The sequence below is a fragment of the Agromyces sp. NPDC127015 genome (assembly GCF_042725165.1).
Taxonomy (GTDB): Bacteria; Actinomycetota; Actinomycetes; order Actinomycetales; family Microbacteriaceae; genus Agromyces; species Agromyces chromiiresistens.
This window is the reverse complement of the sequence record NZ_JBHXDI010000002.1, coordinates 510301-567971: the sequence shown is the minus strand read 5'-3', so window position 1 is coordinate 567971 and position 57671 is coordinate 510301. Positions and strand designations below refer to the sequence as shown.

The following is a 57671-nucleotide window of genomic DNA, read 5'->3' as shown; positions in this document are numbered from 1 at the left end:
GGTCACGAGCCGGCGGGCGAGCAGCGGTACCCGCACGTGCAGCAGTCCGTGCATGATCTCGGCGCCCGCGTACGCGCCGACCGACGTCGACGCGAGGCCCGAGGCGAGCAGGCCGACGGCGAAGAGCGTCGCGATGACGGGGCCGAGCGCCGCGCCGAGTGCGGCGTACGCGCCCTCGAGGCTGTCGGTGCCCTCGACGCCCGCGAGGTTCACGGCGGCGAGCAGCAGGATGCAGAGGTTCACGGTGCCGGCGATGGCCATCGCGATCGAGACGTCCCACCGGGTGGCGCGCACGAGGACATCGGTCGGGACGTCGGTCGCGGTGCCGGGCAGGAGCGCGGGGGAGTCGGAGGTCGTCCGCCGACCGCCCGCCTGCTCGCCGCGCGTCGCGAAGCGATCGCGCGAGAGCGCCGAGTGCGCGTAGATCGCGTGCGGCATGATCGTCGCGCCCAGGATCGAGGCGGCGAGCAGCACCGAGTTCGCGTCGGCGAAGCGCGGCACGAGCCCCGCGAGGAGGCCGGCGGGGTCGGGCGGGGCGATGAAGACGCCCACCGTGAACCCGATCGTGATGATCGCGAGCAGCCCCATGATCACGAACTCGAAGGTGCGCGGCCCTCGCTTGGACTGCAGCACCAGCAGCACGATCGAGACGGCCCCCGTGATGAGTCCGCCCCAGACGAGCGGCACCCCGAACAGCAGGTTGAGGGCGACGGCGCCGCCGATCACCTCGGCCAGGTCGGTCGCCATGGCGACGAGCTCGGCCTGCAGCCAGTACGCGCGCCGCCCCCACCGGTTGCGGATGCGTCCGCCGAGCACCTCGGGCAGGCTGCGGCCGGTGACGATGCCGAGCTTCGCCGACAGGTACTGGATGAGCCAGGCCATCACGTTGCCGAGCACGACGACCCAGACGAGCAGGTAGCCGTACTGGGCGCCGGCGGTCATGTTGCTCGCGACGTTGCCGGGGTCGAGGTAGGCGACGCCCGCGACGAGGGCGGGCCCGATGAGCCAGGCGACGCGCGGCAGGGATGCCTCGGCCCGGCGCCGCCCGCCCCGATGGGGGCGCTCGGGGCGGACGGTGGTCGTGGGCTCGGTCTCGTCGTCGAGCGTTTTCGGCATGCCTAAAACATAGCAATATTTCGGCGTACCGAAAACCCCGCGGTCACGAGCCGTGCGCGCCGGGTGCGCGCGCCGCGCGCACCCGGCGCGGGTAGCGTTGGCGTGTGGACGACGACCGGCACGAGGCATCCGAACCCGAGGCGACGATGCCGCAGCACGGCGTCGGCCCGTGGCCCGGCGGTGAGGCCGAGTGGCCCGACGACCCGCGCTACGACCGCGAACTGCTCGCGGCGGGCGACACCCGCAACGTCATCGACCGTTACCGCTACTGGCGCATGGACGCGATCGTCGCCGACCTCGACGAGCACCGGCACCCGTTCCACGTCGCGATCGAGAACTGGCAGCACGACATGAACATCGGCTCGATCGTGCGCAGCGCCAACGCCTTCGCCGCCGACACCGTGCACATCATCGGCCGCCGACGCTGGAACAAGCGCGGCGCCATGGTCACCGACCGCTACCAGCACGTCGACTACCACCCGGATGTCGCGGCATTCGCCGACTGGGCGCGCGGCGAATCGCTGCCCGTCATCGCGGTCGACAACGTCGAGGGCGCCGTGCCGATCGAGGCGTTCGCGTGGCCCGAGCGGTGCGTGCTGCTCTTCGGTCAGGAGGGCCCGGGGCTCTCGCCGGAGGCGACCGCCGCCGCCGACGCGATCGTCGAGATCACCCAGTTCGGGTCGACCCGCTCGCTCAACGCGAGCGCCGCCGCCGCGATCGCGATGCACTCGTGGGTGCTGACGCACGCGTTCGGGCCGGCCGCGCCCTCGGAGTAGCGTGGCGGGCATGACCGATCGTTCCCGCGGCATACCCGTGACCACCGTCGACGAGCTCGAGGAGATCGTCGGCGCGCCGCTGCCGGCGGTCGTGGGCAAGGAGCGCACGCACCTGCACGCGATCGACCGCGCGTGGCTCGCGGCCGCCCCGCTCGCGTTCGTCGCGACGAGCGACGACGAGGGGCGGCTCGACGTCTCGCCGAAGGGCGACCCGGCGGGGTTCGCGCTCGTGCTCGACGACCGCACGATCGCGATCCCCGAGCGTCCCGGCAACCGCCGCGCAGACGGGTTCCACAACGTGCTGCGGAACCCGCGCGTCGGGCTGCTCTTCGCGATCCCCGGTCGCGGCGACACGCTGCGCATCAACGGGCGGGCGACGATCGTGCGCGACGCGCCGTTCCTCGACGACATGATCGTGCGCGGCAACCGACCGGTGCTCGCGACCGTGGTCGACATCGAGCAGGTCTTCTTCCACTGCTCCAAGGCGTTCCTGCGTTCGAAGGCCTGGCAGCCCGACGCGTGGCGGCCCGAGGCTGCGCCGCGGCGGGCGGTCATCGCGCAGGCGCTCGAACGACCCGACGAATCGCTCGAGACGCTCGACGAGTACTACGGCCCGAGTTACGCCGATCGCATCTACGGGTGACCTACGGTTGACCCGTGACGGTCATCGACAACGCGGTCTATGTCGACGGTCGGCGCGCCGTCTCGCCGGCGGTGCTCGCCGACACGTTCGACGAGCTCGAGCGGCACCCGGGCGGCTTCGCGTGGATCGGCCTCTACCGGCCCGATGCCGCCGAGCTCGGCGTCGTCGCCGAGGAGTTCGGCCTGCACGAGCTCGCGGTCGAAGACGCGCTCGCCGGCCACCAGCGCGCGAAGCTCGAGCGCTACGGCGACACCCGGTTCGTCGTGCTGCGGCCCGCGCGCTACCTCGACGCCGATGAGCGGGTCGAGTTCGGCGAGGTGCACGTCTTCGTCGGCGGGGACTTCGTCGTCGCGATCCGCCACGCCGAGAAGCCCGACCTGGGGCGCGTGCGCGCACGCCTCGAGGCCGCGCCCGAACTGCTCGCCCGCGGCCCGCTCGGCGTGCTCTACGCGATCGTCGACCAGATCGTCGACGAGTACGCCCCCGTCGTCGCGGGCCTCGAGAACGACATCGACGAGATCGAGGAGCAGCTCTTCAGCGGCGATGCGGCGGTTGCGAAGCGCATCTACGACCTGTCGGGCGAGGTCATGGAGTTCCAGCGCGCGGTGAAGCCGCTGCGGGAGATGATCGAGGCGATCCGCGAGGAGCTGAGCGACGACGCGGCGGCCGATCCCGAGGGCGACGAGCTCGAGCTTCGGCGTGCGTTCCGCGACGTGCTCGACCACGTCATCCGCATCACCGAGCGCGTCGACGAGTACCGCGAGACGCTGCGCAACGCGTTGAGCGTGCACGCCACGCTCGTCGCGCAGCGGCAGAACGAGGCGAGCATCGCGCAGAGCGAGCAGACGAAGAAGATCTCGAGCTGGGCGGCCATCTTCTTCGCACCCTCGCTCGTCGCCGGCATCTACGGCATGAACTTCGACCACATTCCCGAGCTGCACTGGGTCTTCGGCTACCCGTTCGCCCTGCTGCTCATGTTCGTGTCGGGCTACGTGCTGTACCTGATCTTCAAGTCCCGGCACTGGTTGTGAGACGTGGATGCCTCGGGGCCGACGCCGGCCCCGAGGCATCCGTGCTCGACCGGACTCAGCCGATGAGGCTCGGCTGCAGGTCGCGCAGCGTGCGGAAGTGCGTCATGCGGGTGACGCCGATCGCCGAGACGACGAGCGCGCCGACGAGCCAGATTGCGAGCACCCCGAAGTCGCCCGCCGCTCGCGACAGGTCGCCGCCGTACATGAACTGGCGCATCGCGTCGACGACGTAGCCCATGGGCAGTACGTGGTGCAGGGCCGCGAGGGGTGCGGGCAGCGTCTGCCACGGGAACGTGCCGCCCGCCGTCACGAGCTGCAGCACCATGAGCACGAGGCCGAGGAACTGGCCGACCGAGCCGAGCCAGACGTTGAGCGCGAGGATGATCGCCGCGTACGTCACCGATGCGAAGACCATCGTGCCGACGACGCCGAGCGGATGGTGCATCTGGAACCCGAGGGTGAACGCGAGCACGAGGTAGAGCGCCGCCATCTGCACCGCGCCGAGCAGGCCCGGCGTGAGCCAGCCGGCGAGCGTGATGCGGATCGGCGAGTGGAGCGCGGTGACGGCCCGGCGCGAGATCGGCTTCACGATGAGGAAGAGCGCGTAGATGCCGATCCAGCCGGCGAGCGCCGCGAAGAACGGGGCGAGCCCGGCGCCGTAGTTGCCCGCCTGGGCCATCGAGCTCGTCTCGAGCGTGATCGGGTCGGCGATCGTCGCGGCCTGCGCGTCGCGGGTCGACTGGCTCGAGTCGGGGATCTGGTCGACCCCGGCGTCGAGCCCGTCGCGCAGCTGCCCCGCGCCGTCGGCGAGCTCGCCGAGGCCCGACTGCAGCGTGCCGACGCCGTCGCGCAGCTGCGCCGATCCGGTGGCGGCCCGAGCCGCGCCGTCGGCGAGCTGCGATGCGCCGCTCGCCGCCCTGGCTGCGCCGTCGGCGGCGGTGCTCGCACCCGCCGCGAGGTCGGCGGAGCCCGCGGCGACCTGTGCGCTGCCGTCGGCGAGCCGGTCGATGTCGCCGACGACGGACTGCACCTTCTCGTTGCCCGTCGTGATGCGATCGCCGACCGCGTCGAGCTTCGCGAGCACGGTGTCGATCGTCGCCTGGTCGAGGCCCTGGGCCTCGAGCGCGGCCTCGATGTCGGCGCGGGCCTGCGGCACGGCCGCCGCGGCATCGGCGACCGCGGTGCCGACCCGATCGGCCGAGGCCGCGAGCTGCGCGTTGCCGTCGGCCACCTGGGCGGCGCCGTCGGCGAGCGTCGCCGAACCGTCGGCGAGCCGGGCGGTGCCGTCGGCCAGTTGCTGCGTTCCCGTCTCGAGCTGGGCCGAACCGGTCGCGAGCTGCGCGTTGCCGTCGGCGAGCTGCGTCGCGCCGGTCGCGAGCTGCGCCGCCCCGTCGACCGCGCGCCCCGCGCCGTCGGTGAGCTGCGACGCGCCGTCGGCGGCGTCGACGAGCTTGCCGCGGATGGTCGAGATGGAGTCGAGCAGCGTCGAGGCCGCCTCGTCGCCGACCTTCTCGGCGATGGTCGTGCGGATCTTCTCGACCGCCTGCTTGCCGATCGTGCCGGCGAGGTAGCTGTTCGCGTCGTTCGTCGACAGCACGATCTCGGCCTGCCGGGGCGCGTCGGTCTGCACCGAGGCGAGCGCGTCGGAGAAGTCGGCGGGGAAGGTGATCGCGAAGTCGTAGCGCGACTCGTCGAGCCCGGTCGCGGCCTCCTCGGCCGAGACCCGCTGCCAGTCGAACGCACCGTCGGCGATGAGCTCGTCGGCGATCTCCTCGCCGACGTTGCGCGCCTCGGTGGCCTCGCCGGTGGCGCTCGTCGATGCGGCCACGCCCTCGTCCTCGACGACGAGGGCGACGGGCACCTCGGCGAACTTCGCGTACGGGTCCTGGTTCGCCCAGAGGTAGAGGCCCCCGTAGAGCACGGGCACGGCGATGAGGGCGAGGAGCGCGAGCACCGACATCTTGGTGGAGGTGAGCCGGCGGAACTCGGCGGCGATCATCTGGGGGATCTTCACGCGATGCCTCCCTCGGCGAGCGGCAGGGTGTCGGAGTCGTCGAACTCGTCGGGCGAGTCGGGCCCGTGCATGCGGGCGATCATCGCGGCGGCCCCGATCGCGGCGGCCGAGGCGTGGCCGGCGATGACGAGCACGGCGAAGCCGCGGTCGGCGAGCTGCTTCGCGAGGCCCCACCACTCGATCGGGTCGCCGCCGTGGCGGTCGGGCGACACGATGACGAGACCCTCGACGCCGTCGCGCAGCAGCGCGAGCTCGGTCAGGAGGCGCAGTCGCGCGTGCGGGTCGACGTTCGCGATCGGCGTGCGGGCGACGTCGTCGAGGCCGAGCTGGGTGAGCCAGCGGGCGACCGACACGGGGTTCGACGGGACCCCCGCGAACATGAGCTCTTCGGCGGCGACGCCCGCGACGGTGACGTTCGGCGCAGGGTCGCTCACCTCGGGTGCGTCGACGAGGGCGATGCGACGGCGGATCGCCGAGGCATCCGCCCGGCCGTCGATCGTGACGGCGCCGGCGTCGGGCCGCATGCGACCGGAGGCGATGAGGCCGAGCACGGTGGGTCGCTGCTCGGTCTCGGCGCGGGCGAGCGTCGCCCGGCCCGATTCGAAGCCGACCGACGTGGGGCCGAGCGCCTGGCCGGCGCGGCCCTTCGAGACGTCTCTGAGTTCGATTCTCATGCCGGCTCCTCCATGGCGAGCTCGGGGGTGGTGTCGATGAGGGTGCCCGCCTCGCGCCACGAGAGTCCGGCGATGCCGAGCACGGCGAGCATCACGGCGCGCCGTCCCTCGGCGTCGGGCAGGCGGGTGCGACCGGCCTCGAGCAGCACGGCGAGCGCCGCCTCCTCGATCAGGCGGGCGAGCAGCGCGGGGCGCAGGTCGTCGCGCACGCTGCCGTCGGCGACGCCGCGGGCGACGAGGGCGGCGAGGCGTTCGCGCACGGGGGCGAGGGCTGCAGCGACCCGCTCGACGTACGGGGCGGTGAGCGCCATGCCGGCGAGCAGTCGCACGTGTTCGACCACGCCCCAGAGGCGCGACCCGAGCAGGGCGATCGCGACGGGGGCCCGGTCGTGCTCGACCGTCGCGGCGACGGCGTTGAGTCGGGCGGTGCCGCGTTCGACGAGGGCGAGCACGAGTTCGTCGCGGCCGGCGAAGTGGCCGTAGACGGAGCGGCGGGTGAGGCCGGCGGCTGCGGCGATCGCCGCGAGGGATGCCTCGGGGTCGGCCGCGAGCGCGGCGGATGCGGCGGTGAGGAGGGCTTCGCGGTTCTCGGCCGCGTCCCTGCGGGGCGCGCGGCGCTCCGCGTCGGTGACGGACGGCATGCTTCGAGCATACTGAACTTGCACACGAGTGTGCAAGTTAGTTCAGGGGCTTCACAGACGAGGCCCGACTCGCGGAACGCACTCGGCGGTGCGCGTCTCGCGAATCGGGCCTCGTCGGAGCGACCGACTCGAACGGCCGGGCGTCAGTCGGTGCCGAGGTCGAACGCGGCCGCCTCGTTCGCGGCGTCGGTCGCGGCATCCGCGGCGTCGTCGGCCGGGGCGGCGATCTCGGCGGCGCTGCCCTCGGCCAGGTCGCCGACGAGGGCGGCCGTCGTGCCGCCGACGATGCCGAGGTGCGCGTACTGCTCGAGGCGCGAGCGCGAGTCGGCGATGTCGAGGTTGCGCATCGTGAGCTGGCCGATGCGGTCCTCGGGGCCGAAGGCCGCGTCGCCCACACGCTCCATCGAGAGCTTCTCGGGCTGGTAGCTGAAGGCGGGGCCCTCGGTGTTCATGATCGTGTAGTCGTCGCCGCGGCGGAGGCGAATCGTGACCTCGCCCGTGACGGCCGACGCGACCCAGCGCACGATCGACTCGCGCAGCATGAGCGACTGCGGGTCGAGCCAGCGCCCCTCGTACATGAGGCGGCCGAGGCGCCGGCCCTCGTTGTGGTAGTTCGCGATCGTGTCCTCGTTGTGGATCGCGTTGAGCAGGCGCTCGTAGGCGAGGTGCAGGAGCGCCATGCCCGGGGCCTCGTAGATGCCGCGCGACTTCGCCTCGATGATGCGGTTCTCGATCTGGTCGCTCATGCCGAGCCCATGGCGTCCGCCGATGCGGTTCGCCTCGAGCACGAGCTCGACGGCGTCGTCGAAGCGCACGCCGTCGAGGGCGACCGGACGACCCTCCTCGAAGCGCACCGTGACGTCTTCGGGCGCGATCTCGACGGAGTCGTCCCAGAACTTGACGCCCATGATCGGCTCGACGGTCGTGATGCCGGCGCTGAGCTCTTCGAGCACCTTCGCCTCGTGCGTCGCACCCCAGATGTTCGCGTCGGTCGAGTACGCCTTCTCGGCGCTCGCGCGGTACGGGAGGTCGCGCTCCTGCAGCCACTCGCTCATCTCCTGGCGGCCGCCGAGCTCGGTGACGAACGCCGAGTCGAGCCACGGCTTGTAGATGCGCAGGCGCGGGTTGGCCATGAGGCCGTAGCGGTAGAACCGCTCGATGTCGTTGCCCTTGTAGGTCGAGCCGTCGCCCCAGATGTCGACGCCGTCCTCCATCATGGCGCGCACGAGCAGCGTGCCGGTGACCGCGCGACCGAGCGGGGTCGTGTTGAAGTACGTCTTGCCGCCCGAGCGGATGTGGAACGCGCCGCAGGCGAGGGCGACGAGGCCCTCTTCGACGAGTGCGGCGCGGCAGTCGACGAGTCGCGAGAGCTCGGCGCCGTACTCGAGCGCGCGGCCGGGAACGGCCTCGACGTCGGGCTCGTCGGGCTGGCCGAGGTCGGCCGTGTACGTGCACGGCACGGCGCCCTTCTCGCGCATCCACGCGACGGCGACGGAGGTGTCGAGACCTCCGGAGAAGGCGATGCCGACGCGCTCGCCGACGGGCAGGGAGGTGAGGACCTTCGACATGCCCTCCAGCCTACTTGCGCCGGTGGGTGCGTGACATCGCGCGGATGACGCGGATGCCGCGGCCGCTCGCGGCTCGGGCGCCATGCGGGGGACGCGCCCCGGAGACCGGGGGACTGTCGCGACCGGTGCCGTACGGATAGGCTCGCGGAGCCGGGCGGGCGTCGGCGACGAAGCCGCTGCACTCGCAAACCCGCGAACCGCCCGGTCCGGTCGACGCGGTCGACCGTGCATCCAGACCCTTCGAAGGAGACAGGGAATGAATCGCAAGGTGATCGGAGCGGCGGTCTGTACCGCCGCCCTCGCCATCGGCCTTCTCGGTGCGGCCGGTACCCCGGCCGTCGCAGACGGCCAGGAGCACAGCTACCTCGTGGTGGGTCCGCAGGGCGGCGACACGAAGGACGCGCAGAAGCGCGTCGCCGCCGCGGGCGGCACCGTGGTCGCGGCCTACGACCAGATCGGGGTCGTGCTCGCGCGTTCGACGGCGTCCGACTTCGCGTCGCGCGTCGGCGGCGGTCTCGGGGTCGCCGCGACCGACGGCCTCGGCACGACCCTCGTCGACGACGACGAGACGATCGCGGTCGACTCGTCGACCGTCGAGGCCGCGGGAGACCCGACGGGCGAACCGCTCTGGGGCCTGCAGTGGGACATGCGGCAGATCGACGTCGCCGAGGCGCAGGCGGTGACGACCGGCGACTCGTCGGTCGTGGTCGGCGTGCTCGACTCGGGCATCTCGTCGACCCACCCCGACCTGGCCACGCAGATCGCGAAGGACCAGAGCGCCTCGTGCATCGGGGGCGTGGTCGACACGAGCGAGGCGGCGTGGAACCCCACGACCTCCGACCACGGCACCCACGTCGCGGGCACGATCGCCGCGGCGATCAACGGCGTCGGCATCGCCGGTGTCGCGCCGGGCGTGAAGGTCGCCTCGGTCAAGGTCGTGAACGACGACGGGTACATCTATCCCGAGGCGGCGATCTGCGGCTACCTGTGGGCCGCCGATCACGGCATGCCCGTCACGAACAACAGCTACTTCATCGACCCGTGGGAGTTCAACTGCGTGAACGACCCGCGCCAGCGGCCGGTCTGGCAGGCGGTGCAGCGCGCGCTGCGCTACTCGTCGGCGCAGGGCACGCTCACCGTCGCGTCCGCCGGCAACAGCAACGTCGACCTGCAGCACAAGTTCGTCGACTCGTCGAGCCCCAATGACGGCAGCTATCCCGTCGAGGACCGCACGATCAACGGCGCGTGCCGCGACCTGCCGGCCGAGGCGCCTGGCGTCGTGACGGTCTCGGCCGTCGGCCCGACCGAGCAGAAGGCCTACTACTCGTCGTACGGCCAGGGCGTCGTCGACGTGACGGCTCCCGGCGGCGACGCCCGCTTCCGCAACGGCGGAGCGCCGTCGATCGCCGCGGACGCGGTGCTCTCGTCGACCTTCAACACGGTCACGAAGACGAACGGGTGGGGCTACAAGCAGGGCACCTCGATGGCCGGGCCGCACGCGGCCGGTGTCGCCGCACTCGCCGTGTCGGCCCACCCGGGCATGACCCCCGGCCAGCTCGCCTCGTTCCTCGAGCGCACGGCGACCCCGATCGCCTGCCCCGACGGTGTCTACAACCCGGTTCCCAACCTCCCGGGTTACGAGGCGACCTGCACGGGCGGCGAGCGCAACGGGTTCTACGGTGCGGGCAACGTCAACGCCTTCAACGTCGTGAAGTGATGCGCTGAGTCCGCAGCATGCGAGGGGCCGGGCCGCAAGGTCCGGCCCCTCGTGGCGTCTCCGAGCGCCTCACGTCACCTGAAAACCGCCCGCGATAAGGTGGAGTGTGACTCCAGCAGAAGCAGCCCCGGGGGCCGACGCGGCGCTCGCCGACGAACCCGAGGTCCGTCGGGCGCTCGCCGAGGCCGATCGCGCCTCGGTCGCGGCAGTGGTCTCGGAGCATCCTGCATCGCCGCTGGCCTGGGCCGAGCTCGCCGACCTCGCCGACTCCGAGGGGCGCTCCCTCGAGGCCTACGCGTTCGCCGCGGCATCCGCCGAACTCGCCCGCGCGCAATTGACGGGTGCCGGCTGGCAGCCGGGGGCTGCGGTGTCGTGGGCCGACGAGCCCAACCGCGCCTACCTTCGCGCGCTCGACACGCAGCGTCGGGCGGCCGAGTCGCTCGGCCTCGCCGAGCAGGCCGAGGCGCTTGCCGAAGAGCTGCGCAGTGCCGACGCCGAAGCACCCGCCCGCATCGCGAGCGAGTTCACGCCGACGCAGCTCATCACGATCGTCCCGGCCGAGGCGCCGGCAGAAGGAGAGCACTGACATGCCCGCAGCCGTACTCATCGGTGCACAGTGGGGCGACGAGGGCAAGGGCAAGGCGACCGACCTGCTCGGCTCGCGCCTCGACTACGTCGTCAAGTTCAACGGCGGCAACAACGCGGGTCACACCGTGGTCGTCGGCGAAGAGAAGTACGCGCTGCACCTGCTGCCGTCCGGCATCCTGACGCCCGGCGTGACGCCGGTCATCGGCAACGGCGTCGTGGTCGACGTCGAGGTGCTGTTCGAAGAGCTCGAGGGCCTCGAGGCCCGCGGGGTGGATGTCTCGAAGCTGCGGGTCTCGGCCAACGCGCACCTCATCACCCAGTACCACCGCACCCTCGACAAGGTCACCGAGCGCTTCCTCGGCAAGCGCCAGATCGGCACGACCGGGCGCGGCATCGGGCCGTCGTACGCCGACAAGATCAACCGCGTCGGCATCCGCATGCAAGACCTGTTCGACGAGAACATCCTGCGGCAGAAGGTCGAGGGCGCGCTCGACCAGAAGAACCACCTGCTCGTGAAGGTCTACAACCGGCGGGCGATCGGCGTCGACGAGATCGTCGACGAACTGCTCTCCTACGTCGACCGGCTCCGTCCCATGGTCACCGACACGTCTCTGCTGCTGCACCGTGCGCTCGAGGCGGGCGAGACCGTGCTCTTCGAGGGCGGCCAGGCGACGATGCTCGACGTCGACCACGGCACCTACCCGTTCGTCACCTCGTCGAACGCGACGAGCGGTGGCGCCGTGACCGGGTCGGGCATCGCCCCGAACCGCATCGACCGCGTCATCGCGGTCGTGAAGGCCTACACGACGCGCGTCGGCGCGGGTCCCTTCCCGACCGAGCTCTTCGACGAGTGGGGCGACTTCCTCACCGAGCAGGGGCACGAGTTCGGCACGACCACGGGCCGCAAGCGCCGCACCGGCTGGTACGACGCGCCGATCGCGCGCTACGCCTCGCGCATCAACGGCGTCACCGACTTCGTGCTCACGAAGCTCGACGTGCTCACCGGCGTCGAGAAGATCCCCGTCTGCGTCGCCTACGACGTCGACGGCGAGCGGTTCGACGAGGTGCCCGTTTCGCAGAGCGACTTCCACCACGCGAAGCCGGTCTACGAGGAGTTCCCCGGCTGGAGCGAGGACATCTCGGGCGCGCGCGAGTTCGCCGACCTTCCCGCGAACGCGCAGGCGTACGTGCGCGAGCTCGAGGCGATGAGCGGGTCGCGCATCTCGGCCATCGGCGTCGGCCCGGGGCGCGACGAGATCGTGCAGCTGCACGACCTGCTCGGCTGATCTCCCCGGGGTTCCCCGGGACTTCTCCCGCCGATAGGGTCGGATTCGGGTGCACGCGCTCTACCGTGCGCCCGAAGCGGTCCCGACGGCCGCGGGCAGGGGGAGTAGATGTCGATCGTCCGTCGTACGCTCGCGGGGGTCGCCGCGATACTCATGGCGGTTGGGCTTGCGGCACCGGCGGCCGCGCCGGCGTTCGCGGCACCCGACGATGCCGAGTTCATCGTCACGAAGTCGATCAACCCGAACAACTCGCCCTACGCGCCGGGTGACCAGTTCAGCTACACGATCGAGCTGACCTGCAACAGCAACCTCGTCGACACGTGCGTCAACGCCGAACTGAACGACACGCTGCCCGCCCCGCTCGTCTTCGACCCGTCGATCGAGCCGCCCGTCGAGGTCTTCGGCGGCGGCAGCTCGACGGTCGCCGTCGACGGCTCCGACTTCACCGTCGACTTCACGACCGACGGATCGGCGGGCACCGGCCAACCCGCCGGGTCGAAGGCGACGGTCACGGTCTTCGTGCAGATCCCCGCCGACATCAGCGCTGACTACAACGACGCCGAAATCGTCAACACCGCGACGGCGACCGCCGACAACGCGCTCACCGTCGAGGACGGCGAGGCCATCACCATCGAGGTGCCCGAGGTGCTCGATTCGACCGTCACGAAATCGGTCGACGATCACCAGCCCGACGGCACCCCCGGCGTGCCCGCGCTGCCCGGCCAGCCGGTCGACTACACGATCGGCGGCGGCAACGCCTCGAACCGGTCGGTCGACGAGATCGTCGTGCAGGACCCGGCCGACGGCGTCGCGAGCCCGTTCGACGGCTACTTCGACTTCACCGGCATCACCTCGATCACCCCGCCCGCCGGCGCCGACCAGGTCGAGATCGAATGGCTCGACGCCGACGGCAACTGGACGTCGGCGTACGGGCCGGGGCCGATCCCGGCCGATCCCTCCGGCATCCCGGTGGGGGTGCCGCAGGAAGACGTGAAGGGACTCCGCTTCACGTTCAGCTCGTCGACGGGCGACCAGCTGCCGCCGTCGGGCGACGAGCCCGCCGAGATCGGCATCGGCGCCGTGACGAACGACGCCGTGCTCGACATCCCGATCGACCAGTCGGTCGACGTGCCGAACACGGCGTCGTCGAACGTCGTGGTGCACGACACCGCGAGCCCGCCGAAGACGGCGCCCGGCGATGTCGTCATCTCGAACACCGGCCCGTTCGTCGAGGTCACGAAGAACTTCGCCAATCCGAACCTGCTCGCCGGGCAGCGGACCACCGCGACGATCGAGGCGACCAACGGCTTCCGGCCGGTGACCGAGATGGTCATCCAGGAGCCCACGCCGGGGCAGCCCGATCTCGCCGACCAGGGGCTCACGTTCGCCGGCTTCACGAGCGGTGTCGTGTGGCCGCCGAACGCGACCGGTGCGACGGTGACGTACGTGTACGCCGACGGGCAGACCGAGACGCTCACGGCCGACACCGCGAACACGCTGCCCGACCCCGAGCTCGAAGGCGCGAGCGAGGTGGTCGGCTTCACCGTCACCTTCACGGGACCAATCATCCAGAACGGCACGGCGACCGTGCCGTTCGACGTCGTCGCGCAGCCCGTCGACGGCGAGGACGTCACGACCACCAACGAGACGACCTCGATCGTCACCGACCAGACGGGCAAGAGCGGCGACGACTCGGCGAGCGATGACGTCACCCGGCAGCCGGGGCGGGTCTCGACGACGATCGACAAGAACATCGCCCGCGACTCGCAGTGGGCCGTGCCGGGCTCGACGACCGACGTCAGCTTCATCGCGCACGTGAACGACCAGGGCGCGAACGCATCGACGGTCGGCTCCGACGTGCTCGTGGTGAGCGACCCGGCCGACCCGCAGGCGGGCGTCGTCGATCCGTTCTGGAACACGTTCGACCTCACCCAGATCGTGGCCGGGGTGCCGGCGAACGCGGACCTCCAGGTGAACTACTGGAACGGCAGCGAATGGCTGCCGCTGCCCGGCGGCCAGCTCGACGGCGAGGGGACGCTCGTGCTCGCGGTGCCGGGCGGAACCGCCCCGGTCACGCAGGACCAGATCCAGGGCATCCAGTTCGTCTACACGCCGAAAGAGGGCGAGCTGCTGCCGCCCGGCTTCGAGGTGGCGCCCTCGATCACGGTGGAGACGCGCGACCAGTTCCGCGACGGTTCCGGCTCGGTCGCGGATGCCGCGGCGGAGGCCGACCCGCTGACGGTGCCGAACCTGGCCGGCTCCGAGGTGCACAACGACAACGACGTCACGCCCGACGACAACACCGCGACCGACGGCGACGCGATCGACCTCAACCCGATCGACGGCGGCGAAGGCCCCGATCTCTTCGAGAAGCACTGGATCGTCGACCCGGCCGATCCGCTCTTCGCGTTCAGCGGCGACCGGCGCACCGCCCGCATCTCGTGGTCGACCGAGGGCCTGCCGTTCGACACCGTCGCGATCACCGACGACCCGACCGCCGGGCCCGGCTACGACGATGCGGCGATCGCGAGCTCGGCCTTCGATGCATGGAACCTGGTCGAGATCGCACCGATCGACGCGAGCCTCGACCCGTCGATGCAGTACGACCGGGTGTCGAAGGTCGAGCTGTTCGAGTTCGACGACGCCGCCGGCACCGGCGAGTGGGTCGACATCACGAGCAAGGCGTGCGCGACGGCGGCCGACTGCGACGGTGCGTTCCCCGGCTACACGCTCGACGACGGTGAGGTCGCCTCGACGAGGGCCGTGCGCCTCACCTACGCCGAGGGCTCGGCCCGCGGCGGCGCCGGGCAGCCCACCTCGGGCTCGGGCGTCGCAACCTCCTACGACCACGATCGCGACCTCGACCTCGTCTTCGAGCTGCGCGACTTCAAGCGCAGCGACGGCGGCCCGGTGACGGGCACCCTCCACGCCGAGGACTTCAACTCCGGTCAGCCCGGAGTGGTCGACAACACGGCCGAGATCGAGGGGGAGGGGTCGCAGCCGATCACCCAGACGGACTCCGACCTCATCACGATCCTCGACTCCACGGTGAACGTGTCGGTCACGAAGCAGTTCGACCAGGACAACCTGCCCATCCCGCCGGTCACGACGCCCGCCGACACCTACCCGCTCGTGAACGCGACGATCACCGCGCGGAACGAGACCGAAGCCGAGGTGCAGACCCTCACCATCACCGACCCGGCCCCCGGGGGCGCGACGAACGCGTACGAGTTCCTGAACCTCTTCGCGATCGACACGATCTCGGTGCCCGAGGCTGCGACCGAATCGACGGTGACCCTCACCCGGGAAGGGGGAGCCACCACCGACTACACGATCGCCGAGGCCCTCGCCCTCGCGCCGGCCGACCTCGCCGACGTGATCGGCTTCTCGGTCGTGCACACCGACGCCGACGACGTCGCGATCGAGTCCAAGGCGACCGCGTCGGTCGTGCTCACCTTCCAGCTGCGCAAGACGGAGCGCAGCAATCCGGCGAACCCGGTGACGACGGCCGACATCGCGACGAACGTCGCGGGCGCCGAGGTGCAGCGGCCGGGCGACGACGCCGACATCGACACCGCTGCCGGCACGGCCACCGACACGCTGCCGTTCGCCGCCGCGAGCTACGGCGTGGTGGCGACGAAGGACATCGTGACGCCGTCGACCTCGGCCGACCCGAACGACCGGGTCGAGAACGAGCCGCGCGAGGGCTACACGATCACGCTCACGGGCCAGCCGACCGGCAACGTGCGCACGACCGTGCTCACGATCACCGACGACGACCCGACGTTCTGGAACCAGTTCGAGTTGGCGTCGTTCCCGCAGGCGACCCTTCCGAGTCCGGTCCGCCAGGTCCGGGTCTCCGCGCTCACCGGCGTCGAATACGCCTTCGACACGGGCACGAACGTGCTGAGCCAGGCCTGCGAGGGTTCGACCGACCTGACAGCCTGCTGGACCGTCGGCGAGTGGCAGACGGCCGACTCGGGCGGCAGCGTCCTGCCCGTGCTGCCCAGCGGGGTCGCCGAGGGCGAGGTGCTCGGCCTGCGCTTCGAGTTCCGCGTCGACGACGCGGCCTCGAACTGGGAGAACCCGATCAACCCGATCGTGCCGATCGCGCTCACGGCGAACCAGCTCGTCGATCTGCGGTACGGGCCCGGCGGCGAGACCGATGTGCCCGTCCCGACGACCCAACCGGGTATCGACGTGCCGGTCGCCCCGGGCGAGACCGCGCCAGGCACCACGACCGACACGGTCGATGTGCACGGCGAAGGATCGTGGACGACCGACGGCGGCACGCAGTGGTCGGCCGACGCCGACGCGACCGACGAGACCGTGCTGAAGCACCTCGCGAACGGCATCAGTGTCGTCAAGACGCCGGGCAACGGAAGCGACGGTTCCGCCTCGCAGCAGTTCCCGCCATCGGGCACGATCCCGTACAAGATGACGGTCACGAACACCGGGCAGTGGCCGATCACGGGGCTCGAGCTCACCGACCAGGTCGCGACCGACGCTGGCGGCTCGCTGCTCGTGCCGAGCCCGACCGTCACCCCGACGTTCGGGTTCACGCTGACCGCCGCCGACGGCACGGTTCTCGACGCATCCGGGTTCGCCGGTGACCTCGACACCACGACCGGACTCGTCACGATCACGGTGCCCGACGGGTTCGTCTTCAACCCGGGCGACCGGCTCCTGATCTCCGCTGCGCTGCAGTTCCGCCCTGGTCTCCCCCCGGGCACGCCCGTCGGGAACACCGTCACCGCGACGAGCGACCGCATCTTCGACACGTGCGACTCGACGAGCCTCGGCACGATCACGAATCCGCAGGCGACCGAGGTCGAGAGCTGCGCGTCGAACACCACCGTGAACCCGACCGCGGCCGCGCCGATCACGCTCCTCAAGTCGGTGAAGGGCACCGCCGCGGGCGTGCCGGGGGCCGCTTCCGGCGATGCGAACTACGACGACCTCGGGGTGCTCAACAACACCGGCCCGGCCGAGGGCTGCGCCGAGCCCAACTCCACGGTGGCCGGCTACTACCGCAACAACTGCGTGCCGATCACCCGCCCCGGCGGTGTCGCGACGTGGTTGCTCACCTTCCGCAACCTCGGCAACATCGCCGCCGAGTCGGTCGCGGGCATCGATGTGCTGCCGGCGCCGGGCGACACGGGCGTCACGGTCGGAACGGCCCGCGGGTCGCAGTGGTCGCCGATCTTCCTCGGCAACGTGCAGATCCCGCCGGCCGGTCCCACGGCAGGCGCGGTGCTGACCACGTACTACCTGACGACGGTGCCGAACCGCGCCTGCAATGCCAAGGACATCGAGTGGAGCGCTCGCGCCGGCGCCATGCCGACGAGCGACCCGTGCTACCCCGATGTCAGCACCCGCGACTGGATCGCGTTCGACAGCGCGACGCCGGCGGCCGAGCTGGCCCAGGCGAAGGCGATGAAGGCGGTCGTGACCTGGCCCGAAGGCGAAGGGCTCGCCCCGGGCGCCACCGGCCAGCTCGCCTTCGACACCCGGACGCCGTACTCCACCCCGGCCGCGGTCGACAGCGGCCTGCCGATCGCCTGGAACGCGGTCGCGGCGGGCTCGCGCGCCGACTTCAACGGGGCGGAGATCTACCAGGGTCCGGTCGAGCCGGTGCGTTCGGGCATCGCGGTGCCGACGGGCGAGATCGCGCTCGAGAAGGCGGTCGACGTGCCGGCGGACTGGCCGGACACCGCTCCGCTGCCCGACTCGTACGACTTCACGGTGCAGTGCACCTCGGGCGGCGAGACGGTGAACCTCGTCGGCGCCGACGGGCAGCCGGTGCCCCCGGCGACCGTGCCGGCCGACGGCACCGTCGTCGACTACGGCACGGGCACGAACCTGCCCCTCTACTCCGAGTGCAGCGTGCAGGAGGTGCCTTCGCAGGGTTCGACCGTGACGTACGACCCCGCCGATGCGGGCGACCCGACGCGGTCGGGCGCCGTCGAGGCGAAGCGGGACCTCAGCGGGCTCGAGAACGTGCACCACGGGGCCCCCGCCGACGGCGACCTCGCGCAGGTGACGGTCACGAACACCTACCAGCTGGGCGGGTTCTCGGTCGAGAAGGCGGTGGTCGACGGCGGTGCCGTCGACCAGGACGGCAACCCGATCGCGTACGACCCCGAGTTCGCATTCACCGCGAGCTGCACCTTCCTCGGCGAGGAGGTCGTGCCCGAGGCCGACCGCACGTTCACGCTGCACGAGGGGGAGGCGAAGGAGTTCGCCGCCCTCCCGGTCGGTGCCGACTGCACCGTCGTCGAGACCGACGCGGGCGGCTCGACCGGCACGACGATCGTCGTGACCGAGTACGGCGAGGAGACGCAGAGCGTCGACGGGTACCTGGTCGACTTCGCGATCCAGCCCGACGGCGACAACATGCACGCGACGCTCGTCGCAGTGACGAACACCTACACGGTGGGCTCGATCGCGATCACGAAGGACGTCACCGGCGCGGGCGCCGAGGCCTGGGCCGCCGACGTGTTCGAGGTGCGGCTCGTCTGCACCTGGGACGAGGCGACCGCGAACCCGGTCTACGACGACACCCGCACGATCGCCGACGGCGAGACCTGGACGGTCGGAAACCTGCCGACGGGCGCCGAGTGCACCGTGACCGAGCCCGACGCCGGCGGCGCGACCGAGGTGACGATCACTCCGTCCCAACCGGTCGTGATCGGTGTCGCCGGCGACGAGGGCGACCCCGTCGAGGTCACGGTCGCGAACGACTATCGCGTGGGCGGCTTCGACGTCGAGAAGACGGTGTCGGGCCCGGGTGCTGGCTTCAGCGAGGGCGTCGACTTCGCGTTCGGCTACGTGTGCACGTACGACGGAGAGACGGTCGGCGAGGGCACGCTCGCGGTCACGGGCGACGGAACGGCCGGGCCCCTCACGAGCGACACCGTCACCGGACTGCCCGTCGGCACCGAGTGCGTCGTCACCGAGACCGACGGCGGCGGCGCCGACGCGCTGCCCGAACCGGTGGCGGTGACGATCCCCGACGAGGCCGACGGGGTGGCGCAGGTCGCGACCGCTGAACTCGACAACCACTTCTCGGCGGGCACGGTCTCGGTGACGAAGGAGCTCGCCGGCGAGGCATCCGACGACCCCGACTTCGTCGACGCGACCTACACGGTGCATGTCACCTGCGCGCTCACCGACGGCGGCGACCCGCTCTTCGACGGCGACGTCGAGGTGACGGGAAGCGGCGAGACCGTCACGGTCACCGACGCGGCGACGGGCGACCCGCTGCTGCTGCCGGTCGGCACGCACTGCTGGGGCGAGGAGACCGACGACGGCGGAGCGACCGACTCGAGCGTCGACTTCGACTCGTTCGACGACGCGGTCATCGTCGTCGCCGAGGAGGGCGACGAGGTGCAGGAGCTCGCGATCACCGCGACGAACACCTTCGACCTCGCCGACCTCGTGATCGAGAAGGAGCTCGACGGCGACGCGGCCTCGTACGCCGAGGGCAAGACGTTCGAGATCCTCGTGACCTGCACGCTCGACCGGGGGCCCGCGAACGACCCGATCGTGACCTACGATCAGGAGCCGGTCGAGCTGCAGGGCGGTGAGCAGGCGACGCTCGGCGACATCCCGATCGGGTCGGACTGCTTCGCCGAAGAGCCCGACGGGCAGGGCGCCTGGGCCATCGAGATCAGCGCGACCGCCGACGACCCCGTCGTCGTCGACGGCGGTGAGACGCCCATCACGATCACGGTGACGAACGTCTTCCCCGACGCCGGATTCACGGTCACGAAGACCGTCGAGACCGCCGCCGTCGACCAGAACGGCGACCCGATCACGACCGACCTGCTGTTCCGCTTCTCCGCCGTCTGCACCTTCGACGGCGAGACCGTGCTCGACGAGGAGTTCCTGCTGCGCACGGGCGAGGAGAAGACCTTCAGCGGCCTGCCCGCCGGCTCCGAGTGCACCGTCGAGGAGACCGCGTCGCGCGGCGCCGACACGACGATCGTGGTGACCCAGAACGGCGTCGATGACGACCTCGGGGCGGTGACGAGCGCCGACTTCACGCTGCAGCCCGACGTCGACGACGAACTCGTGACGGTCGTCGCCGTGACGAACCGCTACCCGGTCGGCTCGGTCGAGGTCGTGAAGACGGTGACCGGCTCCGGGGCCGACGCATGGGGTGGTACCTTCGGCGACTTCGACGTGCGCATGATCTGCACCCACCCGCAAGCGGTGCCCGACGTCGTCTACGACGCCACGCACACCCTCACGAAGGACGCCCCGGGCGACGTCTGGCTCGTCGAGAACCTCGTGACGGGCGCCGAGTGCTCCGTCGCCGAGGTCGACGACGGCGGAGCGACCGAGTCGACGGTGACCCCCGACACCTTCATCGTCGGCGACGACGCGGACGAGCAGGGGCCGATCGAGGTCGACATCGTGAACGACTTCCGAACGGGCGCGCTGAACGTGCTCAAGCACGTCGCGGGCCCAGGCGCCCCGGCGTTCTCAGAGGGCGAGTACAGGTTCCAGGTGGTCTGCACCTACGAGGAGCAGACGGTCGTCGACCAGGAGCTCGTCGTCGAGAGCGACGGCGGCGAGGGCCCGTTCACGAGCGACACGATCGCCGGCATCCCCGTCGGCGCCGAGTGCGTGGTGACCGAGACCGACGCAGGAGCCGCCGACGAACCGGCCGCGCCCGTGACCGTCACGATCGCCGACCAGGCGGAGGAGGGCGTCGAGACCGTCGTCACCGCCGGGTTCGTGAACGAGTTCTCGCAGGGAACGGTCGAACTTGCGAAGGAGGTCGACGGCGAGGCCGCCGAGGCCGAGTGGGTGGCCGACACGGTCTTCACCGTGCAGGTGACCTGCCAGGTCGAGGTGGCCGGCCAGCTCGTGACGCTCTACGACGCGCCGGTCGAGCTCACCGCCGGTGAGACGGTCGAGATCGTCGACGCCGAGGGCGCCCCGGTGCAACTGCCGCTCGACACGCACTGCTTCGGTGTCGAGACCGATTCGGGCGGCGCGACCGCGTCGAGCGTCGACTTCGACTCGTACGACAACGCGGCGATCGTCGTCGAGCAGGGCACCGCCCAGCGCCTCACGATCATGGCGACCAACACCTTCGAGACCGGCACGCTCGCGCTCGAGAAGACGGTGTCGGGCACGACCGGGCAGGCCGACGGCAAGACGTTCGAGATCGCCGTCATGTGCGTGTTCGACCGCGGCGACGGCGACCCCGACTACGTCGCGCTCGACGAGGCGGTGTCGATCACGGCCGGCGAGACGAAGACCTTCGACGACCTGCCGGTCGGTGCCGACTGCTGGGCCGAGGAGACCGACGCGGGAGGGGCCGTCGAGGTGACGGTGAGCGCCACCGAGGCGAACCCCGTCGTCGTCGGCTCCGACGAGGCGGTGACGATCACGGTCGACAACCGGTTCGACGCACCGATCCCGTCGACCGGTGTCGACGGGATCGAGGCGCGGCTGACGCTCGCGCTGCTGCTCGTCGGGGGCGGGCTGGCGGCGATCGCCTTCGTCGTGATCCGTCGTCGCAGGCGCCGGGCGTGAACGCAGACATCGACGTGCGCATCCGACTGTGCAAGCCTGTATATGCAGTCCGCCTGAGCGCGGGCGGATCAGGGGGCTCAGATGTCATCGCGAGTCTTGCGACGCACGACCGGCCGAGCGGGCCTGGTGGTGGTGCTCGCCCTCATCGGGGTCGGAGTCGGAGTCGCAGGCGTCGGCGTGACCGGGTCAGCGCATGCCGGTGTCTTGCCGGCCGCCGTCCCGGCCCCCGCGCCCGATCAGTCCGTCGTCACGGTGACGGTGGGCGCCGACCGCAGTGGCACCCGCACCGTCACGCCTCTCGGCGGGGTGACGCTCGGCCTGTTCGAAGCCGCCGGCGCGGCCGAACCCGTCGACGCGGACTGGGGCGTCTGCATCTCGGACGCTGACGGCGACTGCAGCTTCGTGGTTCCCGACACTGCGACGGGCGGCACCAACGCCGGTTCCCGGTTCTGGGTGCGACAGATCGACTCACCGGCCGGTTGGTACATGAACCCGTCGCTCCGCACCGGCCCGGGGTCGGGGTCGGGTTCCATCGACAGCCTGTACGCCTTCGAGACCCCGTCCCTCGTCGGCGGTGCGACGTACCGATCGTCGGCCGATTTCATGTTCGGGAGCGCATCGAGCAGCAATCCGGTCACCGCTTCCGAGGGGATCTGGCAGCAGTCGCGCACGAACCCGTTGCTTCCGGCGCAATGCGGTCTCGACGTGGCGCTGGTGCTCGACCTCTCAGCATCGGTCAGTTCGAGCGAGCTCGTCCAGCTGAAGGCGGCCGCCGATACCTTCACCGATGCCCTGGTCGGGACGCCGTCACGGATGGCCGTGTTCTCGTTCGACGGCAGCTCTCCGAGCTCCAGCGTCGGCGCGAACTTCCCCGAGCTCAGGAATGTCTCCACGCAACCGGCGGCCGACGACTTCAAGTCGGTGTACGCGAACTGGACGACGGGGAGCGGCACCAACTGGGACCGCGGCATCTGGGCGGTCGCCCAAGCTGCGCCGCACTACGAGGTGACGGTCGTCATCACGGATGGCAACCCCACCCGGTTCAGTGCCGATCCCATGCTCGGCAACGGGGGCACGACCCACTTCCGCGACGTCGAGAACGGCATCTTCTCGGCCAACGCCGTCAAGGCGGAGGGAACACGGCTCATCGCCGTCGGGGTCGGGGACGGCGTCGACGATGTGACGCGGCTGAACCTGCGGGCACTCTCCGGTCCGACGCTCTTCGACGGGTCGAACGTCCTCGAGGCGGACTACCTGGACGCCGGAGACTACGCCGAGGCGGGCGAGGCGCTGCGCGATCTGGTGCTGTCGCAGTGCGCCGGCTCGGTCAGCGTCTTCAAGGCGATCGTGCCGGCGCAGAACAGCGGCGACGACATCGCGGGCTCGGTGCCCGCAGGTGCGGGGTGGCAGTTCACCGCGACCACGGATGCGCCGGGGGCGACCGTCGACCCGCAGACATCGACCACCACGAGCGACGGGACGGGCGGCGTCAGCTTCGAGGTGGGGTACCCCGCCGGGGTGACCGCGGCGGCAGTGGAGATCAGCGAGTCCCAGCAGTCGGGCTACACGATGGTCTCACCAGATGGGCAGAACGCCGTGTGCGTGAACCGGTCGACAGGCGAGCAGGTGGCGGTCTCGAACGTCGATGATCCAGCGGACCCCGGGTTCGTCGTCGACGTACCGGCGACTGCGCACGTCGCGTGCACGGTCTACAACCGGCCATCGGCAGGGATCGTGGTCGACAAGGTGTGGGTGATCGACGGCCGGGTCTACGCCGAGGGCACGCAGCCCGCGGGCTTCGAGGCCGAGGCCGCCCTGACCGGTCCGGGCGAGACCGGAGCCGACCCGCAGCCGTGGGGTGAAGCGCGTGAGGGCTACGACGTCGATGAAGCCGTCGTCGTCGACGAGACCGCCGTCGTGCCGGACGGATGCACCCTCGCCGCAGACGTCACGGCGGTCGACGGCGCACCAGTCGAGGCCGCTCTGCCGTACGCGACGACCGCCGATCTGCCGTTCAGGCAGGTCGTGGTGACGAACGCGGTGACGTGCTCGACCTCCCTCTCCCTCGTCAAGGTGGTGGTCAACGACGACGGCGGCACGGCCGAGGCATCCGATTTCCAGCTCGCCGCGCAGGGGCCGACTCCCGTGGCCGGCGGCGGCGGGTCGGCTCAAGTCACCGATGTACCGATCGCCCCGGGCGTCTATACGCTGTCCGAGTCGGGTCCCGACGGCTACGGGAGCCGCGGGTGGGACTGCGTCGACGAGGCAGGCGCACCGGTCGCGGTCGATCAGGACACCGTGACGCTCGCGCGCGGGACCAGTACGACGTGCACCGTGGTGAACGACGACGACGCTTCCGCCGCACCCGGTCCCACGCCGACCCCCGGGCCCTCGCAGCCGGCCGGGGCGGCGCTCCCGAGCACGGGGGTCGACGGCGCGGCTCTCATGCCTGTCGGAGTCGTGCTCGTGGCCGTCGGCGCGATCCTCTCGGCGGCGATGCGGGGGAGGCGCTCGAGGCCGTGAGGCGCGGTGAGCTCTCGGGTCGAAACCGGCCGTGCGCGTTCGTGCTCCGTCGGCGTCACTCGGGTGAACCGAGCGGCCCGGTGCCCGTGCCGTCGGGCACCGTGCGCACGTCGAGCAGTTCCTCCCGGCCGCTGCCGCCCGAGACCGCGACCGTCAGCACGGGCCCGACCCCGCGGGCGTAGAACTTCAGCTCCTCGACATCGGGCTCGAGCGGCGTCGTGTCGCGCGTGAGCAGCGCGCCGTCGTAGGCGCCGTACGGCACCTCGACGAGCTCGTCGACGCCGAGCACCGCGCCAGCGTCCTCCGCCTCGCCCTCGAGGTACTCCTGCCGGTAGGCCATGCCGGGCCGCGGCCGGGCGGGGAGTGCGATGCCCGGCTGCGCCCCGTCGACGCCCGCCTCGAAGCTGCCCTCGGTCGAGACCATCTCGCCGTGCTCGAACTCGGCGGTCTGCTCGCCGAGGTACCAGATGTTCCCCGCCCTGTCCTGCGCGTACCAGTCGAAGGTGTCCTCGACGAGCTCGCCGCCCCGACTCACGGTGTCGCGCACGACCCGCGCCTCGACGCCGTTCGCGACGACCTTCGTCTCGGAGGTCACGGTCACCCGGACGGTGAGGTCGCCGTCGGGGTCGCTCTCCCGGTACACCCACTGCGTGCCGGGCTTCATCGGCCAGTAGGGGTTGTCGATGTCGGTCGTGAACTCGTCAGGATCGAGGTCGACCGGTTCGTCGCCGACGGGCAGCGACCGGTGGTGATGCAGGGGCATCGACGGCGGCAGGGCGATCGGCGGAGCGACGCAGCCGGACATGAGCAGCGCGCTCGCCGCGACGACGGCGAGTGCAAGCGCCTTGCCGAGCGCGCCCATCGGTTGCCTCGATTCCCGCGTTCCCGAGTGTGGCTTCCTCCAGCATCCGCCGGTCGGTCGGGCCTCGCGACCGCGCAGCGCCATTCGTCCCGCGTCGGGCGCGGAAGGGGGCGGATGCCTCCCCGCGGCCCTCCGGCGTGCGGGCGAGGCATCCGCCCCTCGTGGTCACCGCGCCGTGCGGGGCGCGCCGTTCCGGCTGAGCCGGTTACTCGTTGCCGACGGCGCCGTCGGCGGCGTCGCGGGCACCCTCGATGTGCTCGTCGAACTTGCCGCCCGTGACCTTCTTCGCGAAGTCGGCCACGCCGTCGAGCACCGAGTCGCTGATGCCCTCGGCCTGCTCGCTCTTCAGCGCGTCGTCGATCTTGTCCTTGTTCTTCTCGTAGAACTCGCCGGCCTGCTTGGCCGCGTCGTCGATGGCCCCCATGGGTGCGCCTTTCGTTCGGTGATCGGACCCGGTCATCGTCGCACGCCCTCCGGTCCGCTGGGAAGACCCCGTCGCAGCCGCCTCGCCGGGCGGCACGCCGGTCGACTCGGCGTGGCAGACTCGATCGGGTGACCGCCGCCCCGCCCGCCGCGACCGTGCCCGCCCCGACCGAACTGCGAGGGCGCTTCGTGCGCCTCACTCCGCTGACCGAGACCGACCTGCCCGACCTCGTCGAGCCGCTCGCGCGGCCCGAGGTCTTCGCCGGCGGCTACGGCGGCGGACCGGCGGGTCTGCCCGACGGCCGCGACGCGTTCGTCGACTGGGCGCGCCGCTACTACCTCGGCGGCGGTGACGGCGGGGGCGACGCACGGCCGTTCGTGGTGCGCATCCAAGGCGGCATCGACGACGGCACGGTCGTCGGCGCCACGAAGCTCGCCGACTTCGACGTCGTGAACGAGTCGACGCACATCGGCTGGACGGCGTACCACCCGCGGGTGTGGGGCAGCGCGGTGAACCCCGAGGCGAAGCTGCTGCTGCTCGACCACGCGTTCTCGCACGGATTCGGGCGGGTGAAGATCCAGGCCGACTCGGCGAACGGGCGCTCGCGCGCGGCCATCGAGAAGCTCGGCGCCAAGCTCGACGGCGTCATGCGCCGCGACAAGCGCCGGGCCGACGGCACGTGGCGCTCGAGCGCCGTCTACTCGGTCGTCATCGACGAATGGCCCGAGGTGCGCGCCGGGCTCGAGGCCCGGCTCGCGACCTTCGGGTGACCGCCCGTCCGGGCGGGCACCTGGCGCGTCACCCCAGCAGCTCGAGCACGCCGTCGACGAGCGCCGCGGCGCCCCCGACGTAGGCGATCACGACGACCGCGAGCCGTGCCGCCCGGTGGCTGACCCTGGGCGCGAGCCATTCGCCGATGAGCAGCCCGACGAGGAGCGCGCCGATCACGAAGGGCCACGCCGCGGGGTCGAGCGACGGCCAGCTCCACCCGGTCGCGACGAACTTGCCGAGGAGCGCCGCCGAGCCGATCACGATGAAGTACGCCTGCGCGGTCGCGGCGAACCCCGCCTGCGGCCAGCGCGTCGCGACGGCGTACACGCTGAGCGCGGGGCCGCCCACGCCGGCCGAGGCGTTCATGAAGCCCGAGGCGGCGCCCGCGATGATCGCTGGCGCGGGGCCGGTGGCCGCATCGTCGGACGGCGCGGCCGCCGTGCGGGTCACGACGAGCGTGACGGTGAGCGCGACGACGACGAGCAGCCCGACGCCGACCTGCAGCACGCGGCCGGGCACGTTCGCGGCGACGATCGCGCCGGCGACCGTGCCGAGGATCGCGGGCGGCAGCAGCCATGCCAGGCGCCGCCCTTCGACCAGGCGCCACACCCGGGGAAGGATGAGCAGCGACGACAGCACCGCGCAGAGGTTCACGACGACGACGCCGTCGAACGGCCCGAGCAGCACGACGAGCGCGGGCGCGGCGATGAGCGCGAACCCCATGCCGGTGATGCGCTGCGACGCCGCGCCGACGAGCACGGAGAGGGCGACGGGCAGGAGCACCGGGCAAGTCTAGGCGGGCGTCAGCGGCGCTCGGGCACGTGCAGCCGGGTCAGGTACCCGTCGACCCCGCGGGGGATGCCTCGGCGATCGGCGCGGGAGACGAACACCGTCACGACGACCGCGAGGGGCACCGTCCATGCGGCGGGCTGTTCGAGGAACGGGCGCAGCGCGGGCACGGCGGCGCCGAGCGGCGCCCCGGCGAGGATGGCCGCAGCAGACAGCACGGCGCCCGTGAGCATGCCCGCGATGGCGCCGCGCGCGGTGAGCCCGCGCCACCAGATGCCGAGGATGAGCATCGGGCAGAGCGTCGACGCGGTGAACGCGAACACGAGCCCGACGCTGCCCGCGAGCCCCGTCGACTCGGTCACGAGAGCGACCGCGAGCGGCACCGCCGTCGAGACGATCGCGGCGATGCGGAAGCCGCGCACCCGGCCGCCGAGCAGGTCCTGGCTGATGACGCCCGCGAGCGAGACCACGAGTCCCGACGACGTCGAGAGGAACGCGCCGAACGCCCCCGCGATGACGAGCGCGGTGAGCAGGTCGCCGAGCGGCCCGGGCACGAGCCGGTCGGGCAGCAGCAGGATGAGCGCGTCGGCGCTGCCCGGTGCGGCGAGGTCGGGCGCGAACACCCGCCCGAGCAGCCCGAACGCCGTCGGGAAGAGGTAGAACACGCTGAGCAGCACGAGCACGATGACGGTCGTGCGACGGGCGGCGACGCCGTCGGGGTTCGTGTAGAACCGCACGAGCACGTGCGGCAGGCCGAGGGTGCCGAACAGCAGCGCGACCATAAGCGACACGGTGCGGTAGACGTCGAGGTCGGCTGGCCCGGCCGCGGTCGGGAACGCCACAGCCGGTGCGAGCGCCGCATCGAGCGCGGGCGCGGCGGCGGTTCCGCCGCCGACCGCGAGCAGCAGCACGACGACCGGCAGCGCGAGCGCCGTGAGCTTGAGCCAGAACTGGAACGCCTGCACGAAGGTGATGGCGCGCATGCCGCCCGCCGCGACCACGACGGCGACGATCACCGCGACGGCGACCGAGCCCGCCCAGGCGGGCAGGCCGGTCGTGATGCGCACGGTCAGGGCGGCGCCCTGCAGCTGCGGCACGATGTAGAACCAGCCGACGACGATCACGAGCAGGCTCGTCACCCGGCGCGCCCAGCGCGACTCGAGCCGCGCCTCGGTGAAGTCGGGGATCGTGTAGGCGCCGCTGCGTCGAAGCGGCGCCGCGACGAAGAGCAGCAGCATGAGGTACCCCGCGGTGTATCCGATCGGGAACCACAGCGCCGACGCCCCCGTGAGCAGGATGAGCCCCGCGATGCCGAGGAACGAGGCCGCCGAGAGGTACTCGCCGCCGATGGCCGACGCGTTCCACCACGGCCGCACCGTGCGGCTCGCGACGTAGAAGTCGCTCGTCGTGCGCGACACCCGGAGCCCGTAGAAGCCGATGAGCGCCGAGACGAGCGCGACCGCGGCGATCGAGACGTAGCCGATCGCGGGGTTCACGAGTCGTCCTCCGCGAGTGCCCGGTACCGTGCCTCGTTGCGTGCGGCCGCCCGCACGTAGAGCACCCCGACGGTGATCACGAGCGGGTAGAGGCCGAATCCGAGCAGCAGCCATGAGACGGGCACGCCGACGACGAACGTGCGGTCGAGGTCGGGCACGAGGGCGATCGCGACGACGAACAGCCCGGTCGCGATGACGAAGCCCGCTGCGACGACGAGCGCGAGGCGCAGCTGCGAGCGGATGAGCGACCGCACGTACACGCCCTGCACGTCGCTCGTGCCCGGGCGCGCGCCGCGGCCGGCCGGCTGCGCCGCGGGACCCCCGGTGTGCGGCGCGGTGACGCGCACCCGCGCGCGCCCCGCAGGTCGGGGAGGGAGCGGTGCGGCCGTCTCCGAGCCCTCGTCGCTCACGGCCGCGCTCGCAGGGTCGCCTGCTCGAGCCGGTCGCGCAGGCCGGGCAGCAGCCGACGGCTCACCGGCAGTTCGGCCTGGCCGACCACGACGCTCGGATGGTCGGCGCCGAGCCGCACCCGGCTCACGTGCGCGAGTGCGACGAGATACGAGCGGTGCACCCGCACGAAGCCCGCGTCGGCCCACTGCCGTTCGAGATCGGCCATCGGCACCCGCACGAGGTAGCTCGCCTCCTCGGTGTGCAGCCGGGCGTAGTCGCCCTGCGCCTGCACGTAGCGCACGTCGTCGCGGCGGATCATGCGCGTCGTGCCGCCGAGCGTCACGGCGATCATCTCGGGCGGGGCGGATGCCTCGGGCGCGGGCCGGCCCGCGGTGCGGGCGCCGGCGGCGGTGATGGCCTCGACCACACGCCCGACCGACCGGTGCAGCCGCTCGGTGCGCACGGGCTTCAGCAGGTAGTCGACGGCCTCGAGGTCGAACGCCTCGAGCGCGCCCTCCTCGTCGGCCGTGACGAAGACGAGCACCGGGCGCTGCTCGAACCGGGCGAGCGCCCGGGCCAGGTCGAACCCCGTGAGCCCGGGCATGTGGATGTCGAGGAACGCGGCGTCGACCGGCTCGCGCGCGAGCAGCCGGATCGCCTCGGACCCCGAGGAGGCCTGGTGGATCGTGCCGATCCGCGGGTCCTGGCGCAGCAGGAAGGCGAGCTCGTCGATCGCGGGCTGCTCGTCGTCGGCGATGAGCACGGAGATCATGGTGCGATCCTCCCATCACGGCGCGGGCCGGCCTTCGGCACCCGCATGCGCACGAGGGTTCCGGCGCCGAGGTTCGTCTCGACGACGAGCCCGTGCTCGTCGCCGTAGACCTGCCGCAACCGGGCGTCGACGTTGCGCAGGCCCACGTGCTCGCCGTCGGCCGGTCCGCCCGCGAGCACCGCCGCGAGCTGCGCGGGGTCGATGCCGACGCCGTCGTCCTCGACGGTGATCTCGGCGTAGGCGCCCGAGTCGGAGGCCTCGATCGTGATGCGCCCGCCGCCCTCCTTCGATTCGAGCCCGTGCCGCACGGCGTTCTCGACGAGCGGCTGGATCGAGAGGAACGGCACCACCGTCGAGAGCACCTCGGGTGCGATCTGCAGCGTGACCTTGAGCCGATCGCCGAATCGCGCGCGTTCGAGCTTGAGGTAGCCGTCGATCGAGCGCAGCTCCTCGGCGACGGTCGTGAAGTCGCCGTGGCGGCGGAACGAGTACCGGGTGAAGTCGGCGAACTCGAGCACGAGGTCGCGCGCCTTCTGCGGGTCGGTGTTGATGAACGAGGCGATGGCGTTGAGCGAGTTGTAGATGAAGTGCGGGCTGATCTGGGCCCGGAGCGCCTTCACCTCGGCCTCCGCGAGGGCCGCGCGCGAGGCATCCAGCTCGCCCAGCTCGACCTGTGCGGCGACCCAGTCTGCGACCTCGCCGGTGGCGCGCACGAGCCCCGCCCGCACGGGCGAGGCGAATGCGACGATCGCGCCGACCGTGCCGGCGCCGCCGACCACGGGCGCCGCGACCGCGTCGGTCTCCCAGGCGCCCACCGGGATGCGCCGCTGCACTGCCGGGCGGCCGCTCGCGAGCGCCTCGGCGACGAGCCGCTCGGCGGCGGGGCGCACGGCGTCGTCGCCGTCGATCGCGATCGCGCCGGTGCGGTCGGCGAGGGCGAGGCTGTCGCAGCCGAGGAGGGCGCGCAGGTGCCTCCCCGCGCGCTGGGCGTCGGGCCCCTCGAGCCCGCCGCGCAGGTGCTCGGCCGCCCGCGAGGCGAGGTGCAGGGTCTGGTAGGTCGCCTGCTCGGCGTCGGTGCCGAGCTCCTTCGAGGCGAGCACGATGCGCCGCAGGAAGATCACGAGCCCGACCGCGAGCGCGCCCGCGGCGACGCCGACGGCGGCGGCGAGCAGCATCGACTCGGGCATGCGGCCAGCGTAATCGCCTCGTCGTGCGCTCGTCGTCGCGGCCGGCGCCGTTCGTCGCACCGTCGGCGCCGTTCGTCGACGACGAACGGCGGGCGCCCCACGCGGCACCGACGCCGCGCGAGACTCGGCCACGGCAACACCTGAGAACACCACCCCGATGAAGGAGACGCCATGGGCAACGACGCCCTGAGCGCGGAGCAGGAGACGGCCCCTCCCGTCGACTACCCCGCAGTCCAACGATCCCCCGAGTTCCAAGAGCTGCGCTCCACGCACCGGAAGTTCGTCTTCCCGGTGCTCGGCGCCTGCCTCGTCTGGTACTTCGGCTACGTGCTGCTCGCGAGCTACGCGCACGACTTCATGTCGACGCCCGTGTTCGGGCACGTGAACGTCGCGATGCTGCTCGGCCTCGCGCAGGTCGTCACGACCTTCGCGGTCACGACCTGGTACGTCAGCTACGCCAACCGCAAGCTCGACCCGCGCGCCGAGAAGCTGCGCGACGAGATCGAGCACGCGGACTTCGCCCCTGCCACCGAGGAGACGGCACGATGAGCTTCACCGCACTGACCGCATCCGCCGCGGCATCCGCCTCGACCGGCGTCGCCGCCGAGGCCGCACCCGCCGCCTCGCCGGGCGAGCCCTGGCTCAACATCGCGATCTTCGGCGCCTTCGTCGCGATCACGATGATCATCGTGTTCCGCGCGAGCCGGAACAACAAGACCGCCGCCGACTACTACGCCGCCGGCCGCTCGTTCACGGGCGGGCAGAACGGCTCGGCGATCGCGGGCGACTACCTGTCGGCGGCGTCGTTCCTCGGCATCGTCGGCGCGATCGCGATGACCGGGTACGACGGGTTCCTCTACTCGATCGGCTTCCTCGTGGCGTGGCTCGTCGCGCTGCTGCTCGTCGCCGAGCTGCTGCGCAACACCGGCAAGTTCACGATGGCCGACGTGCTCTCGTTCCGGCTCAGGCAGAAGCCCGTGCGCATCGCCGCGGCGACGACGACCCTCGTGGTCTGCTTCTTCTACCTGCTCGCGCAGATGGCCGGCGCCGGCGGGCTCGTCTCGCTGCTGCTCGGCGTCGGCGACCAGCTGGGCCAGGCCGTCGTCATCACCGTCGTGGGCGCGCTCATGATCCTCTACGTGCTCATCGGCGGCATGAAGGGCACCACCTGGGTGCAGATCATCAAGGCGGTGCTGCTCATCGCGGGCGCCGGCGTCATGACCGTGTGGGTGCTCGCGCTCAACGGCTTCGACTTCTCGGCGCTGCTCGAGAACGCGGTCGAGGTGGCCGAGAACCCGGCGATCCTCGACCCGGGCCTCAAGTACGGCGTCTCGGATGTCTCGAAGATCGACTTCCTCTCGCTCGGTCTCGCCCTCGTGCTCGGCACCGCGGCCCTGCCGCACGTGCTCATGCGCTTCTACACGGTGCCCACCGCGAAGGAGGCCCGCAAGTCGGTCGTCTGGGCGATCTGGCTCATCGGCATCTTCTACGTGTTCACGCTCGTGCTCGGCTACGGCGCCGCCGCCCTCGTCGGCCCGGCCGTCATCGCCGGTGCCCCCGGCGGCCCGAACTCGGCGGCCCCGCTGCTCGCGTTCGAGCTCGGCGGGCCGCTGCTGCTCGGCCTCATCTCGGCGATCGCGTTCGCGACGATCCTCGCGGTCGTCGCGGGCCTCACGATCACGGCGGCCGCCTCGTTCGCGCACGACATCTACGCGTCGGTCGTGAAGAAGGGCAAGCCCGAGCCGGGTGCCGAGGTGAAGGTGGCGCGCCGCACGGTCGTCATCATCGGCATCGTCGCGATCATCGGCGGCATCGGGGCGAACGGGCAGAACGTCGCGTTCCTCGTGGCGCTCGCGTTCGCGGTCGCGGCGTCGGCGAACCTGCCGACGATCGTCTACTCGCTCTACTGGAAGCGCTTCACCACGAAGGGCGCCCTGTGGAGCATGTACGGCGGCCTCGCGTCGGCGATCATCCTCATCATCTTCTCGCCGGTCGTCTCGGGCTCCGAGACCTCGATGCTGAAGACCGAGGCGATCGACTTCGCGATCTTCCCGCTGTCGAACCCCGGCATCGTCTCGATCCCGCTCGCGTTCTTCCTCGGCTGGCTCGGCACCGTGCTCGACAAGGGCACCGAGGACCCGCTCAAGCAGAGCGAGATGGAGGTGCGCTCGCTCACGGGCGTCGGCGCCGAGAAGGCGACGCAGCACTAGGGACCCCGGCGGCGGGTGGGGGCCCGCCGCCGGAACAGCTCGGCGCGACCCCGCCCGCCTGCCCGGTCGCGTCGATGGAACAGGGGCGGATGCCTCGGCCGAGTGCCGAGGCATCCGCCCCGCTCGTTTCGATCAGGGGCGCGGGCGGCGCTGGCGGGCGATGGCCCACCCCATGAGGCCGAGGCCCACGGCCGCGACGAGCGCGCCGAGGATCACCCAGAGCGTCGCCCCGGTCATGACGGAACCCGGCAGCAGGCCGATCCCCTGGAACAGCCAGACAGCGCCGGTGAGGGTGAGCAGCGCGCCGACGATGATGAGTACCCAGTTCATGGAGATGCCTCTCGTTCTGGTGAGGTGCGGTGGTGTCGATACGGTGCTTCGCGCCTGCCCGACCGACCGCGCTACATGTTGATCATGTGGCCGGCGAGGCCGTGGAACGCCTCCTGCAGCGCCTCCGACAGGGTCGGGTGGGTGTGCACGTTGCGGGCGAGCTCGAGCGCGCCGAGGTCCCACTTCTGGGCGAGCGTGAGCTCGGGCAGCAGCTCCGAGACGTCGGGGCCGATCAGGTGTCCGCCGAGCAGTTCGAGGTGCTGCCTGTCGGCGACGAGCTTCACGAAGCCGACCGGGTCGCCGAGGCCGTTCGCCTTGCCGTTCGCCGAGAACGGGAACTTCGCGACGACCACGTCGTAGCCCTCGTCGCGGGCTTGCTGCTCGGTGAGCCCGAAGCTCGCGACCTGCGGCGAGCAGAAGGTCGCTCTCGGCATCATCCGGTAGTCGCCGAGCTCCATCGTCTCGGCGTCGCCGATCGTCTCGGCGGCGACGACGCCCTGCGCCTCCGCGACGTGGGCGAGCATGAGCTTCGCCGTGACGTCGCCGATCGCGTAGATGTGCGGCACGTTCGTGCGCATGCGCTCGTCGATGGCGATCGCGCCGCGCTCGGTGAGCTGCACGCCGGCGTTCTCGAGCCCGATCCCGTCGACGTTCGGTGCGAAGCCGACCGAGATGAGGGCCTTGTCGGCCTCGATCGATCCCGGCTGTCCGTCGGAGCCGGTGTACGCGACGGTGACCGACGACCCGTTGTCGACGACGCTCTCGACCTTGGTCGACGCGAGGATCGGGATGCCGAGGTTGCGGTACTGCCGCGTGATCTCCTTCGAGACCTCGACGTCCTCGTTCGGGAGGGCGCGGTCGAGGAACTCGATGACGGTGACCTGCACGCCGTAGTTGCGCAGCACGTAGGCGAACTCCATGCCGATCGCGCCCGCGCCGACGATCGCGATCGAGCGGGGGAGTTCGCGCGTGAGGATCTGCGTCTCGTAGGTGACGACGTTCTGCGAGAGCTGCACGCCGGGCAGGAGCCGCACCTGCGAGCCGGTCGCGATGATCGCGTTGCGGAACGAGACCGTCTCGACCGAGCCGTCGGCCTTCGTCACGTCGATCGTGTTCGCGTCGCGGAAGACGCCGCGGCCGTCGATCTCGGTGATGCCGTTCTTCTTCATCAGGAAGTGCACGCCCTTGACGTGCTTCTCCGACACCTGGCGGCTGCGGTCGAACGCGGCGCCGAAGTCGAACTGCACGTCGCCCGAGATGCCGAAGGTCGCGGCCTGGTCGTGGAAGATGTGCGCGAGCTCGGCGTTGCGCAGCAGCGCCTTCGAGGGGATGCAGCCCACGTTGAGGCACACGCCGCCCCAATACCGCTCTTCGATGACGGCCACGCTCAGGCCGAGCTGTGCGGCACGGATCGCGGCCACGTAGCCGCCGGGGCCCGCGCCGAGGAGGACGACGTCGTATTCGCTCATGGGCGCCAGCCTATGCCCGCGCGCGCTCGGTGACGAGGGGTGCCGGATGCCTCGGGGCTGCCGTTCTTCGGCGGATTCCGGACAGCGCGTTCCGCAGCGGTTCCGGCGGCCTTCCGGCCGCCGTAGCCTCGTCGGGTGAGCACCACCGAGTCCGTCGAAGCCGCCGCCGAGGCATCCGCGCCGTCGAAGCCGAACCGGCTGTCGACATGGCTGCAGTTCCTCGCGATGGGGCTCGTGTGGGGTTCCAGCTTCCTGTTCATGAAGGTCGCGCTCGGCGGGGTCTCGTTCGGGCAGGTCGCGTGGTCGCGCGTGGTGCTCGGCGCGCTCGCACTCGGCGTCATCGTGGCCGTGACGAGGCCGCGGGTGCCCGGCGTCGACGGCACGCCCGGTCCGGTGCTGCCGCGCGAACCGATCGTGTGGGTGCACTTCCTCGTCGTGTCGTTCACGACGTGCGTGATCCCGTACCTCTGCTTCGCGTGGGCCGAGCAGTACGTGTCGTCGAGCCTCGCGTCGATCTACAACGCGACCACGCCGATCATGACGGCGCTCATGGCGACGCTCGTCTTCCGCGTCGAGCGGCTCGGGCTCAGCCGGTGGGTCGGCGTGGGCGTCGGCATCCTCGGCGTCGTCGTCGTGATCGGGCCGTGGCAGTACCACGCGCTCACCGGCAGCCTCGCGGGGCAGCTCGCCTGCCTCGTCGCGACCGCCTGCTACGGCTTCACGTTCGGGTACCAGCGCAAGTTCCTGAGCCATCGGCCGATCGCGCCGGCGACGTTCGCCTTCCTGTCGATCGGGGTCTCGGCGGTCGTGATGCTCGCGCTCACCCCATGGCTCGCGATCGGCCCGATCGAGCTCGACTGGGCGGTCGGCCTCTCGCTCGTCGCCCTCGGCGTGCTCGGCACGGGCCTCGCCTACATCTGGAACATCAACGTGCTGCGCGCCTGGGGGCCGACCGGCACCTCGACGGTGACGTACGTGACCCCGGTCGTCGGGGTGGCACTCGGGGTGCTGCTCCTCGGCGAGCGGTTCAGCTGGCACGAGCCGCTCGGGGCGCTGCTCGTGCTCGTCGGCATCCTGCTCGCGCAGGGGCGGCTGCGTCTGGGACGGCGCCGGTCGGTCGAGTAGCGCAGAGCGCGTATCGAGACCTCCGGCAGGGGCGTGGTCTCTCGATAGGGCGCTGCGCGCTGCGCGCTGCGCGGGCGCAGGGGCGGCGGCGGTGCGCGGTACTCGACCGGGAGGGAACTCTCCTGGGCGGTTGTCGACAAGTCCGCTTGTGCACACCTTGGTTGTCGACAAGTCCGCTTGTGCACACCTTGGTTGTCGACAAGTCCACTTGTGCACACGTCTTGCAGGGGAACACCGCCCCGTGCGATCGCGGTCGCAGGGTGTGGTCTCGATATGGCGCTGCGCGCCTCCTCGACCGACGGGGTGCGTCGCGGGGTGTGGTCTCGATGTGGATGGCGCTGCACGCCTCCTCGGCCGACCGGGGGTTGACAGATCCCGGTGAGGATGGTTGGTTAGTTACTGTAGTAACTAACCAACATGCGAATCGATGTTCGCAGACGCACCAGATGGGCCGGAATGGACGACTCGCGTCCGATCTTCATCCAGATCGCCGAACAGCTCGAGAACGACATCATCGACGGGGCGCTGCCCGAAGGGTCGCAGATCCCGTCGATCAACGAGTTCGCGAGCTTCCTGCGGGTGAATCCGGCCACTGCACTGAAGGGGGTGGGTCGTCTTGTCGACGACGGATTCGTGGAGAAGCGACGGGGGATCGGCATGTTCGTGACCGCCGGTGCCCGCGAGCGCCTCGTCGCGCGACGGCGGGCCGAGTTCAGCGCCCAGTACCTGAAACCCCTCCTCGTCGAGGCCGAGAAGCTCGGCATCGACGTCGACGACCTGGCGGGCATGCTCGCCGCACTCCGATCCGAGAGGACCGCATCATGACCGCCACCGTGGCCCGCGCCACCGGCCTCACCAAGCGCTACGGCGACTTCACCGCCATCGACGGCGTCGACTTCGAGCTGCATGAGCATCGCATCTACGGCTTGCTCGGTCGCAACGGCGCCGGCAAGACGACGATCATGCAGTTGCTCACCGGGCAGCTCTTCCCGAACGGGGGCGAGATCGAGGTGTTCGGCCGAACGCCCGCCGAGCACGCCGACGTGCTGCGCCGACTCTGCTTCATCGCCGAGGCGCAGCGCTACCCCGAGGACTTCGCGCCGAAGCACGTCTTCAGGGCCGCCCCGTGGTTCTTCGAGAACTGGGACCAGGACTTCGCCGAGCGGCTCATCGCCGACTTCCGGCTGCCGGTGAAGCGCCGCATCAAGAAGCTGAGCCGCGGCCAGCTGAGCGCCGTGGGTGTCATCGTCGGCCTCGCCTCGCGCGCACCGCTCACCTTCTTCGACGAGCCGTACCTCGGCCTCGACGCGGTGGCCCGGCACATCTTCTACGACCGGCTGCTCGAGGACTACGCCGAGCACCCGCGCACGATCGTGCTCTCGACGCACCTGATCGACGAGGTCGCGAACCTCCTCGAGCACATCATCCTCATCGACCAGGGCCGCATCCTGCTCGACCGCGACGCCGAGGAGGTGCGCGGGTCGGCGACCACGATCGCCGGCGCGAGCGCCGTCGTCGAGCAGTTCGTCGCCGACCGCCCCGTGATCGGGCGTGAGCGCCTCGGCGGGCTCGCATCGGTCACCATCGACGAACGGCTCGACCAGGCCGAACGCGTGCGTGCCGCCGAACTCGGGCTCGAGCTCGCGCCGGTCTCGCTCCAGCAGCTCATCGTCCACCTCACCGGCACCGATCTCGCCGGTACGACCGAACAGGAGGCCGCAGCATGACCGCCGTCGCCACCGCCGCCGCCGAGCGAGGAGCCCTCGTGGCCGACCGGGTGCGGCCAGGCGAGATCTGGCGCATCGTGCGCCTGCTCGCCGTCAATCCCACCGTCTTCTTCGGCGTTCCGTGGATGATCCTCGGCGGCGCCTGGGTCGTCACGATGCTGATCGCCCTCATCGCCCACGCGGCAGGGGCCCCCGTCGACGAGATGCAGGAGGGGATGCGCTACAGCTGGGCGGTGCTCTCACCGCAGTGGTACCTCGTCGTCGTCGGCGTGCAGGCCGTCGCCTACACCCTCTCGTTCGCGCTCGGCTTCGGGTCGACGCGACGCGACTACTGGCTTGGCATGAGCATCATGTTCCTGTTCGTCTCGACCGAGATGGCGGTCGCGATCGCGACCCTCGTGCAGATCGAGCAGGCGACCGACGGCTGGTGGATCGGCGCGGGCATGTTCGATGCCCTCTGGTACGGCCAGTCGGGCTGGCTGTTCGACTTCTACACGACCTTCTCGCTGCAGCTGTTCGTGCTGTTCATCGGCGCCGCCGTCACCACGGTGTACATGCGGTGGCGGATGAAGGGCATGATGACCCTGCTCTTCAGCGTGCTCGCGCTCGTGCTCGCGGCCGTCGCGGCGATCACGCTGACCGGGTCGGGCCCCGCGGTCGCCTCATGGTTCGCCGCCATCGGCCTCGGCGGACTCTTCGGGATCGTGCTCGTGCTCGCCGTCGTGGTCGGCATCGCCGGGTACTTCGTGGTGCGCCGGGCGACGCCGCGCTGACATCACGGCTCGTCGAGCGAGGTGATCGCATCCTCAGGGCCGCGCCCGGCGGCGGCCGTCTCGGCGATCATGCGTTCGACTCCGGCCGCGCCGGGCGACGCCGCGATCTCGGCCGCGATGGTCTCCGCCTGCTCCCGGTACGACGGGGTCTGCAGCACGGTCTCCACCGCATCCGCGATCGACGACTCCCCGGGCAGGCCGGTGCGCAGGTTGATGCCGACACCGGACCACGCGATTCTCGCAGCGACGTCCTTCTTGTCCTCGGTGTCGCCGGCGACGACGAGGGGCACACCGCGTGCGAGCGCCGCATGGACGCCGCCATACCCGCCGTTGGTCACGAACACCGACGTTCTCGGCATCAGGGCGTCGTGCGGGATGAACTCGGCGGCACGGGCGTTCCGGGGCAGCGTACCGAGCGACTCGACCGGGAGCCCGCCCGTCGTCGCGACCACGAGCAGATCGCGGTCCGCGAGCGCCCGCAGGGTCGGGCCGAGCAGTTCTTCGGGATTCGTGTTCGCCAGCGTGCCCTGACTCACGTGGACGACGGTTCGACCGTCCAGGTCGCCCCACCAGGGCGGCAGCTCGCCTGCCCGGGCAGGAAGACCGAGCATCGGGCCGGTGAAGACCACGTTCGGCGGAAGGTCGTGGCGAGGGTATTCGAACCCGGGAACGGTGAACTGCGCGTATCGATCCGCGAAGCGCGCCGAGTCCATGAAGAACACGCCGGTGTCGAGCCCGATGACGTCGTGGCGGATGCGTTCCGCGACCCGTTGCGGGTGGCGCAGGAGCACCTTCTGGATCAGCGTGTACAGCAGCCGGTTGCGCGCCCGGCCCAACCAGTCGTCGCGCGGTTGCAGGCCGAGGAAGACCGGCGGAGCATCGGGGCTGGTGAAGCCGAGCACCGAGATGCCGCACATGATGACGGGTGGATGCGGCTTCGGGTCTCTGGCGAGGAGGGTCGCTCCGACGACCATGTTCTCCGCGATCACGGCGTCCACGGGCTCGGCGGCGATGGCGGAGCGGATGGCCCGGTACTGCCCTGGACCGGGCGCGAGGAACTCGACCTCCACGTCGCGCGCGAGCTGTCGCACGCCCCTGTTGCGACGGCCCTCGGCTTCGATGGTGCGCAGGTGTCCTTCGTGGTCGGCGCACGCGTCGCGCGGCCAGGGCACGAATTCCGCCCCTGCGCGCCGAATGCGCTCCGCGTACCGCTCGCCGGAGAGGAACCGCACGCGATGTCCGGCATCGGCGAGGTGTTGCGCGAGCGGAAGCATCGGTCCGGTGTGGCCGTCGAGGGCATGCGCCGCGAGCAGTATCGAGAACATGAGGCCTCCCGGAGAAGCGTCGATGTTCGGGTCGTTTGAATAGCGTACAATTGATTTGTGGCTCGTGCAAGAGAATCTGCTGCTCCGAAGCGGTCGTACCGGTCTCGGGTTCGAGAGGATGGGCTCGCCCGCACTCGCGAGGCCATCCTGGACGCCGTCATGGCGCTCAACGAGAAGAGCTTCGACGCGGTCACGCTTGCGGCCGCGGCCGAGCAGGCCGGCGTCTCCACCCAGACCGTCGTGAACCACTTCGGCTCGAAGAGCGGCTTGTTCGCCGCCGTCGCTCGGGAGCGGTTCCTGCCCTGGGTGGCAGGACTCCGCGGAGTCCCGCCGCACGGCGACATCGACGCCGCCGTGGCCGCGGTGTTCGCCGAGTACGAGGTGGCCGGGGCCGCGGTGATGCGCGGAATCGCCATCGCCGATCGGAATCCGCTCATCGCCGAAGGTCTCGAAGGCGGTGGCCGATACCACCGGGAGTGGGTCTGTCGCGCCTTCGCGGCTCAAATCGCCGCGGCCGCGGAGTCGGATCGCGAGGACACCGCCGAGCTCCTCGCGACGGCGCTCGACGTGCGCACCTGGAGCCTGCTGCGAGACGGCGGCCGAATCTCGGAAGATGTCGCTCAGGCGCGAATGCGCCGCCTGGTCCTCGGCGTGCTGCGGACCGTCGCAGATCATCCGGAGGGATGACGGGTCGGGCGCGAGATGCGACTCGCGCCCGACGCGCCCCCGCGGCCGTGCCGGGCAGGCTCGAGGGTATGAGTTCCTTCGTGCTCGAGGCATCCGGCCTCGTCAAGACCTACGGCCAGACCCGCGCCCTCGGGGGCGTCGACCTGCGCGTTCGCACGGGCGAGTCGCTCGCCATCATGGGCGCCTCGGGATCGGGCAAGACGACCCTGCTGCACTGCCTCGCGGGCATCGTGCCGGCCGACACCGGCTCGGTGTCGTTCCTCTCGGGCGCGGGACGCGTCGAGGTCACCGCGCTCGGCGAGCGCGAACGCTCGCGGCTGCGTCGCGAGGCGTTCGGCTTCGTGTTCCAGCAGGGCCTGCTGATCCCCGAGCTCACGGCGGTCGAGAACGTCGCGCTGGCCCTCATGCTGAACGGGATGCCTCGGGCCCGCGCCGAGGAGTACGGCCGGGGCTGGCTCGCCGCCCTCGGACTCGGCGGTCTCGAAGAGCGCCGCATCGGGCAGCTGTCGGGCGGACAGGCCCAGCGCGTGGCGATCGCGCGGGCGCAGGTGACCGGCGCGACCGTCGTCTTCGCCGATGAGCCGACCGGAGCGCTCGACTCGGCGACCTCCGCCGAGGTGATGCAGGCGCTCCTCGACTCGACGACCGGCCAGGGGCGCACCCTCGTGGTCGTCACCCACGATGCGGATGTCGCGGGGCGATGCTCGCGCATCGTCGACATGCGCGACGGGCGGATCGTCGGCGAGCGGGTGCCCGCCGGCGCCGCGGGCTCGGTTCCGCAGGCGGCGGCTGCGACCGGGGCGGATGCCTCGACCGGCGCCGCATCGGAGGTGCGGGCGTGATCGCGCGAGTCGCCTGGCTGTTCGCCCGCCCCGGCTCGGCGGGCGTCGCGACGCTCGCGCTGCCCGTCACGGCGTTCGCGATCGTGACGGGGCTGCTGCTCACCGTGCTCGGCGGCGCGCAGACGTTCTGGACGTGGACCGACGACATCGCCTTCACCTACCAGCTGCTCGCGGTCGTCGCGCTCGTGCTGCTCGTCGTGCCGCTCGCCTCGCTCGGCGGGGCGGCCGCACGGTTGTCGGCGCGCCGGCGCGACGACCGCCTCTCGACGCTGCGCCTGCTCGGCGCGACCCCCGCGACCGTGTCGGCCCTCGCCGTCGTCGAGTCGGCGGTGCTCGCGCTCGCCGGCGCGGTCGGCGGAGTGGTGCTCTACTTCCTGATCGTGCCGCTGCTCGCCCTCGTGCCGTTCCGCGGCGAGCCGCTCGGCATCGACGGCGTGCTGCTCGGGTGGCCCGTGCTCGCCGGTGTGACGGCCGGCATCGTCGCCCTCGCCGCGGTGAGCGCCGTGCTCGGCCTCCGCAGGGTGGTCATCTCGCCGCTCGGCGTGCGCACCAGGCAGGACGCGCCGAAGCTCTCGTGGCTGCGCTTCGCGATCGGCGCGGTCGTCGTGCTCGTCTCGTTCGGGCTCATGGGTGCGCTGCAGGTCGCGGGCTCGGCCATCGTGCTCATCGCCATCCTCGCCGCGGGCTTCGGCGGAACGCTCGCGGTGCTGAACCTCGTGGGGCCGTGGGTCATCCGGCTCGTGGCGAAGGGCCAGGCCAGGCGCGCCAAGCGCCCCGCGCAACTGCTCGCGGCACGCACCGTGCTCGAGTCGCCGAAGGCGGCCTGGCGCCAGGTGTCGGGCGTCGCGATGACGAGCTTCATGGCGGTCTTCGCCGGGGTCGGCCTCGCGATCGTCGACCTCGCGGGCGCCGGCGTCGACCGCGAGTCGCTCGAGCTGTTCGCCGACATCCGCACCGGCATCCTCATCACCGTGGTCGGGTCGTTCCTCATGGTCGCCTGCTCGGTGGGCGTCAACCAGGCGGCCGGCATCCTCGACCGGCGCGACCTGTATCGCTCGCTCGACATGCTCGGCATGCCGGAGGCGACGATGGACGCCGCCCGGCGGCGAGCCGTCATGTCGCCGCTGCGCATCACCGCGATCGGGTCGGCGCTGATCGCCGCCTTCGTCATGCTGCCGCTCACGGGCGCCGCGCTGATCGTGCAGCCGCTCGCGCTCGTCGTGATCGCCGCCGTGCTCGCGGCGGGCATCGGCGTGGTCTGGCTCGGCCTCGCCGCGACGCGGCCGATGCTCGCGCGCACCTCGGCCGCGGCATCCTGACCTGGTCCTGATCGCTCGGGCCGGTGGCCCGGGCGGTCAGGAGTTCAGGGCCGTGAACAGGTCGAAGACCATGAACGCCGGCCACAAGAGCCCTTGGAAGAACGCCCAGACGAACTCCCAGAACTCGTCGGCCTGGCCGAAGAAGTAGAACCACGCCCCGAAGATGCCGAGGCCGTAGATCGCGCCCCCGCCGACCACCGCACCGCTGCCGCTCCGATCACCCATCACGACCACCTCCACGCCCGACGCTACGCCTGCGGCACCCGGCTGCGCCATGTCCGGTTCCAACGACATCGTGCGTCCCGCGACTTCGCGCGACCCGACCGACGCGAAGTACGCTCGAAGCATGACTGACGATGCCGCATTCGACGACCGGGACGCCGCGATGAGCGAGCTGCTCGGCATCCGCTCGAGCATCGACAACATCGACGCGGCGCTCATCCACCTGCTGGCCGAGCGCTTCAAGTTCACGCAGCAGGTCGGCCGGCTGAAGGCGACCCACGGCCTGCCGCCGAGCGACCCCGCCCGCGAGCAGCGCCAGATCGCCCGCCTGCGGGCGCTCGCGATCGACGCGCACCTCGATCCGGCCTTCGCCGAGAAATGGTTCAACTTCGTCGTCGCCGAAGTGATCCAGCACCACGAGGAGCTCGCGAACGGCGGCGGCGAGCGCGACCTGTGATCGCGGGCGACCGGTGAACTGGTACCCGACCGCACTGCCGCCGCAGGCCGGCAGGCGGTACCTCGTCACGGGCGCGAACGCGGGCCTCGGCTTCTTCACCGCCGCACGCCTGGCCGGCGCCGGTGCGCACGTGCTCCTCGCCGGGCGCAGCCCCGAGCGCCTCGAGGCGGCCATGGCCGCGATCCGGACGGCGCGACCCGAGGCATCCGTCGAACCGCTCGTCGTCGACGTCGCCTCGCTCGCCTCGGTGCGCGTCGCCGCGCGACGGCTCGCGCACCGCCCGCCGCTCGACGGCGTCGTCGCGAACGCGGGCATGGTGCACACCCCGGGCGAACGACTGACCTCGCCCGACGGCAACGAGCTCGTGCTCGCGACGAACGTGCTCGGGCATTTCGCACTGCTCGCCGACCTCGTGCCGCACCTGGCCGACGGCGCCCGCATCGTCTCGCTGGGCTCGCTGTCGAGTCGGCTGTCGACCTTCCGCGTCGACGACCTGCAGCTCGAACGCGGCTACGACTTCTGGCGCGCCTACGCGCAGTCGAAGATCGCGACGCAGGTGTTCGCCTTCGAGCTCGACCGGCGGTTGCGCGCGGCCGGGCTGCCGATCTCGAGCCTCGTCGCGCACCCCGGCTACTCCATCAGCGGGCGCACGCCGCGCGTGCCCGGGGTCAACGAGCCGACCGCGGGCGCACGCTTCGCCGACGCCCTGCAGGCGGCGTGGGCGCAGGGCAAGCATCGCGGCGCGGAGATCACGCTGCACGCGCTCACCGCACCCGAGGCGCAGGGCGGGCAGTTCTGGGGGCCGCGCTACGCGGTGAAGGGCCCGCCGACCCTGCAGACGCCGACGCGCACCTCGACCGACGCCGCGATCGCGGCACGGTTCTGGACGTTCGCCGAAGGGGCGACGGGCACGACGTTCGCCCTCGGCGCATGAACGGCGACGGCGGCGCCCGCCCGCGCCCGCGGTTCTTCGCGAGGCCGCGGGTGCGCCTCGTCGTCTCGCGGGTGCTCGTCGCCGTCGGGCTCGTGCTCGGCGTCATCGGGGTCGTCTCGGGGCGGTACGGCTGGCTCTTCGCGGGCATCGTCGTCGTCGGCCTGGGCGCCGCGTCGGGCCCTTCGCGCCTGCGGCGCTGAGCCGGGGCATCCGCCGCCCACGACCTCCCGTCGCCGACCCGCCCCACCGGGTTCACCGGCCGGTAACCGCGGCGCCCCGTGCCGTTGGCGCCCGCTGCCTACCGTGAGGCATCGGAACACGCACCGCCTGCGCTCGAGATCCGGGCCGGGGTTCACGAAAGGTCTCCGATGCAACTCACCACCAAGAGCTGGACGGCCGTCGCAGCAGCGGCCCTCCTCACCGTCGGCCTCGCGGCCTGCACCTCGGCGAACGCCTCCGAGGGGTCGGGCGACGCGGCGTCGGGCTCGGGCGACGCGACGTTCGCGGTCGACGAGAACACGCTCGTCTTCGGCGTCGTGCCCGACTCGGTCGACACCGAGACGAACTACCAGCCGCTCATGGACTACATCGCCGCCGAGACCGGCAAGACCGTCGAGTACCACGAGTCGACCGACTACGCGGCACTCATCGAGGCCGCCGTCGCCGGCAAGATCGACGTCGCGAGCTTCTCGGGCTTCACCTACGTCACCGCGACCAACAACGGCGCCGCGATCACCCCGATCTCGTCGATCGTCACCGCGGAGGGCCAGGAGCCCGGCTACTACTCGCAGGCGATCGTGCCCAAGGGCTCGGACATCACCGACCTCGCCGGGTTCGCGGGCAAGAAGGTCTGCTTCGTCGACCCGTCGTCGACGTCGGGCTACCTCTTCCCGAGCTACAACCTGCTCGAGGAGGGCATCGACCCCGAGACCGACGTCACCCCGGTGTTCGCGGGCAAGCACGACGTCTCGGTCACGAAGACCGGCGAGGGCGTCGAGTGCGAGGCGGGCTTCGCCGAGGACAGCGAGGTCGCCAAGAGCGACAAGGTCGAGGTCATCGCCGAGACCATGGTGCCGGGCGCCCCGATCGTCGTCTCCGACACGCTCCCGGAGGAGCTGAAGTCGCAGCTCACCGACATCCTCGGCGAGGTCACGATCGACGACATCATCGCCTCGGGCGTCGAGTCGGCCGACAGCGACGCCTTCCGCAGCGTGTTCTACGCGACGGTGCCCGTCGACGACGAGTACTACGACACGATCCGCGACATCTGCGAGAAGACCGAAGCGGAGCAGTGCCAGGGCTGACGCCCGTCACCGATGCGCACGGACACGGAACGGACGAGGACATGAGCGAGACCGCCGTCACCGAGGGCAGCGCCCTCATCGAGGTCGATGGCCTCACCAAGCGGTTCGGCACCACGGTCGCACTGCGGGATGCCTCGCTGGAGGTCGCCCGCGGCGAGATCGTCGTGCTGCTCGGACTGTCGGGCTCGGGCAAGTCGACGCTGCTCAGGCACCTCGACGGCCTCGAGATCCCGACGTCCGGATCCGTGCGCGTGCTCGGCCGGGAGGTGCCGCGCCTGTCCGGCCGGCGCCTCCGGGCCCTGCGCAGCCGCATCGGCTTCGTCTTCCAGCAGTTCGAGCTCGTGCCCTCGCTGACCGTGCTCGAGAACGTGCTCACGGGCGCGCTCGCCGAGCTCCGCGGGCCGCGTCTCGGCCTCTGGAGCTACCCGAGGCGGCTGAAGCTCGCCGCCCTCGCCCACCTCGACCGGGTGGGCCTGCTCGACCGCGCCTACCAGCGCGCCGACACCCTGTCGGGCGGGCAGCAGCAGCGCGTCGCGATCGCGAGGGCGCTCATGCAGGATCCGGAGATCCTGCTCGCCGACGAGCCGGTCGCCTCGCTCGACCCCGAGTCGAGCGAGCAGGTCATGGCCCTCATCCGCGAGATCGCGATGGACGCGGGGCTCACCGTCGTCTGCAGCCTGCACCAGGTCGACCTCGCGCTCTCGTGGGGCGACCGCATCGTCGGGCTCCGCCACGGCGAGGTCGTGCTCGACACCCCGGCATCGGGGCTCACCAAGGCCGAGGTCATGGAGATCTACGGCCGGGTCGCGACCGCGACCGCCGAGCTCGAGGCGATCGAACGCGAGCTCGCGGATGTCGCGGCCGAGCCGGAGCCGGCCCGCTGATGACCGCGCTCCTCGCCTCCGGGCAACGTCCGGCCGAGGCATCCCCGCCGGGTTCGATCGCCGAGCGCGCACCGCGCCGCATCGTGTCGCCCGAGCGCGTCGCGGCCGCCCTGACGCTCGTCGCGATCGTCGGCATGGCCGTCGTCGCCGTCGCCCAGTCGGGCATCTCGATCACCGGCATGGTGGAGAGCTGGGACAACGCCGAGCGGTTCTTCGCCCGCGTCGGCCCGATCACCTTCCCCGAGCCGGCCGAGCTCGCATACCTCACCGCGCTCACCGTCGGGCTCGTGCTCTGCGGCACCCTGCTCGCCGCCGTGATCTCGGTGCCCGTCGCCTACCTCTCGGCGGCGAACACGACGCCCGGGCCCGGCTGGCGGGCGTTCGGGCGCTTCGTCGGCGTCTTCACCCGTGCCGTGCCCGACGTCGTGCTCGCGATGGTGTTCGTGCTGATGTTCTCGCTCGGCACGCTTCCCGGCATCCTCGCGATCGGCATCCACTCGATCGGCATGATCTCGAAGCTCTTCGCCGACGCCATCGAGCAGATCGACGAGGGGCCGAGGCTCGCCATCCGTGCGGCGGGCGGCTCGAGGTGGCAGGAGTTCACGAGCGGCATCCTGCCGCAGGTGCTGCCGTCGTGGGTCGCCACCGTGCTGCACCGCAACGACATCAACCTGCGCGGCTCGGTCGTGCTCGGCTACGTCGGCGTCGCCGGCCTCGGCCTCGAGATGTCGTTCGCGTTCAAGTCGCTGAACTACTCGCTCGGCATCGGCATCGCGATCGTCATGTTCGCGCTGTGCGTCGCGATGGAGGTCGTCTCGAGCGCGGTGCGCAAGGCGATGCTCACGGGCGGCCGCGCCTCGGGCGGGCCGCTTCGGGCGACCACTCCGGATGCCGCGCTCCGACGCCCCTGGACCGCGTCGCGGGTGCGCAGCACCGCGTGGGGGTGGATCGCCGCGGCCGTCGTCGTCGGCAGCATCCTCATCTGCGACATCCAGTGGGGCGACCTCGTCACGGTGTGGGCGAAGATGCCCGCGGTCGCCGTGCAGTTCTGGCCGCCCAGCTTCGGCAACTACGACGCCGCCACCATGTTCGGTGCGATGGGCCAGACGATCGGCATCGCGCTCGCCGCGACCCTGCTCGCCCTCGTCGTCTCGGTCGTCGTCGGCTCGCTCGCCGCCCGCAACGTCGCCCCGAACGGCACCGTCCGCACGTCGATGCGGTTCCTGCTCGTCGTGATCCGGGGCGTGCCCGAGGTGATCCTCGCGATCGTGCTGATCGTGATCACCGGACTCGGGGCGCAGGCCGGCACGCTCGCGCTCGCCTTCGGCGGCATCGGCCTCGCCGGCAAGCTCATCGCCGACTCGTTCGAGGAGGTGAAGGCGGGGCCCGAGCGGGCGCTCGCGGCCACCGGCGCCTCCCGCACGCAGGTGTACGCCTCGGCCACCCTGCCCCAGGGCACGCCGGCGCTCCTCGGCCACGGGTTCTACCTGCTCGACACGAACGTGCGCGCGGCGACGATCCTCGGCATCGTCGGCGGCGGCGGCATCGGCTACTACCTGCTCAATGCGGGCCAGGGCTCGAACTACCAGGCGGTCACCGCCATCGTGCTCATGCTGCTCGTGACCGTGCTCGTCGTCGAGGGCGTCGCGATGTGGATGCGGCGGGTGTTCCGATGACGCGCGGGACGGTGACCGGCGGGGCGGCGCAGGGCGTTCAGCGCGACGGCGCCGGGCGCGGCCGCGCGTTCGACGTCGCCGTCGTCGGGTCGGGGGTCGTCGGCCTCGGGGCCGCACTCGCCGCGCACCGGCGCGGGCAGCGCGTGGTCGTGATCGAGCGGGGCAGCGAGCCGACGGGCGCGTCGATCCGCAACTTCGGCCATCTCTGCTTCACGCCGCAGCACGGCCGCGCGCGCGAGTTCGCGCTCGCCTCGCGCGAGCTCTGGCTCGGGCTCGCGCGCGACGCGGGTGTCTGGGTGCGCGAATCGGGCACCCTCGTCGCCGCCCGGAGCGACGACGAGACGGCCGTGCTGGCCGAGCTCGCGGCACTCCGCGGTGACGAGGTCGAGCTGCTCGACGCCGCAGAGGCGGGGCGCCGCATGCCGGTCGCGCCCGGCGTGCTCGCCGGCGGGGCGTTCCTGCCGCACGACCTGCAGGCGAACCCGCGGCAGGCTCTGCGAGCGATCGCGGCGCACCTCGAGGCGGCGGGGGTCGAGTTCCGTCGACGCACCAACGTCGCCCGCGTGCGGGGCGCGGACTCCGTCGGCGGTGCCGCCCGAGTCGAGACCGGCCGGGGGCCGATCGACGCGGGCGAGGTCGTCGTGGCGGTCAACCACGACGTCGACCTGCTCTACCCCGAGCTCGCCGAGGCGCGCGGCATCGTGCGGTGCGGGCTCGACATGCTTCGGGTGTCCGCCGGCCTTCGTGCACCCCTCGCGGCACCGCTGCTCACGGGCTGGTCGCTCGTGCGGTACGGCGCCTTCGCGGCGACGGATGCCGCGACCCGCCTCCGTGCGCGCCTGCATGCCGAGCGACCCGATCTCGCCGCTCTCGACCTCAACCAGATGTACACGCAACTGCCCGACGGGTCGCTCATCGTCGGCGACACGCACTACCGCGGCGAGTCGATCGAGCCGTTCCAGGGCGAGGCGGCGTTCGAGGCGCTGCTCGAGGTGACGGCCGAGCTCTTCGGCACGGGTCGGCCGCGCGTCATCGAGCGCTGGCAGGGTGTCTACGCATCGGCACCGGACGAGTTCCTCGTCGAGCGCGTCGAGCCGGGCGTGCACCTCGTCGCCGCGACGACCGGCATCGGCATGACGTGCGGGCTCGGTCTCGCCGAGCACGTCGTCAGCCGTGCGCTCGACGGCGAGCCGGACGATGCCGGTGCACCGCTCGCCGCCGCGGCGACCCTGCCGAGCGCGCCGGCGCCGAGGCATCCCGCGACCCAGACCACCTCCCAGGAAGGCCGACCATGACCATCGAGACCCGTATCGAGACCGACGACGTCCGCGATCTCCGCGACGAGACCGACGACGAGCTCGCCGAGCTCGACGAGGCGGCGGAGCTCGCCGATCCCGACGACCTCGACGACGAGGACGGCGAGATCGAGCTCATCGTGCTCGACATGGCCGGCACGACCGTCGTCGACGACGGCATCGTCGAGCGGGCGTTCGTGCTCGCCGCCGAGCGCAGCGGCATCATCGCCGCGGGCGACGATCTCGACGAGGCGCTGCAGTACGTGCGCGACACGATGGGCCAGTCGAAGATCGAGGTCTTCCGCGTGCTCTCGGGCGGCGACGAGGACGCCGCCCAGCATGCGAACGCCGAGTTCGAGGGCGCCTACGCCGAACTCGTCGCGAGCGAGGGCGTCGCCGAGATCCCCGGCGCCGCGCGCGTGATCGAGCGGTTGCGGGACGCGGGCGCCTCCGTCGTGCTCACCACCGGGTTCTCGCCGGCGACCCGCGACGCCCTCCTCGACGCACTCGACTGGCACGGGCTCGCCGACCTCGCGCTCTCGCCCGTCGACGCGGGCCGCGGGCGCCCGCACCCCGACCTGCCGCTCACCGCGCTGCTGCGCACCGCGACGAGCGCGGTCGACGCGATGGTCGTCGTCGGTGACACCGTGAGCGACATCGAGTCGGGTGTCGCCGCAGGGGCCGGGCTCGTCGTCGGGGTGCTGAGCGGGGCGCACGACCGGAACTCGCTCGAAGCAGCCGGCGCCGACGCGGTCATCGCCAGCGTCGCCGAACTGCCGGCGCTGCTCGGCCTGCACGGCGAGTAGGGCGGACGGGTGCACACCGTCGTGCGGGCCGCGGGGCCCGACCTGCTGCTACGACCCGCTCCGGTCGCGATGGTCTGGTACGAACCGGGCCGACCGCACGAGGCGCTCGCGGCCCCCGGCGTACGGCTCTCGCAGGGCGAGGCGCTCGTCGAGGTCGAACTCGCGACCGTCTGCGGCTCCGACGTGCACACGGTGCGCGGCGACCGGCCCGCACCCGCGCCGCTCGTGCTCGGACACGAGCAGGTCGGCCGGGTCGTCGCGGTCGGCGACGGCGCCGTGCGCGCCGACGGCTCGGCGCTCGAGCTCGGCGACCGGGTCGTCTGGTCGGTCGCGGTGAGCTGCGGCGACTGCGACCGCTGCCGGCGCGGACTCGAGCAGAAGTGCCGATCGCTCGCCAAGTACGGGCATGAGAAGGTGCATCGCGGATGGGAGCTCTCGGGCGGCTTCGCGACCCACGTGCAGCTCAGGGCGGGCACCGCCGTCGTGCGGGTGGGCGAGCAGGTGCCGGCACTCGTCGCCGCACCGGCCTCGTGCGCGACCGCGACCGCGGTCGCGGCGCTCGACGCGGCCGCCGAGCGCGTGCCGCTCGCGGGAGCGGCCGTGCTCGTCACGGGCGGCGGCATGATCGGGCTCAGCGTCGCGGCGATCGCACGCGAGGCGGGCGCCGAGGTCGTCGTCTCCGAACCGGATGCCTCGCGGCGGGCGCTCGCGCGACGGCTCGGGGCGATCGCGGTCGACCCGGGAGCCGCCCGCGGCGCGGAGGAGCACCTCGATTCCGTGCTCGAGCGGCTCGCCGCCCGAGGCATCCCCGAGTTGCTCGTCGCGATCGAAGCCTCCGGGGCGCCGCCCGCCGTGCTGGGCGCCATCGGCGCCGTGGGCGTCGGCGGTGTCGTGGTGCTCGTCGGCAGCGTGTCGCCCGGTACCGAGCTGCGGCTCGACCCGGAGCGGCTGGTGCGCGGGCTCGTCACGATCACGGGGGTGCACAACTACACGGGCGCGCAGCTCGAGCGGGCCGTGGCCTTTCTCGAGCGGTCGTGGATGTCGCTGCCGCTCGACGAGCTCGTGGGCATCACCCACGGGCTCGAGGAGCTCGACGTGGCGCTCGCCGAGGCGTCGACGGGGGAGTACGTGCGGGTCGGCGTCGCACCCGGACGTCGCGTCGTGCCCCACCCCGCCGAGCGCGCCTGAGCGGCGGGCGCGGCCGACTACCGTTCGCGGCGCGGGCGCGGCAGCATTGAGCCATGACGGATGCCACGGAGCGGGAGCTCGCCGGCGCCGCGGTCGCACGACTGCGCCGCGACCTCGAGGCCGCGTCGGCCCGGCTCGCCGAGGCGGGGGCGCGGACCGAGGTGCTCGCGGAGCTCGTCGAGCCGCGGCGGGTGCTCGGGGTCGCGCGGGCACCGCGGATGGCGCAGCTCGGCCGCGTGTGGCGGCTCGGAGTGCTGCTCGTCGCGCCCGACGGATCGGCGTACGCCACTGGGCACGTCGTGCGGGCCGAGCTGCCCGCGCGGCGCAGCGTCCTCGCCGACAGTGTCGCCGAGCACCGTGGATGGCAGGCCGCGGCGGTCAAGGGCGGCATCACCCCGGGGGAGACCGTCGACTTCGATGCCGCAGCCGTCGACCTCGACGCGCTCGCGCGCGAGGGGGCGGCCGGGCCGCTGGTGCTGCGGGGCGACACCGCCTTCGTGCGCTGGAACCCGACGCAGCCCGACGCGCTCGCCGACGCCGCGAGCTACCTCGCCGATCGTGTGGAGCTGCTGGCGTCGCCGCCGACGGGTACCTGAGCGATCGGCGGAAGAAATCACGCCGGAGCGAGACCGAAGGGGTGCGCTCAGATCGAACGACGTCGCACCGGAAAGCGCAGGTGCAGCACCCGGTCGCCCTGGATCACCGCATCCGGATCCTCCAACAGCTGCTGCGCGTCGACCGACCCGAAGTACCGCTTGCCTGATCCGAACACGACGGGTGCGACGTCCATTCGCACCTCGTCGACCAGGCCTGCGGCGAGCGCCTGGCCGCCGACGTCGCCGGCGGCGACCTCGACGATGCGGTCACCCGCGAGCCGCTGGGCCTCGGCGACGGCGGCCTCGACGCCGTCGACGAAGTGGAACGGCGCCTCGGCGTCCCAGCCCTCGGGCGCCGGCCGGTGGGTCACGACGACCACGTGTTCGATTCCACTCGGGGGCTGCCCGCCCCAGCCGTCGGTCAGGTCGAAGACGCGGCGGCCGGCGACCGTCGTGCCGACCTGGTCCCAGTACGGCCGGGTGTAGTCGAAGGAGATCTGCGACACCTTCAGCACGCCGCTCTCGTCCAACGGGACGTCGCCGTTGGTCAACCAGTCGAACAGGGGACCCGGCTGGTCGTCGTCGTCCGCGATGAAGCCGTCGACCGAGACCGAGCCGTACATGACCACCTTGCCCATTGGGCGCTCCTCTGCGACGCACCGTGACGAGGTCGTCGGGTTCACGGTAGTCCGCGCCGCCCGCTCCCCGCCAGCCCCGCGTCGTCGGCGCGCTCGGGCATTGGCCGTGGGGCGGGAGCCGCTGCTAGGCTGCTCGACCGTGTCCTGCATGTTCTCCACGATGGTGATTCGGCCCCGCACCGCCTGAGGCGGAGCGTCGACCGATTTCCGAGACCCTTCGCCTCAGCCAGCCAAGTGACCCTGGCCGGCGCACCTTCGTCGTGCCCGGCCGCTCGGATCTCTCGCCAGCGGAGCTGCAGTGCACACCCCTCGATCGTCATCTCATTCATCACGTCGTTCGTCGGGCGGGACACCGTCTCGTCCGTCGCGCCGTCCATCCGGCGACACCGCGCCGGTCGGCGGCCGGCACGAACTCGGCCAGAACTTCCTCGTCGACCGGCAGGTCGTCGGCCGGATCGTCGCGCTCGTCGCGGCGACTCACGGACCCATCGTCGAACTCGGCGCCGGCGGCGGTGCGCTCACGCACCGGCTCGCAGCGCTCGATCGCCCGCTGACGGCGATCGAGATCGATCCCGCGCGGGCCGAGGCGCTGCGGGTGCGCCTCGGCCGCCGCGCCCGCATCGTCACCGCCGACGCCCTCGACTGGCGCTACCCCGCCGAGCCGCACGTCGTCGTCGGCAACATCCCATTCCACGTCACGACGGCGATGCTGCGGATGCTGCTCGCCCGGCATCGCTGGACCGAGGCCGTGCTGCTGACGCAGTGGGAGGCAGCCCGTCGCCGGTGCGGCGTCGGCGGTACGAGCCAGCTGACCGTGCAGTGGGCGCCGTGGTACGAGTTCGACCTCGACGGGCGAGTGCCGCGCGCGGCGTTCCGGCCGGCGCCCTCGGTCGACGGCGGCCTGTTCACGATCCGCCGGCGCCGGCGGCCGCTCGTGCCGGTCGCCCGCCGGCGTGACTACCAGGCGTGGGTCGCCGACGTCTTCGGCGGCCGGACCCGCGCGCTCGGACGCCGACGGCCGAGGGATCTGGGGCCGGAAGAGTGGGTCGGCATGTGGGCGGGGCCACGTGGTGGACGATGAGCCGCCGAGGTCGGGGTGCTAGGCCCTGGGGGCGTCGGATGGACGATCGGGATCCCCGGCCGCGCCGGAGGCATCCTCATCGTTCGCCGTGGGGCTGCTGCCGGTGCCGGTGCCGGTGCCGGGGTCGCCCGAGTCGCCGCGCTCGCCGCCCTGCTGGCTCTGCTCCTGGATCGTGCGCATCATCGAGTCGCGCAGGCCCTCCTGGCCGGTGTGCAGCTCCTGGTACTTCTCGCCGGCGCCTGCGAACGGGCCGAAGGCCTCGCGCATCCGCTGCCCGCGCGGCGCCTTCACGGCGCGCATGATCACGCCGACGAGGATGATGACCGCGAAGAGCGCGATCGCGCCGCCTGCCACGATGCCCATGAAGGCGAGGTCACTGCCCTGCATTCGAGGCCTCCGTGAAGCCGAAGAGGCTGACCGGCGCGAGCCGTCCGTCGCGCAGCGCCTCGAGCACCTGGCGCTCGTGCGGCACGACGGGCTCGGGCAGCGCGTCGAGCGCGAACCACTCGAGGGCGGCGGCCTTCTGCGCCTCGATGATGCGGGCCTCGCCCGACCACTCGCGCACCTGGAAGAACACGTCGAAGCGCTGCTCGATCGGTCGCCCGGAGCCGTCGGTGCGGTGCATGAGCGTCAGCAGTTCGAGCGCGTCGGGCGCGACCTCGACGCCGAGCTCCTCGAGCGCCTCGCGGGCGGCGCCCGCGGGCAGCGACTCGCCCGCCTCGACGTGGCCGGCCGCGCCGAACGCCCAGTGCTCGTCGTAGTAGCCCGTGCCGCGGCGCAGCTGCAGCAGCACCTCGTCGCCGCGGCGGAGCAGCACGTACGCGGCGGGCACGACCGTGAACCTGCCGTGGGTCGACGCGTACGCGTCGGTGTAGTGCTCGGTCTCGGTCATGGGGTCTCGATTCGCATCGCCGCTCGACGACCGGCTCAGTAGCCGACGACCGGCCCGAACGCGTCGGCGAGCGGGGCGCGGTTGACGCCGCGCAGCTCGTCGATCGAGACGGTGAACGCGTCCTGCACCTCGAGCGACTGCGATGCGGCGTCGGTCACGCCGATGCGGCGCACCGGATAGCCGCGACCCTCGCAGAGCCCGCGGAACTTCACGTCGTCCTCCCGGGGGACGGTCACGATGACACGGCCCGCCGACTCGCTGAACAGCGCGGTCGCGAGATCGATGCCGGCGTCGCCCGTGACCTCGCCGAGGAACACGCGGGCGCCGACGCCGAAGCGCGAGACCGCCTCGGCGAGGGCGATCGCGAGGCCGCCGTCGGAGAGGTCGTGCGCCGAGTCGATGAGGCCCTCGATCGTGGCCGCCGAGAGCAGCTCGGCGAGCGCCTTCTCACCGGCGAGGTCGACCGCCGGCGGGCGGCCGCCGAGGTGGCCGTGCACGACGTCGGCCCAGGCCGAACCGTCGAGCTCGGCCGTCGTGTCGCCGAGGAGGTAGATGTTGTGGCCGTCGTCCTGCCAGCCCGACGGGATGCGCCGGGCGACGTCATCGATCACGCCGAGCACGGCGATCACGGGCGTCGGGTGGATCGGCACGTCGCCGGTCTGGTTGTAGAAGCTCACGTTGCCGCCGGTGACGGGGATGCCGAGCTCGAGGCAGGCGTCGCTCAGGCCCTCGACGGTCTCGGAGAACTGCCACATGACCTCGGGGTTCTCGGGCGAGCCGAAGTTCAGGCAGTCGCTCACGCCCATCGGCTTCGCGCCGGTCACGGCGACGTTGCGGTAGGCCTCGGCCAGGGCGAGCTTCGCGCCCTGGCGCGGGTCGAGCTGCGAGTAGCGGCCGTTCGCGTCGGTCGCGACCGAGACGCCGAGGCCCGACTCCTCGTCGACGCGCACCATGCCGGCGTCGTCGGGGTGGCTGAGCGCGGTGTTGCCGAGCACGTACTTGTCGTACTGGTTGGTCACCCACGCGGCATCCGCCTGGTTGGCCGAGCCGACGAGCTTCAGGAACTGCTCGCGGATCTCGTCGGGAGTGGCCGGGCGGTCGAGCTTCGCGGCGGTGTCGGCCTGCAGGGCGTCGATCCACGACGGGTAGGCGACGGGGCGCTCGTAGACGGGGCCGTCGACGGCGACGGTGCGCGGGTCGACGTTCACGATCTCCTGGCCGTGCCACATGATGCTGAGGCGCCCGGTGTCGGTGACCTCGCCGAGCACGCTCGTCTCGACGTCCCACTTCTCGACGACCTTCAGGAAGCCCTCGAGCTTCTCGGGCTTCACGATCGCCATCATGCGCTCCTGGCTCTCGCTCATGAGGATCTCTTCAGGCGTGAGCGTGGGGTCGCGCAGCAGCACGTCGTCGAGCACGATCGCCATGCCGCCGTCGCCGTTGGAGGCGAGCTCGCTCGTCGCGCACGAGATGCCGGCCGCGCCCAGGTCTTGAATACCCTCGACGAGGTCGTTCTGGAACAGCTCGAGGCAGCACTCGATGAGCACCTTCTCGGCGAACGGGTCGCCGACCTGCACGGCCGGACGCTTGGTGGGGCCGCCCTCGGCGAAGGTGTCGGAGGCGAGGATCGACGCGCCGCCGATGCCGTCGCCGCCGGTGCGGGCGCCGAAGAGCACGACCTTGTTGCCCGCGCCCTTCGCGTTGGCGAGGTGCAGGTCTTCGTGGCGCAGCACGCCGACCGCGAGTGCGTTGACGAGCGGGTTCGCCTGGTAGGTCGAGTCGAACCAGGTCTCGCCGCCGATGTTCGGCAGGCCGAGGCAGTTGCCGTAGAAGCTGATGCCGCTCACCACGCCGTGCACCACGCGCGCGGTGTCGGGGTGCGAGATGTCGCCGAAGCGCAGCGCGTCCATGACGGCCACCGGGCGGGCGCCCATCGAGATGATGTCGCGCACGATGCCGCCGACGCCGGTCGCGGCGCCCTGGAACGGCTCGATGTAGCTCGGGTGGTTGTGCGACTCGATCTTGAAGGTGACGGCCCAGCCCTCGCCGATGTCGAGCACGCCGGCGTTCTCGCCCATGCCCACCATCAGGTGCTGCTTCATCTCGGGCGTGACCTTCTTGCCGAACTGGCGCAGGTAGATCTTCGACGACTTGTACGAGCAGTGCTCGCTCCACATGACCGAGTACATCGCGAGCTCGGCGCTCGTCGGGCGGCGGCCGAGGATGTTGCGGATGCGCTCGTACTCGTCGGGCTTCAGGCCCAGGGCGGCGTACGGCTGCTCCTTCTCGGGCGTCGCGGTCGCGACCTCGACGGTGTCGAGCACCGGCGTCGAGGGTGCAGCGATGGTGGTGGGGGTTTCGGTGGTCACGAGTGGCGAGCTCCAGAGAACGGCGGCGTGGCGGATGCCGCGGGGCGGATGCCTGACCCCAGCAGTCTACCGGCCGTGCTCAGGTGAGCAGGCCGCTCGCGGGCGGGGGTTCGGACCGTGCGACGTGGCGCGCTCGGGTGGCGCTACGCGCTGCCCCCGGCTGGGCCGGGGGAGCGTTCAGGCGGCGTCGGCGAGCGGTTCGGGCCCGATGCGACCCCGCCCCGGGTCGGGTGGCCGGTTCGCGGGATGCCCCGGGCCGACATCGCCGGGTCGCGGTCGCTGCTCGGGGTCGAGGTGCACGGGCGGCACGAACCAGCTGCGGTGATCGCGGATGACGACGAGCCATCCGTCGTCGTGCACGCGGTGGTGGTGGAACGCGCACAGCATGACGCCGTTGTCGAGGTCGGTCGGGCCGGCGTCGCGCTTCCACCAGGCGATGTGGTGGGCGTCGGCGTGCGATGGCGGGCGGGTGCAGCCGGGCCAGGCGCAGCCGCCGTCGCGCTCGACGAGGGCGATCTTCTGCGCGGCCGAGAACAGGCGGGCGGATCGGCCGAACTCGAGCACCTGGTGGCCGTCGCCGATGAGCATCGGGGCGATGCCGGCCGATGCGGCGAGTTCGTGCAGCGTCGCGATCGACACCGGCTGGTCGATGCCGTCGATCGTCGCGAACCCGTGGCCGGCGGCGAGGTCGGTCGCGTTCAC

50 protein-coding genes (2 of these 50 only partly in view) are annotated in these 57671 nt (G+C 71.8%); 29 read left to right on the top strand and 21 right to left on the bottom strand.

All coding sequences use genetic code 11. The features are described from left to right. On the bottom strand, positions 1-1116 hold the 5' portion of the coding sequence (locus ACFWGP_RS08840; protein WP_376930687.1) for an Nramp family divalent metal transporter. 246 nt of this gene lie to the left of the window's left edge; only the first 1116 of its 1362 coding nucleotides appear in the window; it begins with the start codon at positions 1114-1116; its stop codon lies beyond the left edge, outside the window. A 146-nt stretch (positions 1117-1262) separates the two neighbouring features. Here ACFWGP_RS08840 and ACFWGP_RS08835 point away from each other — a divergent pair, with 146 nt between their 5' ends. From ACFWGP_RS08835 to ACFWGP_RS08825, 3 genes are read left to right on the top strand one after another with little or no spacing between them, the layout of a single operon-like run. After that, a complete protein-coding gene (locus tag ACFWGP_RS08835; RefSeq protein WP_231432240.1) occupies positions 1263-1892 on the top strand; it encodes a TrmH family RNA methyltransferase in 630 nt (209 codons plus the stop codon). Between the two features lie 10 nt (positions 1893-1902). Continuing rightward, complete coding sequence (locus ACFWGP_RS08830) at positions 1903-2535, top strand: MSMEG_1061 family FMN-dependent PPOX-type flavoprotein (protein WP_376930686.1); 633 nt, start codon at positions 1903-1905, stop codon at positions 2533-2535. Between the two features lie 14 nt (positions 2536-2549). After that, positions 2550-3566 (top strand): magnesium and cobalt transport protein CorA, encoded by a 1017-nt coding sequence (locus ACFWGP_RS08825; RefSeq protein ID WP_231429620.1) that lies wholly within the window; start codon positions 2550-2552, stop codon positions 3564-3566. A 55-nt stretch (positions 3567-3621) separates the two neighbouring features. Here the strand turns inward: ACFWGP_RS08825 and ACFWGP_RS08820 are convergent, their stop codons facing one another. The 4 genes from ACFWGP_RS08820 to argG all read right to left on the bottom strand — a co-directional run bounded on the left by ACFWGP_RS08820 (position 3622) and on the right by argG (position 8463). Further along, a complete protein-coding gene (locus ACFWGP_RS08820; RefSeq protein WP_275505189.1) occupies positions 3622-5580 on the bottom strand; it encodes a YhgE/Pip domain-containing protein in 1959 nt (652 codons plus the stop codon). Further along, the gene (locus ACFWGP_RS08815; protein ID WP_231429622.1) at positions 5577-6254 is read right to left on the bottom strand and encodes a hypothetical protein; all 678 of its coding nucleotides are present in this window, start codon (positions 6252-6254) and stop codon (positions 5577-5579) included. The genes ACFWGP_RS08820 and ACFWGP_RS08815 overlap by 4 nt, the downstream gene beginning before the upstream one ends. Then, on the bottom strand, positions 6251-6895 hold the full coding sequence (locus tag ACFWGP_RS08810) for a TetR/AcrR family transcriptional regulator (RefSeq protein WP_376930685.1): 645 nt from the start codon (positions 6893-6895) through the stop codon (positions 6251-6253). Before ACFWGP_RS08810 ends, ACFWGP_RS08815 begins: the two co-directional genes overlap by 4 nt. 143 nt (positions 6896-7038) lie before the next feature. Further along, a complete protein-coding gene (argG, locus tag ACFWGP_RS08805; RefSeq protein ID WP_376930684.1) occupies positions 7039-8463 on the bottom strand; it encodes an argininosuccinate synthase in 1425 nt (474 codons plus the stop codon). Between the two features lie 256 nt (positions 8464-8719). Between argG and ACFWGP_RS08800 the strand changes: the two genes are divergently transcribed. From ACFWGP_RS08800 to ACFWGP_RS08780, 5 genes are all read left to right on the top strand, one after another. Continuing rightward, positions 8720-10180: a S8 family serine peptidase gene (locus ACFWGP_RS08800; protein ID WP_376930683.1), complete on the top strand. Its 1461-nt coding sequence runs from the start codon at positions 8720-8722 to the stop codon at positions 10178-10180. Positions 10181-10286: 106 nt separating this feature from the next. Next, the gene (locus ACFWGP_RS08795; protein ID WP_376930682.1) at positions 10287-10766 is read left to right on the top strand and encodes a DUF3151 family protein; all 480 of its coding nucleotides are present in this window, start codon (positions 10287-10289) and stop codon (positions 10764-10766) included. A 1-nt stretch (position 10767) separates the two neighbouring features. Beyond that, positions 10768-12054: an adenylosuccinate synthase gene (locus ACFWGP_RS08790; RefSeq protein ID WP_231429629.1), complete on the top strand. Its 1287-nt coding sequence runs from the start codon at positions 10768-10770 to the stop codon at positions 12052-12054. Positions 12055-12162: 108 nt separating this feature from the next. Next, the gene (locus ACFWGP_RS08785; RefSeq protein ID WP_376930681.1) at positions 12163-21606 is read left to right on the top strand and encodes a DUF5979 domain-containing protein; all 9444 of its coding nucleotides are present in this window, start codon (positions 12163-12165) and stop codon (positions 21604-21606) included. 204 nt (positions 21607-21810) lie between these two features. Beyond that, positions 21811-24129, top strand: coding sequence for a hypothetical protein (locus ACFWGP_RS08780; protein WP_376930680.1), 2319 nt, complete (start codon positions 21811-21813; stop codon positions 24127-24129). A 55-nt stretch (positions 24130-24184) separates the two neighbouring features. Here the strand turns inward: ACFWGP_RS08780 and ACFWGP_RS08775 are convergent, their stop codons facing one another. Further along, a complete protein-coding gene (locus ACFWGP_RS08775) occupies positions 24185-24991 on the bottom strand; it encodes a hypothetical protein (RefSeq protein ID WP_231429631.1) in 807 nt (268 codons plus the stop codon). 205 nt (positions 24992-25196) lie between these two features. Next, a complete protein-coding gene (locus tag ACFWGP_RS08770) occupies positions 25197-25415 on the bottom strand; it encodes an antitoxin (protein WP_231429632.1) in 219 nt (72 codons plus the stop codon). 128 nt (positions 25416-25543) lie between these two features. On the opposite strand from ACFWGP_RS08770, the gene ACFWGP_RS08765 reads away from it, so the two are divergent. Then, the gene (locus ACFWGP_RS08765; protein ID WP_231429633.1) at positions 25544-26185 is read left to right on the top strand and encodes a GNAT family N-acetyltransferase; all 642 of its coding nucleotides are present in this window, start codon (positions 25544-25546) and stop codon (positions 26183-26185) included. Between the two features lie 28 nt (positions 26186-26213). On the opposite strand, the gene ACFWGP_RS08760 is transcribed toward ACFWGP_RS08765, so the two are convergent. Genes ACFWGP_RS08760 through ACFWGP_RS08740 form a run of 5 tightly spaced genes read right to left on the bottom strand, consistent with a single transcriptional unit; the run spans position 26214 to position 30820 of the window. Next, positions 26214-26969 (bottom strand): TSUP family transporter, encoded by a 756-nt coding sequence (locus ACFWGP_RS08760; RefSeq protein ID WP_376930679.1) that lies wholly within the window; start codon positions 26967-26969, stop codon positions 26214-26216. A gap of 20 nt (positions 26970-26989) precedes the next feature. Further along, positions 26990-28471, bottom strand: a complete 1482-nt coding sequence (locus tag ACFWGP_RS08755; protein WP_231429635.1) for a cation acetate symporter — start codon at positions 28469-28471, stop codon at positions 26990-26992. Then, the gene (locus ACFWGP_RS08750; protein WP_231429636.1) at positions 28468-28818 is read right to left on the bottom strand and encodes a DUF485 domain-containing protein; all 351 of its coding nucleotides are present in this window, start codon (positions 28816-28818) and stop codon (positions 28468-28470) included. The genes ACFWGP_RS08755 and ACFWGP_RS08750 overlap by 4 nt, the downstream gene beginning before the upstream one ends. Before the next feature lie 59 nt (positions 28819-28877). Then, positions 28878-29633, bottom strand: a complete 756-nt coding sequence (locus ACFWGP_RS08745) for a LytTR family DNA-binding domain-containing protein (RefSeq protein WP_231429637.1) — start codon at positions 29631-29633, stop codon at positions 28878-28880. Beyond that, positions 29630-30820 carry a sensor histidine kinase gene (locus ACFWGP_RS08740; protein WP_231429638.1) on the bottom strand — a complete coding sequence of 397 codons (1191 nt, stop codon included), beginning with the start codon at positions 30818-30820 and terminating at the stop codon, positions 29630-29632. Before ACFWGP_RS08740 ends, ACFWGP_RS08745 begins: the two co-directional genes overlap by 4 nt. A gap of 171 nt (positions 30821-30991) precedes the next feature. On the opposite strand from ACFWGP_RS08740, the gene ACFWGP_RS08735 reads away from it, so the two are divergent. Both ACFWGP_RS08735 and ACFWGP_RS08730 read left to right on the top strand, forming a co-directional pair. Continuing rightward, positions 30992-31369, top strand: coding sequence for a DUF485 domain-containing protein (locus ACFWGP_RS08735; RefSeq protein ID WP_231429639.1), 378 nt, complete (start codon positions 30992-30994; stop codon positions 31367-31369). Continuing rightward, a complete protein-coding gene (locus ACFWGP_RS08730; protein ID WP_231429640.1) occupies positions 31366-33030 on the top strand; it encodes a cation acetate symporter in 1665 nt (554 codons plus the stop codon). Before ACFWGP_RS08735 ends, ACFWGP_RS08730 begins: the two co-directional genes overlap by 4 nt. A 132-nt stretch (positions 33031-33162) precedes the next feature. Here the strand turns inward: ACFWGP_RS08730 and ACFWGP_RS08725 are convergent, their stop codons facing one another. Both ACFWGP_RS08725 and lpdA read right to left on the bottom strand, forming a co-directional pair. Continuing rightward, the gene (locus tag ACFWGP_RS08725) at positions 33163-33360 is read right to left on the bottom strand and encodes a hypothetical protein (protein ID WP_376930678.1); all 198 of its coding nucleotides are present in this window, start codon (positions 33358-33360) and stop codon (positions 33163-33165) included. A 71-nt stretch (positions 33361-33431) separates the two neighbouring features. Next, positions 33432-34829 (bottom strand): dihydrolipoyl dehydrogenase, encoded by a 1398-nt coding sequence (gene lpdA, locus ACFWGP_RS08720; RefSeq protein ID WP_376930677.1) that lies wholly within the window; start codon positions 34827-34829, stop codon positions 33432-33434. 198 nt (positions 34830-35027) lie between these two features. Here lpdA and ACFWGP_RS08715 point away from each other — a divergent pair, with 198 nt between their 5' ends. From ACFWGP_RS08715 to ACFWGP_RS08700, 4 genes are all read left to right on the top strand, one after another. Continuing rightward, the gene (locus tag ACFWGP_RS08715) at positions 35028-35954 is read left to right on the top strand and encodes a DMT family transporter (protein WP_376930757.1); all 927 of its coding nucleotides are present in this window, start codon (positions 35028-35030) and stop codon (positions 35952-35954) included. Positions 35955-36410: 456 nt separating this feature from the next. Continuing rightward, positions 36411-36779 (top strand): GntR family transcriptional regulator, encoded by a 369-nt coding sequence (locus ACFWGP_RS08710; protein WP_376930676.1) that lies wholly within the window; start codon positions 36411-36413, stop codon positions 36777-36779. Further along, complete coding sequence (locus ACFWGP_RS08705) at positions 36776-37681, top strand: ABC transporter ATP-binding protein (protein ID WP_376930675.1); 906 nt, start codon at positions 36776-36778, stop codon at positions 37679-37681. The genes ACFWGP_RS08710 and ACFWGP_RS08705 overlap by 4 nt, the downstream gene beginning before the upstream one ends. Next, a complete protein-coding gene (locus ACFWGP_RS08700; RefSeq protein WP_231429645.1) occupies positions 37678-38454 on the top strand; it encodes a hypothetical protein in 777 nt (258 codons plus the stop codon). The genes ACFWGP_RS08705 and ACFWGP_RS08700 overlap by 4 nt, the downstream gene beginning before the upstream one ends. Positions 38455-38456: 2 nt before the next feature. Here ACFWGP_RS08700 and ACFWGP_RS08695 read toward each other — a convergent pair whose 3' ends face one another. Continuing rightward, positions 38457-39779, bottom strand: coding sequence for a nucleotide disphospho-sugar-binding domain-containing protein (locus ACFWGP_RS08695; protein WP_376930674.1), 1323 nt, complete (start codon positions 39777-39779; stop codon positions 38457-38459). A 159-nt stretch (positions 39780-39938) separates the two neighbouring features. On the opposite strand from ACFWGP_RS08695, the gene ACFWGP_RS08690 reads away from it, so the two are divergent. The 3 genes from ACFWGP_RS08690 to ACFWGP_RS08680 all read left to right on the top strand — a co-directional run bounded on the left by ACFWGP_RS08690 (position 39939) and on the right by ACFWGP_RS08680 (position 42627). Next, entirely contained in the window at positions 39939-40466 is a 528-nt protein-coding gene (locus ACFWGP_RS08690; protein ID WP_376930673.1) for a TetR/AcrR family transcriptional regulator, read from the top strand. Positions 40467-40534: 68 nt separating this feature from the next. After that, positions 40535-41308: an ABC transporter ATP-binding protein gene (locus ACFWGP_RS08685; RefSeq protein ID WP_231429647.1), complete on the top strand. Its 774-nt coding sequence runs from the start codon at positions 40535-40537 to the stop codon at positions 41306-41308. Further along, positions 41305-42627, top strand: coding sequence for an FtsX-like permease family protein (locus ACFWGP_RS08680; RefSeq protein WP_376930672.1), 1323 nt, complete (start codon positions 41305-41307; stop codon positions 42625-42627). The genes ACFWGP_RS08685 and ACFWGP_RS08680 overlap by 4 nt, the downstream gene beginning before the upstream one ends. Positions 42628-42663: 36 nt before the next feature. On the opposite strand, the gene ACFWGP_RS08675 is transcribed toward ACFWGP_RS08680, so the two are convergent. Next, entirely contained in the window at positions 42664-42852 is a 189-nt protein-coding gene (locus ACFWGP_RS08675; RefSeq protein ID WP_231429649.1) for a hypothetical protein, read from the bottom strand. Positions 42853-42973: 121 nt separating this feature from the next. Here ACFWGP_RS08675 and ACFWGP_RS08670 point away from each other — a divergent pair, with 121 nt between their 5' ends. The 10 genes from ACFWGP_RS08670 to ACFWGP_RS08625 all read left to right on the top strand — a co-directional run bounded on the left by ACFWGP_RS08670 (position 42974) and on the right by ACFWGP_RS08625 (position 51989). Next, entirely contained in the window at positions 42974-43306 is a 333-nt protein-coding gene (locus ACFWGP_RS08670) for a chorismate mutase (RefSeq protein ID WP_231429650.1), read from the top strand. 13 nt (positions 43307-43319) lie between these two features. Next, the gene (locus ACFWGP_RS08665; protein ID WP_231429651.1) at positions 43320-44240 is read left to right on the top strand and encodes an SDR family NAD(P)-dependent oxidoreductase; all 921 of its coding nucleotides are present in this window, start codon (positions 43320-43322) and stop codon (positions 44238-44240) included. Continuing rightward, the gene (locus tag ACFWGP_RS08660) at positions 44237-44440 is read left to right on the top strand and encodes a hypothetical protein (protein ID WP_376930671.1); all 204 of its coding nucleotides are present in this window, start codon (positions 44237-44239) and stop codon (positions 44438-44440) included. The genes ACFWGP_RS08665 and ACFWGP_RS08660 overlap by 4 nt, the downstream gene beginning before the upstream one ends. Before the next feature lie 168 nt (positions 44441-44608). Further along, positions 44609-45544 (top strand): phosphate/phosphite/phosphonate ABC transporter substrate-binding protein, encoded by a 936-nt coding sequence (locus ACFWGP_RS08655; RefSeq protein ID WP_231429653.1) that lies wholly within the window; start codon positions 44609-44611, stop codon positions 45542-45544. 41 nt (positions 45545-45585) lie between these two features. Beyond that, positions 45586-46428, top strand: coding sequence for a phosphonate ABC transporter ATP-binding protein (gene phnC / locus ACFWGP_RS08650; protein ID WP_376930670.1), 843 nt, complete (start codon positions 45586-45588; stop codon positions 46426-46428). Beyond that, complete coding sequence (gene phnE / locus ACFWGP_RS08645; protein ID WP_376930669.1) at positions 46428-48104, top strand: phosphonate ABC transporter, permease protein PhnE; 1677 nt, start codon at positions 46428-46430, stop codon at positions 48102-48104. Before phnC ends, phnE begins: the two co-directional genes overlap by 1 nt. Then, entirely contained in the window at positions 48101-49399 is a 1299-nt protein-coding gene (locus tag ACFWGP_RS08640; RefSeq protein ID WP_376930668.1) for a TIGR03364 family FAD-dependent oxidoreductase, read from the top strand. The genes phnE and ACFWGP_RS08640 overlap by 4 nt, the downstream gene beginning before the upstream one ends. After that, positions 49396-50205 (top strand): phosphonatase-like hydrolase, encoded by an 810-nt coding sequence (locus tag ACFWGP_RS08635; RefSeq protein ID WP_376930667.1) that lies wholly within the window; start codon positions 49396-49398, stop codon positions 50203-50205. The genes ACFWGP_RS08640 and ACFWGP_RS08635 overlap by 4 nt, the downstream gene beginning before the upstream one ends. A gap of 9 nt (positions 50206-50214) precedes the next feature. Continuing rightward, positions 50215-51393 carry an alcohol dehydrogenase catalytic domain-containing protein gene (locus ACFWGP_RS08630; RefSeq protein ID WP_231429658.1) on the top strand — a complete coding sequence of 393 codons (1179 nt, stop codon included), beginning with the start codon at positions 50215-50217 and terminating at the stop codon, positions 51391-51393. A gap of 53 nt (positions 51394-51446) precedes the next feature. Next, on the top strand, positions 51447-51989 hold the full coding sequence (locus ACFWGP_RS08625; RefSeq protein ID WP_231429659.1) for a hypothetical protein: 543 nt from the start codon (positions 51447-51449) through the stop codon (positions 51987-51989). Positions 51990-52036: 47 nt separating this feature from the next. Here ACFWGP_RS08625 and ACFWGP_RS08620 read toward each other — a convergent pair whose 3' ends face one another. After that, positions 52037-52627, bottom strand: a complete 591-nt coding sequence (locus ACFWGP_RS08620; protein ID WP_231429660.1) for a dihydrofolate reductase family protein — start codon at positions 52625-52627, stop codon at positions 52037-52039. A gap of 298 nt (positions 52628-52925) precedes the next feature. On the opposite strand from ACFWGP_RS08620, the gene erm reads away from it, so the two are divergent. Next, positions 52926-53708, top strand: a complete 783-nt coding sequence (gene erm, locus ACFWGP_RS08615) for a 23S ribosomal RNA methyltransferase Erm (protein ID WP_231429661.1) — start codon at positions 52926-52928, stop codon at positions 53706-53708. A gap of 18 nt (positions 53709-53726) precedes the next feature. Here erm and ACFWGP_RS08610 read toward each other — a convergent pair whose 3' ends face one another. The 4 genes from ACFWGP_RS08610 to ACFWGP_RS08595 all read right to left on the bottom strand — a co-directional run. Beyond that, the gene (locus tag ACFWGP_RS08610; RefSeq protein ID WP_231429662.1) at positions 53727-54095 is read right to left on the bottom strand and encodes a hypothetical protein; all 369 of its coding nucleotides are present in this window, start codon (positions 54093-54095) and stop codon (positions 53727-53729) included. Then, positions 54082-54600, bottom strand: coding sequence for an NUDIX domain-containing protein (locus ACFWGP_RS08605; protein WP_231429663.1), 519 nt, complete (start codon positions 54598-54600; stop codon positions 54082-54084). The genes ACFWGP_RS08610 and ACFWGP_RS08605 overlap by 14 nt, the downstream gene beginning before the upstream one ends. Before the next feature lie 35 nt (positions 54601-54635). Then, positions 54636-56969 carry a phosphoribosylformylglycinamidine synthase subunit PurL gene (purL, locus tag ACFWGP_RS08600; RefSeq protein WP_231429664.1) on the bottom strand — a complete coding sequence of 778 codons (2334 nt, stop codon included), beginning with the start codon at positions 56967-56969 and terminating at the stop codon, positions 54636-54638. A 177-nt stretch (positions 56970-57146) separates the two neighbouring features. Then, positions 57147-57671, bottom strand: partial view of a DUF222 domain-containing protein gene (locus ACFWGP_RS08595; protein ID WP_376930666.1) — the end only. It continues 780 nt past the right edge of the window; 525 of the gene's 1305 nt are visible here — the last part of the coding sequence; the start codon falls outside the window, past its right edge; the stop codon is at positions 57147-57149.

Coding starts and splice junctions, on each gene's coding strand:
- ACFWGP_RS08690 (WP_376930673.1), top strand. CDS start 39,939: ATGGCGCTCAACGAGAAGAGCTTCGACGCGGTCACGCTTGCGGCCGCG.
- ACFWGP_RS08710 (WP_376930676.1), top strand. CDS start 36,411: ATGGACGACTCGCGTCCGATCTTCATCCAGATCGCCGAACAGCTCGAG.
- ACFWGP_RS08620 (WP_231429660.1), bottom strand. CDS start 52,627: ATGGGCAAGGTGGTCATGTACGGCTCGGTCTCGGTCGACGGCTTCATC.
- ACFWGP_RS08800 (WP_376930683.1), top strand. CDS start 8,720: ATGAATCGCAAGGTGATCGGAGCGGCGGTCTGTACCGCCGCCCTCGCC.
- ACFWGP_RS08725 (WP_376930678.1), bottom strand. CDS start 33,360: ATGAACTGGGTACTCATCATCGTCGGCGCGCTGCTCACCCTCACCGGC.
- lpdA (WP_376930677.1), bottom strand. CDS start 34,829: ATGAGCGAATACGACGTCGTCCTCCTCGGCGCGGGCCCCGGCGGCTAC.
- ACFWGP_RS08810 (WP_376930685.1), bottom strand. CDS start 6,895: ATGCCGTCCGTCACCGACGCGGAGCGCCGCGCGCCCCGCAGGGACGCG.
- ACFWGP_RS08640 (WP_376930668.1), top strand. CDS start 48,101: ATGACGCGCGGGACGGTGACCGGCGGGGCGGCGCAGGGCGTTCAGCGC.
- ACFWGP_RS08830 (WP_376930686.1), top strand. CDS start 1,903: ATGACCGATCGTTCCCGCGGCATACCCGTGACCACCGTCGACGAGCTC.
- ACFWGP_RS08685 (WP_231429647.1), top strand. CDS start 40,535: ATGAGTTCCTTCGTGCTCGAGGCATCCGGCCTCGTCAAGACCTACGGC.
- ACFWGP_RS08770 (WP_231429632.1), bottom strand. CDS start 25,415: ATGGGGGCCATCGACGACGCGGCCAAGCAGGCCGGCGAGTTCTACGAG.
- ACFWGP_RS08635 (WP_376930667.1), top strand. CDS start 49,396: ATGACCATCGAGACCCGTATCGAGACCGACGACGTCCGCGATCTCCGC.
- ACFWGP_RS08815 (WP_231429622.1), bottom strand. CDS start 6,254: ATGAGAATCGAACTCAGAGACGTCTCGAAGGGCCGCGCCGGCCAGGCG.
- ACFWGP_RS08735 (WP_231429639.1), top strand. CDS start 30,992: ATGGGCAACGACGCCCTGAGCGCGGAGCAGGAGACGGCCCCTCCCGTC.
- ACFWGP_RS08700 (WP_231429645.1), top strand. CDS start 37,678: ATGACCGCCGTCGCCACCGCCGCCGCCGAGCGAGGAGCCCTCGTGGCC.
- ACFWGP_RS08695 (WP_376930674.1), bottom strand. CDS start 39,779: ATGTTCTCGATACTGCTCGCGGCGCATGCCCTCGACGGCCACACCGGA.
- ACFWGP_RS08740 (WP_231429638.1), bottom strand. CDS start 30,820: ATGCCCGAGTCGATGCTGCTCGCCGCCGCCGTCGGCGTCGCCGCGGGC.
- ACFWGP_RS08675 (WP_231429649.1), bottom strand. CDS start 42,852: ATGGGTGATCGGAGCGGCAGCGGTGCGGTGGTCGGCGGGGGCGCGATC.
- ACFWGP_RS08610 (WP_231429662.1), bottom strand. CDS start 54,095: ATGCAGGGCAGTGACCTCGCCTTCATGGGCATCGTGGCAGGCGGCGCG.
- ACFWGP_RS08625 (WP_231429659.1), top strand. CDS start 51,447: ATGACGGATGCCACGGAGCGGGAGCTCGCCGGCGCCGCGGTCGCACGA.
- ACFWGP_RS08660 (WP_376930671.1), top strand. CDS start 44,237: ATGAACGGCGACGGCGGCGCCCGCCCGCGCCCGCGGTTCTTCGCGAGG.
- ACFWGP_RS08605 (WP_231429663.1), bottom strand. CDS start 54,600: ATGACCGAGACCGAGCACTACACCGACGCGTACGCGTCGACCCACGGC.
- ACFWGP_RS08655 (WP_231429653.1), top strand. CDS start 44,609: ATGCAACTCACCACCAAGAGCTGGACGGCCGTCGCAGCAGCGGCCCTC.
- ACFWGP_RS08775 (WP_231429631.1), bottom strand. CDS start 24,991: ATGGGCGCGCTCGGCAAGGCGCTTGCACTCGCCGTCGTCGCGGCGAGC.
- argG (WP_376930684.1), bottom strand. CDS start 8,463: ATGTCGAAGGTCCTCACCTCCCTGCCCGTCGGCGAGCGCGTCGGCATC.
- ACFWGP_RS08785 (WP_376930681.1), top strand. CDS start 12,163: ATGTCGATCGTCCGTCGTACGCTCGCGGGGGTCGCCGCGATACTCATG.
- phnE (WP_376930669.1), top strand. CDS start 46,428: ATGACCGCGCTCCTCGCCTCCGGGCAACGTCCGGCCGAGGCATCCCCG.
- phnC (WP_376930670.1), top strand. CDS start 45,586: ATGAGCGAGACCGCCGTCACCGAGGGCAGCGCCCTCATCGAGGTCGAT.
- ACFWGP_RS08730 (WP_231429640.1), top strand. CDS start 31,366: ATGAGCTTCACCGCACTGACCGCATCCGCCGCGGCATCCGCCTCGACC.
- ACFWGP_RS08705 (WP_376930675.1), top strand. CDS start 36,776: ATGACCGCCACCGTGGCCCGCGCCACCGGCCTCACCAAGCGCTACGGC.
- ACFWGP_RS08790 (WP_231429629.1), top strand. CDS start 10,768: ATGCCCGCAGCCGTACTCATCGGTGCACAGTGGGGCGACGAGGGCAAG.
- ACFWGP_RS08745 (WP_231429637.1), bottom strand. CDS start 29,633: ATGATCTCCGTGCTCATCGCCGACGACGAGCAGCCCGCGATCGACGAG.
- ACFWGP_RS08670 (WP_231429650.1), top strand. CDS start 42,974: ATGACTGACGATGCCGCATTCGACGACCGGGACGCCGCGATGAGCGAG.
- ACFWGP_RS08835 (WP_231432240.1), top strand. CDS start 1,263: ATGCCGCAGCACGGCGTCGGCCCGTGGCCCGGCGGTGAGGCCGAGTGG.